44 protein-coding genes (1 of these 44 running past the window's edge) are annotated in these 45071 nt (G+C 64.4%); 21 read left to right on the forward strand and 23 right to left on the reverse strand.

Features of this window, described 5'->3' with window-relative positions; translation table 11 throughout:
* On the reverse strand, positions 1-1017 hold the 5' portion of the coding sequence (gene radA, locus B447_RS05465) for a DNA repair protein RadA (RefSeq protein WP_002937459.1). 393 nt of this gene lie to the left of the window's left edge; 1017 of the gene's 1410 nt are visible here — the first part of the coding sequence; its start codon is at positions 1015-1017; its stop codon lies beyond the left edge, outside the window.
* Between the two features lie 48 nt (positions 1018-1065).
* Entirely contained in the window at positions 1066-1983 is a 918-nt protein-coding gene (locus B447_RS05470; RefSeq protein ID WP_083485757.1) for a LysR family transcriptional regulator, read from the reverse strand.
* A gap of 185 nt (positions 1984-2168) precedes the next feature.
* Here B447_RS05470 and lplT point away from each other — a divergent pair, with 185 nt between their 5' ends.
* Complete coding sequence (gene lplT, locus B447_RS05475; RefSeq protein WP_002937460.1) at positions 2169-3419, forward strand: lysophospholipid transporter LplT; 1251 nt, start codon at positions 2169-2171, stop codon at positions 3417-3419.
* A gap of 18 nt (positions 3420-3437) precedes the next feature.
* On the opposite strand, the gene B447_RS05480 is transcribed toward lplT, so the two are convergent.
* From B447_RS05480 to B447_RS05495, 4 genes are all read right to left on the reverse strand, one after another.
* A complete protein-coding gene (locus B447_RS05480; protein ID WP_198291749.1) occupies positions 3438-4292 on the reverse strand; it encodes a uracil-DNA glycosylase in 855 nt (284 codons plus the stop codon).
* Positions 4289-4735: a ribosomal protein S18-alanine N-acetyltransferase gene (gene rimI, locus B447_RS05485; RefSeq protein ID WP_002937463.1), complete on the reverse strand. Its 447-nt coding sequence runs from the start codon at positions 4733-4735 to the stop codon at positions 4289-4291. Before rimI ends, B447_RS05480 begins: the two co-directional genes overlap by 4 nt.
* A gap of 3 nt (positions 4736-4738) precedes the next feature.
* Positions 4739-5431 (reverse strand): tRNA (adenosine(37)-N6)-threonylcarbamoyltransferase complex dimerization subunit type 1 TsaB, encoded by a 693-nt coding sequence (tsaB, locus tag B447_RS05490; protein ID WP_002937479.1) that lies wholly within the window; start codon positions 5429-5431, stop codon positions 4739-4741.
* A 66-nt stretch (positions 5432-5497) separates the two neighbouring features.
* Positions 5498-5767, reverse strand: coding sequence for a hypothetical protein (locus B447_RS05495; RefSeq protein ID WP_002929012.1), 270 nt, complete (start codon positions 5765-5767; stop codon positions 5498-5500).
* 335 nt (positions 5768-6102) lie between these two features.
* On the opposite strand from B447_RS05495, the gene ompR reads away from it, so the two are divergent.
* From ompR to B447_RS05525, 6 genes are read left to right on the forward strand one after another with little or no spacing between them, the layout of a single operon-like run.
* On the forward strand, positions 6103-6864 hold the full coding sequence (gene ompR, locus B447_RS05500) for an osmolarity response regulator transcription factor OmpR (RefSeq protein ID WP_002937482.1): 762 nt from the start codon (positions 6103-6105) through the stop codon (positions 6862-6864).
* Between the two features lie 7 nt (positions 6865-6871).
* Positions 6872-8302 (forward strand): sensor histidine kinase, encoded by a 1431-nt coding sequence (locus tag B447_RS05505; protein ID WP_002937483.1) that lies wholly within the window; start codon positions 6872-6874, stop codon positions 8300-8302.
* Complete coding sequence (locus B447_RS05510; protein WP_002937484.1) at positions 8299-8907, forward strand: septation protein A; 609 nt, start codon at positions 8299-8301, stop codon at positions 8905-8907. The genes B447_RS05505 and B447_RS05510 overlap by 4 nt, the downstream gene beginning before the upstream one ends.
* Positions 8907-9206: a YciI family protein gene (locus B447_RS05515; protein WP_002929005.1), complete on the forward strand. Its 300-nt coding sequence runs from the start codon at positions 8907-8909 to the stop codon at positions 9204-9206. Before B447_RS05510 ends, B447_RS05515 begins: the two co-directional genes overlap by 1 nt.
* Positions 9203-9490, forward strand: a complete 288-nt coding sequence (locus tag B447_RS05520; protein WP_002929004.1) for a BolA family protein — start codon at positions 9203-9205, stop codon at positions 9488-9490. Before B447_RS05515 ends, B447_RS05520 begins: the two co-directional genes overlap by 4 nt.
* Before the next feature lie 10 nt (positions 9491-9500).
* Positions 9501-10283 (forward strand): peptidylprolyl isomerase, encoded by a 783-nt coding sequence (locus B447_RS05525; RefSeq protein ID WP_002929003.1) that lies wholly within the window; start codon positions 9501-9503, stop codon positions 10281-10283.
* Positions 10284-10419: 136 nt separating this feature from the next.
* On the opposite strand, the gene B447_RS05530 is transcribed toward B447_RS05525, so the two are convergent.
* From B447_RS05530 to B447_RS05545, 4 genes are read right to left on the reverse strand one after another with little or no spacing between them, the layout of a single operon-like run.
* Entirely contained in the window at positions 10420-12216 is a 1797-nt protein-coding gene (locus B447_RS05530; protein ID WP_002937487.1) for an acyl-CoA dehydrogenase, read from the reverse strand.
* A gap of 46 nt (positions 12217-12262) precedes the next feature.
* On the reverse strand, positions 12263-12928 hold the full coding sequence (locus tag B447_RS05535; protein ID WP_083485756.1) for an energy-coupling factor ABC transporter permease: 666 nt from the start codon (positions 12926-12928) through the stop codon (positions 12263-12265).
* Between the two features lie 27 nt (positions 12929-12955).
* Positions 12956-13885 carry an electron transfer flavoprotein subunit alpha/FixB family protein gene (locus B447_RS05540; protein ID WP_002937489.1) on the reverse strand — a complete coding sequence of 310 codons (930 nt, stop codon included), beginning with the start codon at positions 13883-13885 and terminating at the stop codon, positions 12956-12958.
* A gap of 2 nt (positions 13886-13887) precedes the next feature.
* Positions 13888-14637 (reverse strand): electron transfer flavoprotein subunit beta/FixA family protein, encoded by a 750-nt coding sequence (locus B447_RS05545; RefSeq protein WP_002928997.1) that lies wholly within the window; start codon positions 14635-14637, stop codon positions 13888-13890.
* 173 nt (positions 14638-14810) lie between these two features.
* Between B447_RS05545 and B447_RS05550 the strand changes: the two genes are divergently transcribed.
* Complete coding sequence (locus B447_RS05550) at positions 14811-15401, forward strand: TetR/AcrR family transcriptional regulator (protein ID WP_002937490.1); 591 nt, start codon at positions 14811-14813, stop codon at positions 15399-15401.
* A 26-nt stretch (positions 15402-15427) separates the two neighbouring features.
* Here B447_RS05550 and B447_RS05555 read toward each other — a convergent pair whose 3' ends face one another.
* The 8 genes from B447_RS05555 to ppx form a co-directional block, all read right to left on the reverse strand.
* A complete protein-coding gene (locus tag B447_RS05555; protein ID WP_002928992.1) occupies positions 15428-16198 on the reverse strand; it encodes a TatD family hydrolase in 771 nt (256 codons plus the stop codon).
* A gap of 30 nt (positions 16199-16228) precedes the next feature.
* A complete protein-coding gene (locus B447_RS05560) occupies positions 16229-17029 on the reverse strand; it encodes an enoyl-CoA hydratase (protein WP_002928989.1) in 801 nt (266 codons plus the stop codon).
* A 147-nt stretch (positions 17030-17176) separates the two neighbouring features.
* Positions 17177-18829, reverse strand: coding sequence for an acyl-CoA synthetase (locus B447_RS05565; protein ID WP_002937492.1), 1653 nt, complete (start codon positions 18827-18829; stop codon positions 17177-17179).
* A gap of 56 nt (positions 18830-18885) precedes the next feature.
* Positions 18886-19416, reverse strand: a complete 531-nt coding sequence (locus tag B447_RS05570; RefSeq protein ID WP_002928977.1) for an ABC-type transport auxiliary lipoprotein family protein — start codon at positions 19414-19416, stop codon at positions 18886-18888.
* Between the two features lie 164 nt (positions 19417-19580).
* Positions 19581-20522, reverse strand: coding sequence for an MlaD family protein (locus B447_RS05575; RefSeq protein WP_002928976.1), 942 nt, complete (start codon positions 20520-20522; stop codon positions 19581-19583).
* A gap of 1 nt (position 20523) precedes the next feature.
* A complete protein-coding gene (locus B447_RS05580; protein ID WP_002928975.1) occupies positions 20524-21318 on the reverse strand; it encodes an ABC transporter ATP-binding protein in 795 nt (264 codons plus the stop codon).
* Positions 21315-22445, reverse strand: a complete 1131-nt coding sequence (locus B447_RS05585) for an MlaE family ABC transporter permease (RefSeq protein WP_002937495.1) — start codon at positions 22443-22445, stop codon at positions 21315-21317. The genes B447_RS05580 and B447_RS05585 overlap by 4 nt, the downstream gene beginning before the upstream one ends.
* Positions 22446-22451: 6 nt before the next feature.
* Positions 22452-23954, reverse strand: coding sequence for an exopolyphosphatase (gene ppx, locus B447_RS05590; protein WP_002928970.1), 1503 nt, complete (start codon positions 23952-23954; stop codon positions 22452-22454).
* Between the two features lie 188 nt (positions 23955-24142).
* On the opposite strand from ppx, the gene ppk1 reads away from it, so the two are divergent.
* The gene (ppk1, locus tag B447_RS05595; RefSeq protein ID WP_002937497.1) at positions 24143-26227 is read left to right on the forward strand and encodes a polyphosphate kinase 1; all 2085 of its coding nucleotides are present in this window, start codon (positions 24143-24145) and stop codon (positions 26225-26227) included.
* 5 nt (positions 26228-26232) lie between these two features.
* Here the strand turns inward: ppk1 and B447_RS05600 are convergent, their stop codons facing one another.
* A complete protein-coding gene (locus B447_RS05600; protein ID WP_002928966.1) occupies positions 26233-28437 on the reverse strand; it encodes a RelA/SpoT family protein in 2205 nt (734 codons plus the stop codon).
* Between the two features lie 140 nt (positions 28438-28577).
* Here B447_RS05600 and B447_RS05605 point away from each other — a divergent pair, with 140 nt between their 5' ends.
* From B447_RS05605 to B447_RS05615, 3 genes are all read left to right on the forward strand, one after another.
* On the forward strand, positions 28578-29360 hold the full coding sequence (locus tag B447_RS05605; protein ID WP_002928965.1) for a zinc-dependent peptidase: 783 nt from the start codon (positions 28578-28580) through the stop codon (positions 29358-29360).
* Positions 29353-29817 (forward strand): flavodoxin family protein, encoded by a 465-nt coding sequence (locus B447_RS05610; protein WP_002928964.1) that lies wholly within the window; start codon positions 29353-29355, stop codon positions 29815-29817. Before B447_RS05605 ends, B447_RS05610 begins: the two co-directional genes overlap by 8 nt.
* Positions 29818-30033: 216 nt before the next feature.
* The gene (locus B447_RS05615) at positions 30034-30474 is read left to right on the forward strand and encodes a host attachment protein (RefSeq protein WP_002928963.1); all 441 of its coding nucleotides are present in this window, start codon (positions 30034-30036) and stop codon (positions 30472-30474) included.
* 214 nt (positions 30475-30688) lie between these two features.
* Here the strand turns inward: B447_RS05615 and thpR are convergent, their stop codons facing one another.
* Genes thpR through ispD form a run of 3 tightly spaced genes read right to left on the reverse strand, consistent with a single transcriptional unit; the run spans position 30689 to position 32456 of the window.
* Positions 30689-31198 (reverse strand): RNA 2',3'-cyclic phosphodiesterase, encoded by a 510-nt coding sequence (gene thpR / locus B447_RS22095; RefSeq protein WP_232431535.1) that lies wholly within the window; start codon positions 31196-31198, stop codon positions 30689-30691.
* Positions 31199-31248: 50 nt separating this feature from the next.
* On the reverse strand, positions 31249-31740 hold the full coding sequence (gene ispF, locus B447_RS05625) for a 2-C-methyl-D-erythritol 2,4-cyclodiphosphate synthase (RefSeq protein ID WP_002928960.1): 492 nt from the start codon (positions 31738-31740) through the stop codon (positions 31249-31251).
* Positions 31737-32456, reverse strand: coding sequence for a 2-C-methyl-D-erythritol 4-phosphate cytidylyltransferase (gene ispD / locus B447_RS05630; protein ID WP_002937502.1), 720 nt, complete (start codon positions 32454-32456; stop codon positions 31737-31739). The genes ispF and ispD overlap by 4 nt, the downstream gene beginning before the upstream one ends.
* An 85-nt stretch (positions 32457-32541) precedes the next feature.
* On the opposite strand from ispD, the gene amrB reads away from it, so the two are divergent.
* From amrB to B447_RS05675, 9 genes are all read left to right on the forward strand, one after another.
* Positions 32542-33366 (forward strand): AmmeMemoRadiSam system protein B, encoded by an 825-nt coding sequence (amrB, locus tag B447_RS05635; RefSeq protein WP_002928950.1) that lies wholly within the window; start codon positions 32542-32544, stop codon positions 33364-33366.
* Positions 33353-33919, forward strand: a complete 567-nt coding sequence (amrA, locus tag B447_RS05640) for an AmmeMemoRadiSam system protein A (RefSeq protein ID WP_002937505.1) — start codon at positions 33353-33355, stop codon at positions 33917-33919. Before amrB ends, amrA begins: the two co-directional genes overlap by 14 nt.
* A complete protein-coding gene (gene amrS / locus B447_RS05645) occupies positions 33916-35037 on the forward strand; it encodes an AmmeMemoRadiSam system radical SAM enzyme (protein ID WP_002937507.1) in 1122 nt (373 codons plus the stop codon). The genes amrA and amrS overlap by 4 nt, the downstream gene beginning before the upstream one ends.
* An 81-nt stretch (positions 35038-35118) precedes the next feature.
* Positions 35119-35775: a dienelactone hydrolase family protein gene (locus B447_RS05650; RefSeq protein ID WP_002937515.1), complete on the forward strand. Its 657-nt coding sequence runs from the start codon at positions 35119-35121 to the stop codon at positions 35773-35775.
* Positions 35776-35806: 31 nt separating this feature from the next.
* Complete coding sequence (locus tag B447_RS05655; RefSeq protein WP_002937519.1) at positions 35807-36517, forward strand: putative metalloprotease CJM1_0395 family protein; 711 nt, start codon at positions 35807-35809, stop codon at positions 36515-36517.
* Between the two features lie 110 nt (positions 36518-36627).
* Positions 36628-40080: a transcription-repair coupling factor gene (mfd, locus tag B447_RS05660; RefSeq protein ID WP_198291750.1), complete on the forward strand. Its 3453-nt coding sequence runs from the start codon at positions 36628-36630 to the stop codon at positions 40078-40080.
* Between the two features lie 152 nt (positions 40081-40232).
* Positions 40233-42002 (forward strand): putative bifunctional diguanylate cyclase/phosphodiesterase, encoded by a 1770-nt coding sequence (locus B447_RS05665; RefSeq protein WP_002937525.1) that lies wholly within the window; start codon positions 40233-40235, stop codon positions 42000-42002.
* Positions 42003-42023: 21 nt separating this feature from the next.
* Positions 42024-42989, forward strand: a complete 966-nt coding sequence (gene corA, locus B447_RS05670; RefSeq protein ID WP_002928935.1) for a magnesium/cobalt transporter CorA — start codon at positions 42024-42026, stop codon at positions 42987-42989.
* A 59-nt stretch (positions 42990-43048) separates the two neighbouring features.
* Positions 43049-44383: a M48 family metalloprotease gene (locus B447_RS05675; protein WP_002937527.1), complete on the forward strand. Its 1335-nt coding sequence runs from the start codon at positions 43049-43051 to the stop codon at positions 44381-44383.
* Here B447_RS05675 and B447_RS05680 read toward each other — a convergent pair.
* Positions 44376-44957, reverse strand: a complete 582-nt coding sequence (locus B447_RS05680; protein ID WP_002937529.1) for a DNA-3-methyladenine glycosylase I — start codon at positions 44955-44957, stop codon at positions 44376-44378. The two genes, B447_RS05675 and B447_RS05680, sit on opposite strands and share 8 nt — an antisense overlap.
* Positions 44958-45071 lie beyond the last annotated feature (114 nt).

Below are 45071 nucleotides of genomic sequence, written 5' to 3' on the forward strand. Positions count from 1 at the left end.
GACCGAAAGCCGGCGCGGGTTGGGGCTCTGCGACGCATCGACAAGCGCCTGCACCTCGACCAGCAGCGGACGCGTTCCCTCCTGGGTGATCAGCACGCAGCTGCCCGGCACCTGCTGGGAGTGCTGCGACAGGAAGATCGCAGACGGGTTGGACACGCCGCGCAGCCCACGCTCGGTCATCGCGAACACGCCGAGCTCATTGACCGCACCGAAGCGGTTCTTGAAAGCACGGATGAGACGGAAGCTCGAATGCGTGTCGCCCTCGAAGTACAGCACGGTATCGACGATGTGTTCGAGCACCCGCGGACCGGCGAGCGCCCCGTCCTTGGTGACATGGCCGACGAGGATCAGGCAGGTGCCGCTCTGCTTGGCAAAGCGCGTGAGCTGGGCCGCGCATTCGCGCACCTGCGCCACCGAACCCGGGGCCGACTGCAGGGTTTCGGAATAGACGGTCTGGATCGAGTCGATGACCGCCACCCGCGGCCTCGCCTCGCGCAGCGTGTGCAGGATGCGCTCAAGGTTGATCTCGGCCAGCATCTGCAAGGGCGTCGCAGGCAGCTGCAGGCGCTGTGCCCGCAGGGCGACCTGCTCGCCCGACTCCTCGCCGCTCACATAGACTGCGGTCGTGCGCCCATCGTCTGCGCCCGCGCCTGCCCCCTGCTGCAGCGTCGCAAGGTTGGACAGGGCCTGCAACAGCAGCGTCGACTTGCCGATCCCCGGATCGCCACCGATCAGCACGACACCGCCGCTCACCAGTCCGCCGCCGAGCACACGGTCGAATTCGTCCAGTCCGGTTGGTTGGCGGGGTTCCTCCTTGGGCTGCAGCGCAGACAGGGGGCGCAGTCGTGCGGTATCGCCGGCCAGGGCCGCAAAGCGGTTGCCGGCCGACGACGTTGTCGGCTCAAGGACAGTTTCGACCAGCGTGTTCCAGGCCTGACACTGCGGGCACTGACCCTGCCAGCGCACCGCCTGAGCACCGCACTCGGTGCACACGAACGCAGTCTTCGCGCGTGCCATCAGTCAGCTACGGTGCGGGCAGTCGGAAAATGGCCGTCTGACATCGGGTCAGGCCGCGCTGTCGCGATCGGCCATCCGCGCGAATTCCTCGCAGGCAAAGTCGGCAAAGGCGGTGATCAGTCGCGAGCGGAACTTGTCACGGGGCAGGATGACTTCGAGCGGGGTGTAGATCCTCGGCTCGAGCGCAATCGCAACCAGACGGCCATCCTCCAGGTCTCGCTGGATCGCGCGTTTGGACGCGATGGCAAAGCCCAGCCCCGCAGCGGCAAGGTGCTTGATCGTCGCCAGACTGCCGATCTCGGCGCACAGGGTGATCTCGCTACCGGCAATGCCGGCAGCCTCGAAGAACTCGTCGGCAATCTGACGGATGCCGTTACCCGGGTCACGATCAATGAAGGGGTGGCCGACCAGGTCCTTCGCACGCAGACTCTTGAACGCCGCAAGCGGGTTGTCGGGACTGCAGATCACGAACAGCTCGTCGCGTGCCGCACTGCGGCGCTCAATGGCGTGTTGCTCGGTAACGATCTCGATGAGGCCAATGTCCAGATCACGCGCAGCAACGGCATCTTCGGTCAGTTTCGAGTTGCCGACCACCACACGCGGCAACACGCGTGGGTAGCGGCGCTTGAAGCCTTCAAGGATGTGCGGTAGCCAGTAAGCGGCGATCGTTGTGCTGGTGCCGATCTTGATCTGGCCCGCAAGCTCGTCGGTAAGCTCGGACACGCGCGAGTCCAGCTCGGCGGAGAGTCCGAGAATCCGCTCGGCGTAGGCCAGTACAAGTTCGCCCGCAGGTGTCAGGGAGATCTTGCCATGCCCGCGATCGAGCAACCGGGTGTCGAAGTGCTCTTCCAGCTGCTTGATCTGGAAGGTGACGGCTGGCTGCGTCATGTGAAGGTGTTCTGCCGCGCGCGTGAACGAGCCGTGCTTCGCTACCGCGTGGAAAACCTGAAGTCTGCGATCTGCCATGATCCGGATAAGGATGGTTTATCAACTCGAATTAAAGCACAAATGCAGGCGTTCGGCGATCCCACATACGCCGGGGTTTGGTGCCAAAGCTGGCGCTGATTTCGGGCATTGATCGGCGTCATCACCATGCACACGCCTTCGTGATATAAACCGCGCTCCTGCTACCGTGAGCCTGCTACCGCACGATGCCGCTCGGCTTCTACATCATCATGGCTGCGCAGTTCTTCTCTGCGCTCGCCGACAATGCCTTGCTCATCATCTCGATCGCAATGCTCCGGGACATGGCCGCACCGTCCGAGTTCGAGCCGCTGCTCAAGCTGTTCTTCACCCTGTCCTACGTCGGCCTGGCCGCATTCGTCGGCGCCTTCGCCGACTCGATGCCCAAGTGGCGGGTGATGCTGATCAGCAACACGATCAAGATCGGCGGCTGCCTGATGCTGTTTCTGGGCAGCCACCCGCTGCTGGCCTACGCCGTGATAGGACTAGGTGCGGCCGCTTACTCGCCCGCCAAGTACGGCATCCTCACCGAGTACCTCCCTCACCGCCTGCTGGTGGTCGCCAACGGATGGATCGAGGGGCTCACGGTGGGGGCAATCATCATCGGTACCGTGATGGGCGGCATCATGATCCGCGACGACGTCTCTGCGGCACTGATGGGCCTGGGGCTGCCCTTTGCCGACAACGCCTTCGAGGCGGCAGTGTTCGTCGTCGGCTCGCTCTATCTCGCCGCGGCCGTGTTCAACATGTTCATCCCCGACACCGGTGTCGACCACAAGCCGCTCAAGAACAACCCGATCTACCTGTTTCATGATTTCAACCACTGTCTGCGCCTGCTGTGGCGCGACAAGCTCGGTCAGATCTCGCTCGCCGTCACCACGCTGTTCTGGGGCGCCGGGGCAACCTTGCAGTTCATCGTCATCAAGTGGGCCGAACACAACCTGGGTATGAGCCTCTCCGAAGCCTCCATGCTGCAGGGCGTGGTGGCGCTCGGAATCGCCGCCGGCTCGATCCTTGCCGCGCGCTACATCTCACTGCGTCAGTCCGTGAGGGTGATCCCGCTTGGCATCGCGATGGGGATCGTTGTCACCTTGATGATCGGCGTGACAGAGGCGTGGATCGCGATGGCGCTCATGGTGGTCGTGGGCGGACTCGCCGGCTTCTTCGTGGTGCCGATGAATGCACTGCTGCAGCACCGCGGCCATATTCTGATGGGCGCTGGCCACTCAATCGCAGTGCAGAACTTCAACGAGAACCTGTCGATCCTCGTCATGACCGGCACCTATGCCTTGCTGATCATGTTCGGGCTGTCGATCAACACCGTGATCGCGCTCTTCGGCATCTTCGTCGCCGGCACAATGCTCGTCGTCAAACGCCGCCACGAGGCAAACCAGCGCGAATTCGACAATGTCGCCCTGCTCGAGGACCGCACGCACTGAGCAGCACCCCAAGCATGCTCAGTCCGACGCGCAGGCGCCGGCCATCAAGCGACGGCCAAAGCACAGATCCTCCCAGGCTTTGGCCTTGTCCTGCGGATTGCGCAGCAGATAAGCCGGATGATAAGTCACTATCACTGGCACGCCATTGCGCTCGAAACGCCTGCCGCGTGCGGCAGAGATTGCGATCTCACGATTCAGCAACGCTTGTGCGGCGGGACGGCCGAGCGCAATCAGCAGCCGCGGCCTGACCAACTCGATCTGGCGCTGCAGATAGGGCAGACAGGCGTCCAACTCGACCCCCTGAGGCGTGCGGTTGTGCGGCGGCCGGCACTTGACCGCATTGGCAATGAAAACGTCCTGGCTCCTGTCCAGGCCGATGGCGCCCAACATGTTGTCGAGCAGGCGGCCCGCCGGACCAACGAAAGGTTCGCCTCGAAGATCCTCCTCGCTGCCCGGCCCTTCGCCGACGAACATCCAGCGTGCATTGCGGTCACCAACACCAGGTACGGCCTGCCTGCGCTGCTCGCAAAGACCACAAGCGCGGCAGGCGCGCATGTCTTCCTCGAGGGCGTCCCACTGAAGGCTGGCAATCCGCTGGGCGCGCACGCTGCTGATCGCGTCATCGGCGGACGGCGGCGCGACATCTTCGCGTAGAGGCTTGGCAGGCGGCTCGACGCGCGCGCGCCCCCGTATGTCGGGCCGCGACGGCGCACGCTCGTCCCGCGGCAGCAGAGGTGACGACTCAACGGCCTGGGCTGCCACGCCTATGTCGTCCTGGGCCTCATCGGCAGTCCTGCGCAACCGCCAGACCGGCCCAAGGCCCATTTCCCTCAGCAACGCATCACGGCGGGATGTTTGCGTACCCGCGATCATAGGTCCCGCCTCATCACGATCGCATCCTCGCGCCCATCGACTGCCGGATAGTAGCCACGACGACGGCCAATCTCACTGAAACCCGAGCGCTCATAAAGTGCCAGGGCAATCGCGTTCGAAACGCGCACCTCGAGAAAGAACGCGACTGCGCCCTGATCACGGGCGAAATCCGCAATCCAGTCCAGCAACTGTCGTCCATACCCCCTGCCCTGCGCCCGAAGACTCACGCCGATGTCGAGCAGGTGCGCCTCATCGAGGACGCGCAGAACAACCGCGTACGCTAACGCTTCGCCACCAGCGTGCATCACCCAGGCATCGTTGCCGGCGGCCAGCGCATCCTCGAAGTTACGGCGCGTCCAGGGGTGTGCATGAAGGCAAGCTTCCTCAGCGCACACCCAGTCGAGGTCGTTCGCCGTCATCGGCGTGATCACGCAGGCGTCCATGAATCAGGCCCGTCCACCCCGAGCGAGTCGTTCGGCCGTCGTGAACGCGACCTTGTCGCGCACATAAAGCGGCAGCGCGTACTCAGCGGCGACCAACTCCTTCCTCAACGCCATCGCAGCGCCCAGGCGAGCGACTTCGTCCGCACGCGGCACAAGGTCGGGCCTGCACCCGGTGAGTCGGCCGAGCGTACGCGCCTCGAGTTCCTCGGGCCATGCCGCAAAAGCAGACCCTGCAGCAAACCAGTCGCCCGGCGGCAGTTCGAATGCGCCAGGTGCGTCACAGCACGGACCGTTGAGGGCGACCGGCAGGCCGTCCCCGTCAAGCTCGTAAGTGGCGTGATACATCTCGCCCATGCGCGCATCGGTAGCCACCAGCACGCGGGGTGCAGGCACCTGCAAAGCCAGAGCCTGCAGACTGCACACGGCAGCAACCCCCAGGTCGGCGCCCAGTGCAATGCCCTGTGCGACACCGCAACCCAGACGCAAGCCGGTAAACGCGCCAGGGCCTGCGCCAAACGCAACCGCATCCAATTGTGTTGCTGCAAGGCCCGCCTCGGCCAACACTGCGCGTACGTCTCGCAACACCGCTTCGGAATGATTTGCGGCACCGTGAATACGGCGGCTGAGCAACGCTCCGCCCGCAAGCAAGGCGACGCTGCCATGCTCGGTGGCGGTCTCGATCGATAGGACGTTCATGGTGGCGCCATTCTACCGGCTCGGGGCGCCCCCCGACAGGCGTCGTAAAGCCCTCGCGGGCAAGGCTCAGCGTTTGCCCCGCCCGGAGACCTTGTCGTCCTGGTAGGCCCCGCGTGCCGCATCGCTGACGTGTCGGCGCAGATGCCCGCGCTCCTCTGCACTGATGCTGCGGCGCTGCGGCGTGGTGTTACTGTCCTTGCCGGAATCCTCGAGAGTCTGCCGCCAGTCTTTCGTGGCCCGCTGGACGACAGGCTTCACGGCATGCGCCTCGCCCGTGACAGCCTCGCTCACGCCCTGCGCCATTGCCTCGGCGGACGGCAGGAGCGTGGCAAGCATGCAGGCCACCACGCCCGAAATCGCGTGCAGCCGGTGCGACGTCCTCGGCTGCGAGCGTAGGACGCTCACTGCGGAAGAGGCTGATCTGGGAGTCTGATTCATCTGGTCTGTCTGGACGGCGAGTCCGTCAACGCGGCCCACCGAATATGAGGCTTCAGGCTACGGACCTTACGGCAAATGACCATCGATGTGTAGTGCGCCAGGTCAAAGCCACGGGCGTTTTGTAAGGTGATATTGCCTCTGCCCTAGGCGCTTACGAAGGGTTACCCGGCAAATTCAGTGCCCGCCGACGAGCCTACTGGCAAGCGCTCGAGACTCAGGCTAGCATTCCTCACATGAACCTGAAGACACGCTATCGCATTCTCGTCGTCGATGACGACGCACGTCTGCGCGAACTCCTGTCCCGCTACCTGCAGGAGCAGGGATTCGCCGTCAAGGCCGTGGGTGACGCACCGATGATGGATCGGGCGCTGCATCGTGAGCACTACGATCTGGTAGTGCTCGACTTGATGCTGCCGGGCGAAGATGGTCTCGCCATCTGTCGACGGCTTCGCGGCGCTGAGAACACGATCCCCATCATCATGCTGACAGCCAAGGGCGACGACGTAGACCGCATCGTCGGCCTTGAGATGGGAGCCGACGACTACATCGCCAAGCCCTTCAATCCACGCGAGCTCGTGGCGCGCATCCAGGCGGTCATGCGCAGGCAGCCGCAAACGCTGCCCGGCGCCCCGACCGCTGAGGACGAGGTCGTCGCCTTCGGCCGCGTGAAGGTGAATCTCGGCACGCGCTCGTTGACCCGGGATGAAGAGGAGATCCAGCTCACCACGGGGGAGTTCTCCCTGCTCAAGGTGCTGCTGACACATCCGCGTCAGCCGCTGTCGCGCGACAAGCTCATGGAACTCGCGCGCGGGCGCGAGTACGGCGTGTTCGATCGCGCCATCGATGTCCAGGTGTCTCGCCTGCGCAAGCTGGTTGAGGACGACCCCGCCAAGCCGCGCTACCTTCAGACCGTGTGGGGCTTCGGCTATGTGTTCGTACCCGACGGGCAGAAGGGTGGCGGCGAGGAAGACGCCAAGCCGGACGCGGCCACCTGAGCCCTGGATGACCGAGGCGCCACTGCGCACACTGGAGCGGGCGGCCAGGACACCCCTGGCTGCTCGCCTGTTGCCGCATACCCTGTTGTGGCAGACGTTTCTGCTCGTCGCGCTGCTGCTCATCGTGGCGCTGGGCGCGTGGTCGCAGATCTTTCGCTACGTACAGGAGCCTGCGCGCGCTCGTGACGTAGCACAGATGGTCGTATCCGTGGTGAACTTGACGCGTACCGCGCTGATCAACGCCGATATCGACCGCAGGGTGGACCTGCTCATCGACATGGCTGCGCTCGAGGGCATCCGTATCTATCCGGCCGAGCAAAGCGATGAGCTTGAGCCCTTGCCCGACACCCGACCTCATCGCTTGCTGGTGAACGATGTCAGGCGTCAGCTGGGTGAGCACACACGCTTCGCCACGCGCTGGAAGACGCTGAACGGTTTCTGGGTGAGTTTCCGCCTCGACCCCGAAGACGCCAACGATGAATACTGGGTCATGCTGCCCCCGGAGCGCATCGAGAATCCGGACAGCTTTGGCTGGCTGGGCTGGGGCGGTGGCGCCCTGCTTGCGGCCCTGCTTGGCGCCTTCCTGATCGTGTCTCGGGTAAGCGCCCCACTTCGCCAGCTCGCACGTGCGGCACGGCAGGTGGGCAGTGGGGTCACGCCGCCGCCGCAGGAAGAATCCGGCCCGCAAGAGATCGCCGTGGTCGCCCGTGCCTTCAACCAGATGACGAGCGACCTTGCGCGCATGGATGCTGATCGTGCCCTGATTCTCGCTGGTGTGTCGCATGACCTGCGCACGCCATTGGCCAGACTTCGACTCGGCATCGAAATGTCCGGCGCACCTGACGACGACGTCGCTGCAATGGTGACCGACATCGAGGAGATGGACCGCATCATCGGGCAGTTCCTTGACTTCGGGCGCGGGACACCGCAGGAGGCTTTTGCGCTGCTCGACCTCGTCACGCTTTGCCGCGAGGTGTCCGACCCTTACCGCCTGCGTGGTGTCGACATACGCCTCAGCACTCCGGATCATCTGGTCGTAGCAGTTCGTGCACTGTCGCTACGACGGGCGCTGGCCAACCTGATAGACAATGCTCTCCGTTACGCGGGTGACGAGTGCCCGCTCGATATTGTCGTCAGCGTGAGTGACGATGAGGCGTGCATCGAAGTTGCAGATCGTGGCCCCGGCATCCCGGAGGCAGAAGTCGAGCGCATGCGCCAGCCCTTCACCCGCCTCGAAAAGGCGCGCTCGAACACGAAGGGAGCAGGCCTTGGCCTGGCGATCGTTGAACGCATCATGGCATCACATCACGGACGACTCGAGCTGCTGCCACGCACAGGCGGTGGGCTGAGGGCCATCCTCTGCCTGCCCGCCGTCGCAAGTGACGGCGGCCGCGATAGAATCAATCAATCAGACTTGGGCTTCGGCCACGAACCATGAAAATCCTCTTCGATCTCCTCCCCGTCATCCTGTTCTTTGCCGCCTACAAGCTCGGCGGTGCAAACCCGGATGCCGCCCATGCATTGGCCTCCGGCTGGCTCGGGGGTGACATCGCGCCGTCGCAGGCGCCCATCCTCATCGCCACGTTCGTCGCCATCGTCGCCACAGGCTTGCAGATCGCGCTTGTATGGCTCCGTCATCGCAAGGTCGACAACATGCTGTGGGTTAGCCTTGGCATCATTGTCGTGTTCGGCGGTGCCACACTGTTCTTTCACAACCCCACCTTCATCAAGTGGAAGCCGACGGCACTTTATTGGTTGTTCGGCTTCGTGTTGCTTGGATCCGCCCTGATCCTCAAGCGCAACCTCATCCGCAAGATGCTTGAAGCGCAGATCCAACTGCCCGATCAGGTGTGGGGACGGCTCAACGCCGCATGGGCGTGCTTCTTCGTTGCCATGGGTCTGCTCAACCTCTATGTCGCCTACAACTTCAGCGAAGAAGCATGGGTCAACTTCAAGATGTTCGGCGGCCTTGGCCTGATGCTCGCATTCGTTCTGGCTCAAGGCTTCTATCTGTCACGCCACATGGAAGAGGAAACCAACTGATGTACTACGCATTGATCGGCGAGGACGCACCGGGCACGCTCGATACGAGACTTGCCGTCCGTCCCGAACACGTCGCTCGCCTGGAGCTGCTGCGCAACGAGGGGCGGCTGTTGCTGGCGGGTCCGATGCCCGCAATCGACTCACCCGACCCGGGGCCTGCGGGCTTCCTGGGCAGCTTGATTGTGGCCGAGTTCGACTCGCTCGCCAGCGCTGAAGCGTGGGCACGCGAAGACCCCTATACCCGGGCCGGCGTGTTCGCGCAGGTGACCGTGCGTCCTTTCCGCAAGACCTTGCCGTGAGCGCGCAGACCGTCGAGCGCATGCGCGCAATCCTGGCCCAGGGCTTCCAGACCCGGGTACTCGAGATCGAGGACGAGAGTGCCCTGCATGCCGGCCACGCCGGCGCCCGAGAAGGCGGTGGGCACTATCGGCTTTACATCGTTTCCGATGCTTTCGAAGGCTGCAGCAGAGTGCAGCGACAGCGTATGATCTACACCGCGCTTGGCGACATGATGAAGAAGGACATCCATGCGCTTGCCATTCGCGCGCTTTCGGCCACAGAGGCCACCACACATGAAAACTGAAGGAATCTCCATGAAACAGTTCCCGAGCCGCCTCGCCGTCACGCTGCTGGCCGGCTTCCTCGCCCTCCCCGCACTCGCTGCCGACTCGCTCGCCAAGGTCAATGGCGTTGCCATTCCGGCTGCGCGTGCAGAAGCCATGATGGCCGAGCAGCGTGCCCAGGGCGTTCCCGAGAGCGAACAACTGCAGGGTGCGATCCGCGAGGAACTCGTGCGCCGCGAAGTGCTGGCGCAGGAAGCCGCCAAGAAGGGGCTGGACAAGAAGGCTGATGTGCAGGCTCAGATGGACATGGCGCGCCAAGCCATCCTGATCCGCGCCTACCTGCAGGAGTACGTACGCACCAACGCCGTGAGCGACGCCGAACTGCAGAAGGAATACGATGCCATCAAGGGGCGCATGGGCGACAAGGAATACCTCCCGCGCCATGTCCTCGTGGAGACCGAGATTGAGGCCAAGGCGATCATCGCCCGCCTGCAGAACGGTACGCCGTTTGCAGAAGTCGCCAAGGAATCCCGTGATCCGGGCTCTCGTGAGCGTGGTGGCGAACTCGGCTGGAGCAACCCCGGCATGTTCGTGAAGCCCTTTGCCGATGCAATGGTGGGCCTCGAGAAGGGCAAGTACACCCGTACGCCGGTCAAGAGCGATTTTGGCTATCACGTCATCCAGCTCGATGATGTGCGCGCTGTCCAGGCCCCTCCGTTCGAAGAGGTGAAGCCCCAGCTTCAACAGCGCCTGCAGCAGCAGATGGTCGAACGCCATGTGCTCGAGCTGCGCGAGAAGGCGAAGGTGGAGTGACGCACTGACGGCGCGCCTGCACTGCGTCTGCCAAGTCAGGCGCGCCTACATCAAAAGGCCCGATCCGGCATGCGCCGGTCGGGCCTTTTTGCTCCGCTTGCCGCCGCCTCAGTAGGCAGCGGCCTCCGGGTCGGGCTCAGAAGTTCTCTTCGGCGAGTTCCAGAGCACCGGCTGCACCATTGACCACCGTGTAGGCGAGGCCAGGTGCCTGCGCCAGGACGTGATCGGCATAGAAGCGTGCGGTGACGATCTTGGTCTTGTAGAAACTCGCCTCGCCCTCGCCAGCTTCCAGCTTGCGCCGGGACACCAGTGCCGCGCGCGCCATCTGCCAGCCACCGGCGACGATGCCAAGCAGCTTCAGGAAAGGCACCGAGCCAACCGAGGCCGCCTTGATGTCCTTGGCGTAGGTGGCGAGGATGTAGGCAACCGCCTCCTCCACAGCAGCGATGCCGGCACCCAGTGCCTTGCGGATGGCAGCAAAGGCCTCGCCATCGACGGCGGCGAGTTCGGCCTCGACTGCACGCATCTGAGCCACCACGCCGGCAATGGTCACGCCGTTCTCGCGGGCGATCTTGCGGCCGATCAGGTCATTGGCCTGGATTGCAGTCGTGCCCTCGTAGATGGTCGTGATGCGAGCGTCACGGAAGTGCTGCGCTGCACCCGTCTCCTCGATGAAGCCCATGCCGCCGTGCACCTGCACGCCATCGGAAGTGACGTCGATCGCGTTCTCCGTGCACCAACCCTTGACCACAGGGATCATCAGGTCGACAAAAGCCTGGTTCTGTACGCGCACGGCTTCGTCAGCATGGTTGTGCGCCTTGTCGAAGGCCGCGCCGACGACGTAGGCCAGCGCACGCATGGCTTCGGTCTTGCTCTTCATGTTCATGAGCAGGCGGCGCACATCGGCATGATGCAGGATGTTGACCTTGGGGCCGCCACGCACGCCGGCGTCCGTACCCTGCACGCGATCCTTGGCGTACTGCAGCGCATGCTGGTAGGCGCGCTCGGACAGGGCCAGGCCTTCCATGCCGACTGCAAAGCGGGCTTCGTTCATCATGATGAACATGTACTCGAGGCCGCGGTTCGGCTCGCCGACCAGAGTACCGATCGCGCCGCCCTTGTCGCCGAAGGCGAGCACGGCGGTCGGGCTTGCGTGGATGCCGAGCTTGTGTTCGATCGACACGCAGTGCACGTCGTTGCGTGCGCCCAGGCTGCCATCGGCATTGACGAGGAACTTCGGCACCACGAACAGCGAGATGCCCTTCACGCCTTCGGGTGCATCCGGCAGGCGGGCCAGCACGAGATGAATGATGTTGTCGGTGAGGTCGTGCTCGCCATAAGTGATGAAGATCTTCTGACCGAAGATCTTGTAGGTGCCATCACCCTGCGGCTCGGCCTTGGTACGCACGGCGGCCAGGTCGGAACCGGCCTGCGGCTCCGTCAGGTTCATGGTGCCGGTCCATTCGCCGGAGACCATCTTCGGCAGATACATGCTCTTCTGCTCATCCGTGCCGCGCAGCATGAGCGCCTCGATTGCACCACTGGTCAGCATCGGGCACAGCGAGAAGGCCATGTTGGCCGACTTCCACATCTCCATCACGCCAGTCGCCAGCAGCTTGGGCAGGCCCTGACCACCGTATTCGGGGTCGCAAGGAAGCGCAGTCCACCCGGATTCGGTGAATTGCTTGTAGGCGTCCTTCCAGCCTGGTGCGGTCGCGACTTCACCGTCGCTCCATTTGGCACCCTCCTGGTCACCAGTCCAGTTCAGCGGGGCCAGCACGCCGGACGCAAACTTGTCGGCCTCCTCGAGAATTGCGTCCACGAGGTCGGCAGACACTTCCTCGTTGCCCGGCAGTTGGATCACGGCATCGAGGTCGGCGAGTTCGTTCATGACGAACTGCATGTCACGGAGAGGGGCGTTGTAGTTGCTCATCAGGGTCGTCGCTCCAGGGAAGGTGTATTAAGCCGATACGGATTTGTTACTTGCCGATCAGGTAACGGCGATCGTCGAATGCCGCCACCCAGTCGGGTCGATAGACCACCATCAGCGTGATGACTGCCCCGCTGATCCAGGCCTCAGAAAAACCGAGCAGCAGGAAGAACGGCAAATACTCGCCAAGGAGGAAACCGGCACTGTATGCGCCAGCAAGCACCAACGAGAGCGAGCTCACCGTTCCCTGCAAGATCACCGTCAGCGCGGCACCCGCGAAGCTGGTGAGGAATACGAACACGAAGAAGTGCGCCGGCAACCAGCGCTCGATCGCACGCTGAATCGCGTAGGCGAGGCCTACCGGCACCACGGCCATCAGCACGAAGTTGAGCGGCCATGCCACCCACTCCACGGCGCCATTCAAGGTCACACCGGTCAATGCCAGCGCGAGCGCCACCAGGGCAAGCCACGGACCGAGCGCCAGCGTTGCAGCCATCGCTCCCAGCATGTGCAGGTTCAAGCCGGGTTGCACCCCGGCCTTCAGGCTCCACATCAGCATCACGCCGACGGCGAAACCCAGCAAGAGATTGACCTGACTGCCGTCACGCAGCCGTGCCCAGGGAGCGCGGCGCGCGATACCGTATAAAGCCGCCAGCGTGATCGCCAGCATCACCCCATGCCACGCCGTGGAATACAGCGATGCAGGAAGGTTCACGCTGGCGACCGCGCCGGTACTGACCGATCAGACCGCGCCGGTCAGCTCGGGCACGACCTGGAACAGGTCGCCCACGAGACCGTAGTCGGCAACCTGGAAGATCGGCGCTTCGGGGTCCTTGTTGATCGCCACGATCACCTTGGAATCCTTCATGCCTGCCAGGTGCTGGATCGCCCCCGAGATACCGATGGCGATATAGAGCTGCGGCGCAACGATCTTGCCAGTCTGACCGACCTGGTAGTCGTTCGGCACATAGCCTGCGTCGACCGCGGCGCGCGATGCACCCAGCGCCGCACCGAGCTTGTCGGCGAGCGGTTCGAGCAACTGATGGTAGTTGTCACCGCTGCCAAGACCACGACCACCGGAAACGATGATCTTGGCCGCCCCGAGCTCGGGACGCGCGCTCTTCGTGATCTCGCGGCCAACCAGCGCGGTCGTGCCCAGATCAGCGCCTGCGGCAACCGCCTCGACCGGCGCGGCATTGCCGTCGCCTGCGGCATCGAAGGCTGTGGTACGCACGGTAATCAACTTGATGGCATCCGCACTCTTGACGGTCGCCAGCGCATTGCCGGCGTAGATCGGGCGCACGAAGGTGTCGGGCGCCTCAACAGCGACGATATCGCTGATCTGTGCGACGTCGAGCAGCGCGGCCACGCGCGGCAGCATGTTCTTGCCAGCCGAGGTGGCGGGCGCAAGCACGTGACTGTAGCCCTGCGCCAGACCCTTCACCAACTCGGCAACGTTCTCGGCGGTCTGAGCCTCGTAGTGGGGCGCGTCGCACACCAGCACCTTGGCCACGCCGGCGACCTTGGCCGCCGCCTCTGCCGCGGCGCTGCAACCGGCGCCTGCAACAAGCACGTGTACGTCGCCGCCGAGCTTGCCTGCTGCGGTGACGGTATTGAGCGTGGCGGCCTTGATGGACTGATTGTCGTGTTCAGCAATGACGAGAATGGCCATGTTCAGATCACCTTCGCAACGTTCTTGAGTTTGTCGACCAGCTGCGCAACATCAGCCACGCGTTCACCTGCACTGCGCTTGGGCGGCTCGGAGACCTTGAGGGTGGTCAGGCGCGGAGCAACATCGACGCCCAGATCGGCAGGCTTGACGGTGTCGAGCGGCTTTTTCTTGGCCTTCATGATGTTGGGCAGCGTGGCGTAGCGCGGCTCGTTCAGGCGCAGATCGGTGGTCACCACCGCCGGCAGCGAGACGGACAGCGTCTCGAGGCCGCCGTCGATCTCGCGCGTCACCGCCGCCTTGCCGTCGGCAAGCGCCACCTTCGACGCAAACGTTGCCTGCGGCCAGCCCATCAGCGCAGAAAGCATCTGGCCGGTCTGGTTGGCGTCATCATCGATGGCCTGCTTGCCGCAGATCACCAGGTTAGGCTGCTCTTTGTCGCACACCGCCTTGAGCAGCTTGGCAACGGCCAGGGGCTGCAGCTCGACGTCGGTCTCTACCAGGACGCCGCGATCGGCACCGATAGCCATCGCCGCGCGCAAGGTTTCCTGGCAAGCACCGATGCCGCAACTTACCGCAACGACTTCGGTGGCCACACCGGCCTCTTTCAGGCGCACAGCTTCTTCCACTGCGATCTCGTCGAAGGGGTTCATGCTCATCTTGACGTTGGCGATGTCCACACCACTGCCGTCGGCCTTGACGCGAACCTTGACGTTGTAATCGACAACGCGTTTGACGGGTACCAGAATCTTCACTCTGCCGCGCTCCTCTGTTATTACTGATTGAGTCCCTGCACCGCGTACAGGGACTCATGAATTATGTCACCGCCCTCACCGGAAGGCACTGCTGCACTGCCGCACAGAAGCCATACGGATTGGTATGGCGCATACGGTAGCGTATGGAGGCAGAATCGTCAATACTACGCCGTATGGAAACCACAGCAAAGAAACCCCGCACCCAGCTCGACCGCGACGCCTGGGTTGTCGGCGCAATCGAAGTCCTGGCCGAAGAAGGCATTGCCGGCCTACGGGTAGAAGTCCTGGCCAAGCGCCTCAAGGTCACCAAGGGCAGCTTCTACTGGCACTTCACCGATCGCCGCGACCTGCTCCTCGGCGTTCTGCAGCACTGGAAGGAAGGGCGCATCCGCGACATCATCAAACAGACGCGAGCCCAGCCGGGGCGCGAGCTTGAGCAGATCTACCACGTCATCGACGTGTACAGCGCGAATCGAAGCCGGCGCGGCATGATGATCGAGCTTGCAGTGCGCGACTGGGCGCGTCGCGACGCGGAGGCAAGCGCAATCGTCGCCGAAGTCGATGATGTCCGCCTGCGCTGCGCGCGCGAGCTCTTTCTCGCCTGTGGTGTACCACTCGAAGAAGCTTCGAGCCGATGCATGCTGCTCTATGCGTACGTATTTGGCGTTTCGCTGATGATCTACGACAAGTTCGACAGCGACATCCCACGCCTGAAGCGCGACATTGCAGATCTCATCGCCCGGTCGTCGAGTCCGCGTGCCTGAGCCCGCGGGGCAATCGTGCCTGCGACTCATCCAGGCTGCCACCCGCCCAGCGCTGCGCTTGCGTTGCGGCCCGTAACCGCCACCACCTCATCGACCCCAATACCGCGTAATCCTGCAAGCACTTCTGCATAGCGTTTTAGGTTGCACGGCAGATTGCGGCTGCCCTGCCCCCACGCCGGAGGGATATCCGGGGCATCGGTCTCGAGCACGATGACATCGAGCGGCAGGCAACGCGCCAGGTCGCGGATACGGGTGGAACCATCGAAGGTCATTGCCCCCCCGAATCCCAGTTTGAAGCCGAGTGCAATGAACTGCTCGGCCTGCTGACGGCTACCATTGAAGGCGTGGGCAATACCGCCACGCAATTCGAAGCGGCGCAACTGGGCAAGGATGGGGTCGATCGCTCGACGCACATGAAGGATCACTGGCAAGGCATGCCGACGCGCCAGTCTGAGCTGAGCGACGAAGAACTCGTGCTGGCGGACCGGATCGACGTCGGTGACATGGTTGTCCAGCCCGATCTCGCCGACTGCGACCACCCCACCGCGCTGCAACTCGTCGTCCAGCACATCAAGGTCCGCCATCTGCGCCTGCATGACGTAAAGCGGGTGAATACCCAGCGCACAGCAGGTGTCGGTCCGCGCACCTGCAAGCGCGCGGACCGCGGCGAAGTTAGCCGCGGCAACGGCCGGCACCACGAAACCTGCGACCCCTGCGGCGCGTGCCTGTGAGATCAGCGCCTCGCGGTCGCCGTCGAACTCCGCTGCGTCGAGATGGACATGGGTGTCGATGAGCATGTGCGGCAGTTCCCGGCGCGGCCGCTCGCGTCAGCGCCCCTTGAACGCTGGCTTGCGCTTGGCGATGAAGGCGTCGATGCCCTCGGCAGCGTCTTCGCACATCGCGTTGCACGCCATCGTCTCGGCCGCAACTTGGTAGGCGGCGTCGATTCCCATTTCGAGTTGCTTGTAGAACAGCTGCTTGCCCATGCGGATGGCAACCGGCGACTTGGCAACGATCGACGCAGCAAGGGCAGCAATCTCATCATCGAGTTGCTCGATCGGGACGACACGGTTCACCAGGCCGCGGCGCTGAGCCTCCCGAGCGTCGATGAAGTCACCGGTCACCAGCATCTCGAAGGCCTCCTTGCGCCCCATGTTGCGCGACAGGCCGACACCCGGCGTAGCGCAGAACAGCCCCACATTGATACCACTCACGGCAAAGCGCGCCACGTCAGCCGCGACCGCGAGGTCGCACATCGACACCAGTTGGCAACCTGCCGCGGTAGCGATGCCATGGACACGGGCAATCACGGGCTGCGGCATTTCCGTCAGCTTCATCATGAACTTGCCGCACAGGCGAAACAGGCGTTGCTGGAACTCGAGCGCGTGGTTGGCACGCATCTCCTTGAGATCGTGCCCGGCGCAGAACGCCTTGCCCTCGCCTGCCAGAACGACAACACGAACGCTCTCGTCACGCGCGATCTCATCCACAGCCGCGATCAGGGTCTCGAGCATCGCGAACGACAGCGAGTTGAACTGCGCAGGCCGGTTCAGCGTGAGGGTGGTCACGCCGTTGCGGTCTTCACGCAACAGCATCGGCTGGTCATCGGGAACGGGTACTGCGCTCATGTCTCGCCTCCGTAATCAGAATGGGGAACAGTCATCGTTATTTACGTTAACGTCAACGTACACCAATACTACCGCGCACTGTGTCCCAAGGCCATCGTCAAACGCGAGCGGGCATGGATGCGCTCTGCATCCGTGCCCGCCCCTGTGCTACCCGAAGGACGCCGTCGAGCGCGCCTGGTCGCGCAGCACGAATTTCTGGATCTTGCCCGTGGATGTCTTGGGCAGCTCGCCGAAGATGATGCGCTTGGGTACCTTGAAGCCAGCGAGGTGTTCACGGCAGTGGGCAACGAGCGTGTCGGCGGCCACCTCCGCCCCTTCGCGAAGCTCCACGAAGGCGCACGGCACTTCCCCCCATTTGTCGTCGGGCAGCGCCACCACCGCTGCAGCCATGACCGCAGGGTGCTTGTACAACGCATCCTCGACCTCGATCGACGAGATGTTCTCACCACCGGAGATGATGATGTCCTTGGAGCGATCCTTGATCTTGACGTAGCCATCAGGCTGCATCACCGCCAGATCGCCGGTGTGGTACCAGCCGCCGCGGAACGACTCCGCCGTCGCATCGGGGTTCTTGAGATAGCCCTTCATGACCAGGTTGCCGCGGAACATGATCTCGCCCATCGTTTCACCATCCCAGGGCACGGGCTCCATGGTGGCTGGGTCCATGACCGTGATTCCTTCCTGGGCGTGGTAGCGCACGCCCTGCCGGCCATTGAGCGACACCTGCTCGGCCAGCGGCAGTTCGCGCCACTCATCGTGCTTGGCGCACACTGCGGCAGGCCCGTAGGTTTCCGTCAACCCATACACATGGGTGATGTCGAAGCCAATCTTCGCCATCCCCTCGATCACCGCAGCTGGCGGCGGTGCTGCCGCCACCAGGCCGGACACCTTGTGGTTGATGCCCTTGCGCCATTCCTCGGGCGCATTGGCAAGCATCGAGTGCACGATCGGCGCACCGCAGTAATGCGTGACACCGTGCTCGCGGATGGCGTCGAAGATGAGTCGCGGATCGACTCGGCGCAGGCACACGTTGACGCCCGCGTTGGCCGCCATCGTCCATGCAAAGCACCAGCCGTTGCAGTGGAACATGGGCAGGGTCCACAGATAGACCGCATGCGGCGGCATGCCCCAGGACACGATGTTGGACATCGCATTCAGGTAGGCCCCGCGGTGGTGATACACCACCCCCTTCGGGTTGCCGGTCGTGCCCGAGGTGTAGTTGAGCGAAATGGCGTCCCACTCGTCTGCAGGCTGCTCGAACACGAAATCGGCGCTACCGCCTGCAATCAGTGCCTCATAGTTCATGCGCCCGAGGCATTCGCCCGGCCCTGTGTACTCCGGATCGTCCACATCGATCACCACCAGGTCTGCCCGCCCGGCCAGTTCCACCGCCTTCTTCACCATGCGCGAATACTCGCGGTCGGTGATCAGCACCCTCGCTTCAGCGTGATTGAGGATGAACGCGACCGCCTCTGCGTCCAGGCGGGTGTTGATCGTATTGAGCACCGCCCCACAAGCCGGCACGCCAAAATGGCATTCGAACATCTCGGGGGTGTTGTTGAGGATCGCAGCAACGGTGTCGCCCTTACCGATGCCCAATTGCTTCAGGGCCGACGCCAGGCGGCGGCAGCGCACATAGCTCTCGCGCCAGGTGTAGCGGCGCGCGCCGTGGATGACCGCGACACGCTCGGGATAAACGTAGGCACTGCGCTCGATGAAGGTTAGCGGCGTCAGCGGCACGTAGTTCGCCACGGTCTTCTCAAGCCCTTGTGCGTAGGGCGACAGTCTCGTCTCGCTCATCTCGTCTCCTTATGGTGGTTCCCCGCCCTGCTCAGCCAGGCGCGGGTTGCCGTTACTCAAGCGCTGCAGCGGCCTGCCGCATTCAACGCTCCGTCCTCGCCGCGGTCAAGCGCCGCGAGCCAGGCGACAATCTCGGCCACCACCCTGTCGGTGGCGACGCGTAAGGCCTCGGCGCCGGCGCTGGCATCTGCCCGCGACGCATCGGCGCTCCCGCTGAACTCGCGCATCGCGACCGCTGTCTCGCTGCGAGATGGATAGAGCGCAGCACGCAGGACGATGCGCGCATGGCTGCGCTCCGCGGTCGCGAATTCCTGGATGAACTCGTCCACATCGACATGCAGGCGACAACGCCCTGGTGCTGCCGCGGGCTGCAGCGCGCGCTGCAGGTTCAGACCCAGCATGGCTGCCGGTGGCGACACCCAGCGGCTCTCGGCATAGGCACGCCGACGCCCCGGATCGTTCCAGGCCAGGCGGTACTGCATTGCTGTCGTCTCGAGCCATGGGGGACTCGCCACCTCGACCCGCGCAGGCACGAGCGCAGGTCTGACCGCGGCAGACGCCCCGAGGCCAAGCTCGTAGAGCGCCATCGGCCTCGGCTGCAAAGAGAATCCTCCACACCCGGCAAGCGCCAGCAGCAGTAGGCCGGCAAGCCAACAGCGGCCATCAGGCACCATGTACGAAAACAATGCTGCATACCTCAAGTCAAGATCCCCATCGTCAAGGTCCGGCCCTCGCATGTTCTTGTTCCCAATCAACGCCCGCTGGAAAAGCCCGCTTCGCCGGGCCCCGGCTCGGTGGCGGGACGTCCCGTCAGCAGCACCTGCGGCGTACTGTCGACCTCCTCGACCAATCTGCTGATCCGCCGCGAGGTTGCACTCAAGTCGCGCAGCAGCTCGTTGAGTTGTGGCAGCGTCCCTTCGAGCAAGCCGTCGCTGGCCGCGACCGCCGCGTGATCGACGCGTACCGCCATGGTATCCAGCCGACGCAGAAGCTGGCGGAGTTCGCCGAGCGTAGGTGCGACTTCCGCACTGGTCCGTTCAAGGCTTGCCAGCAGGCCGGACAGCGCAGCCAGGTTGGCCGGGGTGAAGGCGCTGCGGACACTCTGCAGCGTCTGCGGCATCTCGGCCAGGCTGCGGTCGAACCCAGAGGCAGCGCTCTCGATGCTGGACAGTGCGGCGCGCACTCGACCAAGCGTGTCATCATCAAGAAGGACCGCCATGCGCTCGCTCACCCGTTGAAACTGCCCGACCATCTCGAGCGCGCGCTCGGCGAGCACGTCCAGCAGCCCTGGCTGCAATTCGATGCGTGGCGGCAAGCCGGAAGCCTCCACCAAAGGCAGTGGCTCACCGCCGCGGTCATCGAGCTGAACATACGCCAATCCGGTGACACCGAGCGTGCCCAAGCTTGCCCGTGCTCCCCGCGTCAGCGGCAGATCGCGTGTAACGCGCACGTGCACCAGCACGTTGCGCGAGTCATCGGGGTCTATATGAACACTGCTGACCGCCCCTACCGCCAAGCCGCGAAAGCGCACCCTGGACTGCGCCCCCAGGCCGTTGATGTCGCCTTGCGCAACCAGCACCAGTTCGCGCACCGGTTCGCGCTCCTGGGAGAACCACCACAGTGCCAATGCGATACCTGCCCCGAGGATCAGCGCGAACAGCCCGGCAGCCAGTGCATGCGCACGATTCTCCATGTCAATTTGCTCCAGTCGCGCGCGCCAAGGCCCGCTGTCCTTGCGCACCGCGGAAAAAGCGCTCGATGAAGGGGTGATCCACGCGCAGCGTCTCCTCGAGCGGGGCATAGCTCAGTATGCGCCGATCGGCAAGTACCGCAACCTTGCTCGCCATCGCTGCCAGGGTATCGAGATCGTGTGTGATCAGCACCACGGTCAGCCCCAGATCGCCATGCAGCGCCCGGATCAGGCGCACGAATGAGGCGCTGCGCTCAGGATCGAGCCCTGCAGTCGGCTCGTCGAGCAGCAGCAGCTCAGGTTCGAGCGCCAACGCACGCGCGAGCGCGGCACGCTTGACCATGCCACCGGAGAGCTCAGCCGGCATCAGCACGGAATGCTCGGGCTCCATCTCCACCATGGCGAGCTTGAGCGCGACGAGATCGTCGATCTCTGCAGCACTCATGATGCCCAGCTCGCGCATCGGAAAGGCGATGTTTTCGCCGACCGTGAAGGCCGAAAACAATGCGCCCTGTTGGAACAGAACCCCGAACCGACGCTGGCGCGAAAGCCGCGCGCTCCGGTCGCCTGCTTGCAGCAGTTCGCCGAACAGTTGCACCGTACCGGCTGCGGGCCGGGTCAGGCCTATGATGTGGCGCAGCAAGGTCGTCTTGCCACTGCCCGAACCTCCCACCAGGGCGACGATCTCACCTCGGGCCACGTCGAGATCCAGCTCTTCGTGCACAACGTTGCGACCGAAGCGGGTTGTAATTCCACGCAGGGAGACGACTGTGGCGGGCGAGCTTGCTGGCGGGTTCATCCCGGGATCCCGATCGACTTGGTGGCGATTGCGAACAGCGCGTCAACCAGGATTACCGCCGTGATCGCCGTCACAACCGAAGCCGTGGTGTTCGCCGACAGGCTCTCGGTATTGGGCTTTACACGCAGCCCGAAGTGGCAGGCGACAAGGGCGATCAAGACACCGAACACCGCGCCCTTGGAGAGGCCTATATAGACATTCGCGACCGGCACGGCATCAGGTAGCGCGTCTACGAAGTAACGCAAGCTCAGGTCGAGCTCCACCCAGGCCGACACCCAGCCACCCAACAGCGCAATGGTCGAGGTCCACAGTACCAGCAGCGGCATCACAAGGCCGAGCGCGATCACCTTGGGCAACACCAGGCGCAGCGAGCACGACACCCCCATGGCGGCAAGCGCATCGATCTCCTCGGTCACCCGCATCACCCCCAACTGTGCGGTCATCGCCGACCCCGAGCGGCCCGCCACGAGCACCGAAACCAGCACCGGCCCCAGTTCTCGAATGATCCCAAGGCCCAGGATATTGACGATGAACACGTCCGCGCCGAACACCTTGAGCTGGAGTGAAGACAGATAGGACAACACAACGCCGATCAGGAAGCCCACCAGCGCAGTCACCGGCATGGCCTTGACGCCGACCTTGTGCACGTTTGCGGAGATCTCGAGCCAAGGCCAGTCGCGCGGGTGGCGCAAGACGTGCAGCAGGTCGAGGAAGATCTGTCCGAGCAGGGCAACGAAGTCCCGCACATGCGCCAGGAACGCGATCAGTGCACCGCCGAGCGCCACCACCGCATCGATTGGCGTGAAAGCCGACCGTTGCGGCAGCGGCCGTTCCGCGCTGCGTGCGACGCGCTCCAGCGTTTGACGATGCGCCGGGCGCAGGCTGAGTTGCGTCGGCCAGCGCCGCCCCCAGGCCTGCCAAAGCAGGGTCGCCCCAAAGCTGTCCAGCCGTTCGACCGCTTCGAGACTCCAGGCCGCATCGGCGGACGCCATGCGCAACTGCCGGCGCAGTCCTGGCAACTGCGGCCCCAGCGCACGCAAGGTCCAGTCACCGCTCAACCGGGCCGAGGCGGGCGTCAGCACCAGGCTGCCGCCTTGTCTCGCTTCTGCCTGGCCACCGGGACTCATGAGCGCTTATGCGGTGGCGCCGCGTACGCTCAGTGCGCGCACGTAAAGCCCGCGCCCAAGCCCCATCCATTGGCGCTGCTCCTCGTTGAGCGCGGCCGCGGTCAATGGCAGCTTCTGCAGCCACCCCGGCGCTGCCGTCACCGAGAACCCCCTGCCCTCCCGCTTCATGGTGATCGGCGGCAGACCACGGGCGTCGCGTGCGCGATGGATGACAACGGCCAGGCGCAGGCAGGCGATCAGCATCCAGTCCGAACTGCCTGCATCAATTGAAGCCACTCGTTCGAGCTTGCCTCGGTGCGCCAGCACCAGGCGCGCCAGGCGTGCCTGGTCCATGCGCGAAAAACCAGGCATGTCGGCATTGGCCACGATGTAGGCGCTGTGCTTGTGATAGCTCGAGTGCGCGACCGAGATCCCGATCTCGTGCACCAGCGCGGCCCAGCGCAGGAAACGTCGGTCCGGGTGCTCTGGGTCCGTCATTGCCGGCTCGAGCTGGCCCAGCAGGTGGCAGGCGGTATCTGCCACCTGCTGGGCCTGGCGCAGATCGACGCCGTAACGACGCACGAAGGCGCTGATCGTCGCGTCGCGCAGGTCATGGTGGTGGTAACGGCCAAGCAGGTCATACAGCACGCCGAGACGCAGGGCCCCCTCGGAGAACAGCATGTGCTCGAGCTCGAACTCCTTGAACACAGCGCTCATGATGGCAAATCCGCCCAGGATCACTGGCAGGCGGTCGCCCTTGAGGCCTGCGAGGTCGATCGCATCGAGGCGACCTGCGCGCAAGAGCACGGCCTTGAGCTGCTCGAGGCCGTCGCGAGTGATCCCCCCCGAAGAGAAGCCGTTCTGCTCCAGGATCTCAACCAGCGCCTTTGCGGTACCGCTTGAGCCCACGGCCTCCTCCCAGCCGGTGTCGCGATAGGTCTGGGAGATGGTCTGCAATTCGCGCCGCGCTGCCAGTTCGGCCTCGCGGAACGCACGCTTGTCGATCTGGCCATCAGGGAAAAAACGCAGGCTATAGCCGACACAGCCCATATAGCGCGACTCGAGCAAGGCCGGCTCGAAGCTCTTGCCGATGATGAACTCGGTGGAACCTCCACCGATATCTACGACCAGCTGCTGCTTGTGCGGGTCGGGCAAGGTATGCGCAACCCCGACATAGATCAGGCGCGCTTCCTCGCGGCCCGCGATCACCTCGATCGGAAAGCCGAGTGCCGCTTCGGCACGGATGAGGAAATCGGTCGCGTTCTTCGCCACGCGCAAGGTGTTGGTGGCAACCGCACGCACCCGGGTAGGCGGAAAATCACGCAGGCGCTCGTGGAAGCGTTGCAGCGCCGCGACGCCACGCTGCTGAGAAGCGAGATCAAGCTTCTTGTCGGGAGAAAGGCCGGCGGCCAGGCGCACGGCCTCCTTGAGGCCGTCCAGCGGATAGATCTGGTCATTGACGATGCGGCCCACCTGCAGCCGGAAACTGTTGGAACCCAGGTCGATTGCCGCGATGAGATCTTGCATCATGCTTTAGGAAACTGACGCCACCGGCGCCGGAAGTGCGGATTCTAGCACCGCGCCGCGTTGCATCAGGGGCCATTCGTTTCGCCCCAACACATGGCGCAAACCACGCCGCACAAGGGCTGCGCGCTGTCATGTTCTCGCAACGAAAGTGTCACATAATCATGAATGCCGCATCTCGTTCAGGACGCCCCATGCCCCAGTTCAATCGCACCTCCATGCAGTACCCGGCCGATCATTTCCTCAACCGCGAACTGTCCCTGCTGCAATTCCAGCGCCGCGTCCTGGCGCAGGCGGCCGACCCGACCGTTCCCCTGCTCGAACGCCTGCGTTTCCTGTGCATCGTGTCGAGCAATCTCGATGAGTTCTTCGAGATCCGCGTCTCCGGCATCAAGGAACAGATCCGTATCGGCAGCCGACAGTCGGGCGAGGACGGCATCACGCCGTCCGACCTGCTCGCACGCGTCAGCGACGAGGTGCACGAGATCATCTCCGAGCAGTACGAACTGCTCAACGACGACATCCTGCCCGCACTCGAGAACGAAGGCGTAGTTTTCCTGCGCCGCAGCCTATGGACCGAGGCCCAGCGTGACTGGATCGAGGACTACTTCGTGCGCGAGGTGATGCCGGTCCTGACCCCGGTCGGTCTCGATCCTGCCCACCCGTTCCCGCGTGTGCTCAACAAGAGCCTGAACTTCGCGGTCGAGCTCGAAGGTCGCGACGCCTTCGGCCGCGACTCGGGTGCCGCCATCGTGCAGGCGCCGCGTGCGCTGCCGCGCGTGATCAGGCTGCCGCGAGAAATTTCAACGCAGGAGTACACCTTCGTATTCCTGTCCTCGGTGCTGCATGCCCACGTTGCCAGGTTGTTTGCAGGCATGCAGGTGCTCGGCTGCTACCAGTTCCGCGTCACCCGCAATTCCGACCTGTTCGTGGATGAGGAAGAGGTGAAGGATCTGCGCGCATCGCTCAAGGGCGAACTCCAGCAGCGTCATTTCGGCGACGCGGTGCGCCTTGAGGTGGCCGACAACTGCTCGGATGAAATGGCCAGCTTCCTGCTGCAGCATTTTCATCTCACGCCCAGCGACCTTTATCGCGCGCCCGGCATCGTCAACCTCGTCCGCCTGATGCAGGTACCCGACTGGGTCGAGCGCGCCGACCTCAAGTACCAGGCCTTCGTGCCCGGCCTTCCGAGAGGTCTCGACAAGCGCCGCCAGATCTTCACGGCGATCCGCAACGGCGACATCCTGCTCCATCACCCTTTCCAGAGCTTCGCCCCGGTCATTGAAATGCTGCGCGCTGCGGCTGACGACCCCCAGGTGCTGGCGATCAAGATGACGGTGTACCGGACCGGGACGGATTCGGTGCTCATGGAGCACCTGGCGCGCGCGGCGCAAAAGGGCAAGGAAGTCACCGTCGTGCTCGAACTCATGGCGCGCTTCGACGAAGAGGCTAACATCACTTTGGCCAACCGCCTCGAAGAAGTCGGCGCCCATGTGGTGTATGGCGTCTTCGGCTACAAGACCCATGCCAAGCTGCTGATGGTCGTGCGACGCGAGGAAGACGGTCTGCGCCACTACGTACATCTGGGCACAGGCAACTACCATCCGCGCACCACCCGCTTCTATACCGACTTCGGCCTCATGACCTGCAACAAGGAGATCGGCGAGGACGTCGCAGCGGTCTTTACCCAGCTGACCGGACTTGGGCGCGCCACGGAACTGCGCCACCTCTGGCAAGCACCGTTTTCGCTCCAACCCAACGTGGTGGCGGCGATTCGCCGAGAAGCCGAGATCGCCCGCGCCGGCCGGCGCGGACGCATCATCACCAAGATGAACGCACTGCTCGAGCCGGAAACGATCGAGGCGCTCTACGAAGCGTCGCAAGCCGGTGTCGAGGTGGACCTGATCATCCGTGGCCCCTGCGCGCTGCGCCCCGGCGTGCCCGGCTTGTCGGAGAACATACGCGTGCGCTCGGTCGTCGGGCGTTTCCTGGAGCACCACCGCATCTTCCACTTCCACGCTGACGGCGAAGACCTGGTGTACCTGTCCAGCGCCGACTGGATGGACCGCAACTTCTTCCGTCGCATCGAGATCGCCTTCCCGGTGCTGGACCCGCGCCTGAAGCGCCGCGTGATGAAGGAAGGCCTGCGCCCCTACCTCGGCGACAATTGCCAGGCCTGGGAAATGCAGCCCAGCGGCAGCTACCGGCGCAAGCATCCGCGCAGCGTACGCCGTGCGGCCCAGCTCATCCTGCTCAATGAGCTCGCAGCCAGCAGCTGAGCGGCCTACTTGCGTTGCGCGTCGATCACCCCGGACACCTCACGGATCAGGGTGGTCGCGCGCTGCATCTGCTTTACGCCGCCCACCTCCATCGTGAAGCGCATGTAGGCCGTACCCTTCTTGGTCAGGGTATTGACGGCAATCACGTTGAGCTTCTCGCGTGACAGCACTTCGGAGATGTCGCGCAGCAAGCCCTGGCGGTCGATTGCCTGGACGACGATATCCACCTGATAGAGCGCCGTACGGCTATCGTTTGCACGCTCGCCCCAGTCGGCGGCGATGACGCGCTCGGGGTGCTTGGCCGCAAGTTGCTGGAAATCGTGACAATCGACACGATGGATCGAAATGCCCCGGCCGCGGGTGACGAAACCCTCGATCGCATCGGGCGGGGCCGGTTTGCAGCAGCGTGACAGCGAAGTCATGAGCTTGCCGACCCCGACGATCAGGATCTTGTCCTGGTTGTCGCCCGAGCGACTGCGGCTGACGACGAACGCTTCTTCCTCGCTGGGCGCAGCCACAGGTGCCGTGCCCTCGCGCAGCGCGGTCTGCACTGCACGCGGTCCGACCTCGCCCCGACCTGCCGCCAGGAAGAGCGCCTCTGCGTTCTTGAAGCCCATGCGCTCGGCCAGCCCGTCGATGTTGGCCTGGGCGTGGCCATCGCGCTGCATCTCCTTGGTCACGAAACTGCGGCCGCGCGCCAGCAAGTCTTCTTCATCGAGCTGAGCGAAGTACTGCTTGATCTTGGAGCGCGCGCGCGAGGTGGCTACATAGGCCTGGCGGGCGTCGAGCCAGTCGCGTGACGGCCCGCCCTCGCGCGCCGACACGATTTCCACGGTCTGACCGCTCTCGAGCGCCGTGTTGAGCGGCACCAGGTGGCCATCCACCTTGGCACCCCGGCAGCGGTGGCCAAGGTCGGTATGCAGTCGATAGGCGAAGTCGATCGGGGTCGCTCCACGCGGCAGGTCCACCACCTTGCCCTGGGGGGTCAATACATACAGCGTATCGTCGAGCGAGGCGCGTTTGAACTGCTCCATCCATTGCGCGGAATCAGTGACCTCATCGCGCCAGGACAACAGGTTCCGCAACAGCGCAATCTTCTCGTCGTAGTCGCCGCCGTCGCGCGCCCCTTCCTTGTAGCGCCAATGGGCTGCAACGCCCAGTTCGGCGTGCTTGTGCATATCGTGGGTGCGAATCTGCACCTCGAGCGCGCGCCCGTCACCGGCCAGTACCGCCGTATGCAGCGACTGATAATTGTTGCCCTTGGGCTTGGTGATGTAGTCGTCGAACTCCTGCGCAATCGGCTGCCATATCTGGTGGACGAAACCGAGCACGGTGTAGCAGTCGCGCACGTCATTCACGAGCACCCGTAGCGCCCTGATGTCGAACACCTGCGAGAAATCGAGCCGCTTCTTGCGCATCTTGTTGTAAATGCTGTAGATGTGCTTGGCTCGACCGGTAATCTCGGCCTCGATGCCAACGGCAGACAACTCGCGCTTGAGCCGCTCGATGGCGTCCTGGATGAACTGCTCGCGCTCGACCCGGCGTTCGTCCAGCATCTTCGCGATGCGCTTGTAGGTGTCGGGCTCGATGAAGCGGAACGAGAGGTCCTCGAGTTCCCACTTGATCTGCCAGACGCCCAGGCGATTGGCGAGCGGTGCGTAAATGTCGAGGCTCTCGCGGGCAACGTCCACACGCGCCTCGCCAGGCAGCTCGGTGTAGTAGCGCAGCGTCTGCGTGCGCGACGCGAGCCGCACCATCACCACGCGGATGTCCTCCACCATGGCCAGCAGCATCTTGCGCAGCACTTCGGTCTGGGCGCGGATCTCGGGCGCTGACGCGGTTGCCGTCATGCGTGTGAGTACGCGCAGGCCGTTGAGGCGATGCAGCCCACGGACGAGGGCGGAAACCTCACTGCCGAAGCGGGCGCCGACCTCCTCGACCGGGTCCTCGAGCTCCTCCCACACCGCAAACAGCAGCGCAGCCAGTCGCGTCTCGAGATCCATGCGCAGCGACGCGGTGATCAGCGCCGCACCGATCGCATGCGTCCAGGTGGATTCTCCGGTGCCCAGCACCTTGTCTTCGTAAAGGTCGGCAATCCAGTCGAGCGCAGACTGGATCTGGCCGCGGCCAGCCTCATCCAGGCCGGTGGCGAGCATGTCGAGGGGAGCCGCGGTGTCGCCCGGGGCGATGGCGTGAGTGACGGAAACCATGGCGTCGGATTATCCCACATCGGCCGGCTGCAGATGCAGAAGCGGCAGCGCTCTGCCCCCTTCCTTTCAATCGGCGCCGCGGCTGTGCCATCATCGGCGCACCACGACAAGCGCCCGACCCACTCGGCAGACACACTTCGATGCTCGACCGCATCCGCAGCCTGTTCGGACTCCGACACAAACAGCGTGCCATCCAGCCCGCACAGTGGGCGCGTGTCGAGGCCCGCCTTCCCTTCCTCGCCTTCCTGCCCGCTGCAGAGCGCGAGCGCCTGCGCTCGCTCGCGCTCGACTTTCTGGCGACGAAGGAGTTCCACGGCGCCCATGGCCTGCAGCTGGACGACGATACCTTGCTCGCGATCGCACTGCAGGCCTGCCTGCCGATCCTCAACACCGGGCTTCAGGCCTACGCCAACTGGGTGGGTGTCGTCATTTATCCAGGCGACATCCTCATCCCACGCAGTGAGTTTGACGATGCCGGCGTCCTGCACGAATACGACGACGAGGTCCTGGGCGAGGCCTGGGAAGGAGGGCCGGTGCTGATCGCCTGGTTCGAGCATGGCGAACAGCCTGCCGGCATCAATGTGGTGATCCACGAGTTCGCCCACAAGCTGGACATGGAGAACGGCGGCGTTGACGGCCTGCCCCAGCTGCGGCCCGGGATGTCGCGCGCAGTCTGGGCGGACGCCTTCTCGAAGGCCTATGAAGACTTCTGCGCAGACGTCGATCTTGGTCGCCCTTGCGCCGTCGACCCCTATGGTGCCGACAGCCCGGGGGAGTTCTTCGCCGTGGTTTCCGAGGCTTTCTTCGAAACCCCTTGTGTGTTGCAGACGCGCTTCCCAGCGGTCTATGAGCAGCTCAGGCAGTTGTACCAGCTCGACCCTGCGGCCGGCGAGCGCGCGACTGGGCAAAGCCAGCATGACTGAACGCAAGCACCTGCTGATCGTCTATCACACCCAGAGCGGCAATACCGGCCAGCTTGCGCAAGCCGTGCTGCGCGGGGCAGGCCAGGTCGCCGAGGTCGATACCATGCTGTTGCGGGCCTTCGACGCCGGCACCGAAGATCTGCTCCGCTGCGACGGTCTGTTGCTTGGTACCCCGGAGAACTTCGGCTACATGTCCGGCGCACTCAAGGATTTCTTCGACCGTACCTACTACCCGTGCGAAGGCAAGCTCACCGGTCTGCCCTACGCCGTCTTCGTCAGCGCAGGCAACGATGGCACCGGCGCGGTGCGCGAAATAGGGCGCATCGCCAACGGCTACGGCTGGAAGCAAGTCGCCGAAGCGCTGATCGTACGCAAGTCGATCACACCACAGGCACTCACCGACGCCGAGGAACTCGGCGAAGCCATGGCCGCAGGCCTGTCGATGGGCGTGTTCTGAAACGGCCGCCTGACGGCGCACCGCCACGGATATGACGTTCGCCATTCCAGTGGGCAAGGGTGACGTTTTCGCGAAGTGAAAGCCGCGTTCATCAAACGGTAACAACTCCATTTGGCAGACCCCGATTTCGTGTCCTAAGCTGAAAGCGCGTATGCCCTTCGGGCCCGGCCCGGTGCTCGAGGCAACGCCCTTTTTAGTAGCAACGGAGGGTGTCTCATGGCCATAACCTGGATTCTTGTTGCCAACGCCAGTCTCGCCAAACTCTATGCCAACTTGGGGCCCAACAAGGGCCTGACACTGGTGAAGGAACTGATCCACCCGGAAAGCCGTCAGAAGAATGCCGAACTCGTCACCGACCGCTCGGGCGCCATGGCCGCGAACGGTTCGGGAGGCGGTTCGATGCAACCCCAGACGCTGCCCAAGCAGCACGAAGCCAAGGTCTTTGCACAGGAGATCGCTCAGGAGTTGTACCAGGGAAGGGCCAAGAACGCCTTCAAGCGGGCGATCCTGGTCGCTCCGCCGGCCTTCATGGGCATGCTCAACAGCGTCATCGATGCACCCACGGCGCAAATGGTCACCGACCGTTTTGAAAAGGACTACACCAAGACCACGCAGAACGAACTCAGCGAACGTCTTGGTTCCGCGATCTTTCTCTGAAGGAGGGTGTTTTCACGCTTTCGCCGTACCCGATCTGTCACTCGTCGAGGGCCGAAGGCCTGCAGACAAAGGAGGACGCATTTGATCCTGGTGAGAAAATCGTAGTTTCCGTATCGAAAGCAGGAACCCAAGCGAAAGATGTGTCTCCCTAATGGGACACTGGAAGGGCTGATATGCCACCTTCAATGAGAACGGGACGCTCTGCGTCCCGTTCTCATTGGTGCAGCCGCCAGCGCGCCAAAGTCCGATACGAAGCGCCCTGTGCCGTGCGCTCGGAAGCCATCAAGGCGAAACTCGCCACCTGCCAGTGCACGGGCGCCACAGGGCCTGCTGGTGGTGCGTCATGTGCCTTGCGAAGCAAGGTCACATGAGGATTGAAGGCCCGCTCATCGAGCGCCAGGCCGGCATTACGGACACCGGTGCAAAGTTGTGCCGCCAGCGCCTGCAAGGCACCCGGTGGGGTCGATGGCGCAGCCCACACGACGCGGTTGCCATGCCAGCTTCCGGCCACATCCACAGTCAGGGCGAAGGCTTCACCCCTGATCTGCCGTCCGAGCCGCAGCACAGACTCGAGCGCAACAGTCGGGACCTCCCCCAGAAAGGCGAGCGTGAGGTGGAGCGTGTCACGACGCATCACACGCCCACCGCAGAGCAGCTGCAAGGCGCGCGCCAGCGCATGAAGACGGTTAGCCGTCGCAGCGTCGGGCCATAACGCGAAGAACACGCGCAAGTGTTCGTGATCGTCCGGCGGCGCTTTACCCCCGCACATCGCAGTCAGGGCTGGACGCGCGCCAGCATGGCTACGACCTGGGCCGCAATACCTTCGCCGCGACCGGTAAAGCCCAGTTTCTCGGTCGTTTTGCCCTTGATGTTGATTGCCGCTGGGTCGATCTCGAGGTCTGCGGCAATATTCGCAACCATCTCCGGCGCATGGGGCAGGATTCGCGGCGCCTTGCAGATCAACGTGGCATCCACATTCACGACCTCCCAACCTGCGCTGCGAACACGCGCAAAGGCTTCGCGCAGAAGCACCCGGCTGTCAGCCCCGGCGTGGGCCGGGTCCGTGTCCGGGAACAGGCGGCCGATGTCGCCGAGGCCTGCCGCGCCGAGCAGCGCATCAGTCAGCGCATGCAGCAACACGTCGGCATCCGAGTGCCCGAGCAGGCCACGATCAAAGGGGATATCTACTCCACCGACAATCAATGCGCGCCCAGGAACGAGGGCATGGACATCGAAGCCCTGGCCGATACGGAACGGAAAACTCATTGCTGCACACCCTCCCTGTTCTGAAGAATCCACTCGGCCAGATGAAGATCGAGCGGATAGGTCACCTTGAGGTTGGTCGCATCGCCCTGCACCAACCGGGGGCGCAGGCCCGCGGCCTCGATCGCGCTCGCCTCGTCGGTGACGTTACGCGCTCCCTCCAGCGCCCGTCTGAGCATCACGTAACGGAACATCTGCGGCGTCTGCGCCTGCCACAGGCTATCGCGCGCCACGGTCTCGACGACATGGCGATGCTGATCAGCGCGCTTTAGCGTGTCGGCCACCGGTACGGCAAGCAGGCCACCGACCTCGTCGTGCGCAAGCTCGCGAGTCAGCTTGTCAACATGCCAAGGTGCAAGGCACGGGCGCGCCGCATCATGCACCAGCACCCAGTCGCTTTGCTCCGCTTCATGCGCGATCGCGCGCAGGCCGCCCAGCACGCTGTCGGCGCGTGTCGCACCGCCACAGAACAGCGGCTTGAGCTTGGGGCCGAGGCCGGACCAATCGTGGCGCGCCCATTCGCGGTCATCGACCGACAGCACGACGAACACGGCGTCGATCTCGGGTGCAGCGCACAGTACGGACAACGCGTGGTGGATGAGTGGCCGCCCGAGCAGAGGCAGATACTGCTTGGGCTGGGCGGCGCCCATGCGCGAACCCGTGCCGGCCGCAGGCACGATCGCATAATGGCGGGAGCGGGATTTCTGCATGGCGCGCATTCTAGCTGCGCCCTGCAGCGGCTGTGGCGAAGGCCTATAATTTAATTGTTCGCCTGTGCCGCAGGCATCCCCGGGGCTCACGTCCATGGCACTCGCTTCGATCCGCCCGGCCGCGGTGGCCGGGCAGTTTTACCCACGCGATGAACGCGTGCTGCGGACGCAGCTCGCCGAGTTGATGTCCACCGCCGTAGCAATGGAGCACGCGCGCTGGCCCAAGGCCATCATCGTGCCGCACGCCGGCTACATCTACTCCGGCCCGATTGCCGCGACCGCTTACGCCCAGCTCACCCCGATGCGCGACCGTATCCGCCGCGTCGTCATGCTCGGCCCTACTCACCGAGTTGCGGTGCGCGGCTTTGCGCTGCCCGCAGCGCAGGCATTCGCCACCCCGCTCGGCGAGGTCCCTCTTGCGCGGGCCGACTGGTTGCGCCTGCAAGCGCGCGACGACATCGTCGTCGATGATCGCCCCCATGCGCTGGAGCATTGCCTGGAAGTGCAGCTGCCTTTCCTGCAAAGTCTGCTCGAACGCTTCGAGATCGTGCCTATCCTGGTCGGCGATGCGCGCCCGCAAGCCGTGGCGAATCTGCTCGAGGATCTATGGGGTGGACCGGAGACGCTGCTCCTGGTCAGCTCCGACCTGTCTCACTACCTGAGCTACCACGAGGCTCAATGGTCCGACCGTGCCGCGATCGAGGAGATCCTGGCGCTGCGTCCCGGCCTCGACCACGAGCAGGCCTGCGGCGCCACACCCATCAACGGCCTGCTGCTCGCGGCACAGAACCATCATCTTCATGCCCGCCTGCTCGACCTGCGCAACTCCGGTGACACGGCCGGCGATCGTGCCAGCGTCGTGGGCTACGCCAGCGTTGCCTTCTGCGAAGCGGACCCCCCAAGCCATGCACGACACTGAATTCGGTCCCATTCTCCTCCGCCTCGCCCGCACGGCGATCGCCCACAATCTCGGTCGCGGCCCGCGCCCCTCCCTGCCCGAAGACGAACGCCTGCACGAACGCGGCGCCAGCTTCGTGACGCTCACCGAGAATGGCGACCTGCGAGGCTGCATCGGCAGCCTCAGGCGCTCCCGTCCGCTCGGCGAGGACGTCATCGCCAACGCCATCGCAGCCGCAACGCAGGACCCGCGCTTTCAGCCGCTTACTGGTGACGAACTCGACACCGTATGCATTGAAGTGTCGGTGCTGAGCGAACCCGAGTTCATCGACTTCGCCGATGAAACCGCGCTGCTCGCGCAGTTGCGTCCGCACGAGGACGGGCTGATCCTGTTCTCCGGCTGCAGGTCGGCCACCTTCCTGCCCCAGGTCTGGACGCAGCTGCCCAACCCTGAGGCCTTCCTCGCCGCACTCAAGCACAAGGCCGGCCTGCCTACCGACCGGCCAGTGCCGGGCCTGATGGCTGCGCGCTACCGCGTGCAGAAGTGGAGCGAAGCTACGGGAGCGCACACATGAACGCGAATGCGGGTGCAAGCATCGGTGCGCACTACCCGGCGCGCTACTGGCACCGTCTCGACGACGGCCGCTACCAGTGTGACCTCTGCCCGCGCCTCTGCAAGCTGCACCCCGATCAGCGCGGCGCCTGTTTCGTGCGCATGCGTGCGGGCGACGAGATGTTGCTCACCACTTACGGCAGAAGTTCCGGCTTTTGCATCGACCCGATCGAGAAGAAGCCGCTCAACCATTTCTTCCCAGGCAGCAGCGTGCTGTCCTTTGGCACCGCGGGCTGCAACCTTGCTTGCAAGTTCTGTCAGAACTGGGACATCAGCAAGTCGCGCGACCTCGACACCCTGATGGACGCTGCCTCGGCGGACGAGATCGCCGCCACCGCACAGCGCTGGGGTTGCCACAGCGTTGCATTCACCTACAACGACCCGGTCATATTCGCCGAGTATGCCATCGACGTCGCCGAAGCCTGCCACGCGCGCGGGCTGAAGACGGTCGCGGTCACGGCAGGCTACATCTCCGAGTGTGCCCGGCAGGACTTCTTCTCGCACATGGATGCCGCCAATGTCGACCTCAAGGGCTTCAGCGACGACTTTTACGTCAAGCTCTGTGGTGCTCATCTTCAGCCGGTTCTCGACACCCTCACCTGGCTCAAGCGCGAGACCACGGTATGGCTTGAGCTGACCACGCTGCTCATCCCCGGTTGCAACGACACCGACGACGAGATTCGTAAGCTGTCGCACTGGGTGTGCAGCACCCTGGGCGCTGACGTACCGCTGCACTTCAGCGCGTTCCACCCGGACTTCAAGATGGCCGACGTGCCCGCAACACCACTCGACACCCTGCGCCGGGCACGCCGGATCGCACGCGATACCGGCCTGCAGCATGTCTATACCGGCAACGTCCATGACAGCGACGGCGACACCAGCTACTGTGCCGGCTGCGGTGAAGCTCTGATCGTGCGCGACTGGTACGAGATCCGCAGTTATCGGCTCGATACCGCGGGATGCTGCCCCCGCTGTGGCACTGCGCTTGCCGGCCGATATGGCGCGGTGGGAGCGGCCATCGGCAAGCCCTTCGGCGCACGTCGCATCCCAGTGGCGCTGCATCGAACTCAACGGACCTGAACACCGAGCCAGTGCTCGCGCTAGCACCTAGCCGAGCCCGCCACCGCGAGCACAGCCCGAACCCTGCACAATGGCACCGACGTGAAGCTACGCAAGACACTCATCAGTATTCCCGCACAGGGCGCCTGGCTCGAAGGACTGCTCTGTCACGCACCCAACGTGCGCGGGCTGGTGCTGCGTCTGCACTCCACCGGACACCCTGCGCTCGACGGGCCGGAGTCCGCTCTCGAAGGCGAGCTGCATCGCCATGGCTTCGCCACCGTCACGCTTGACCTGCTCACACGCCAGGAAGTCCACCGCGACCCGGACGCCGCCTACAACATTCCCCGCCTGAGCGAGCGCATCCAGAGCGCAGTGGAATGGATCGCCCATCAGCCGCCGATCGGGGCACTCAGGCTCGGCCTGGTCGCACAGGACACCGGCTGCGCCGCCGCCGTGCGTGCCGTGGTACGCGACCCAGAACGCTTCACCGCCCTGGTCTTCCTCAACGGCCGCCCCGATCTCGCTGGCGCCGAGCCTCTGCGCGCACTGCGCTGCCCGGTACGCTTCATCGTCACCCCACGTAGTCCGGACAGCGCCATCCTCGAGAAAGCCTATGCCTTGCTCAAAGGCCCCCGCCACTGGCTGGCTCTACCGGATGGTGCCGACGAGCGCGAAGACGAACGTCTGCAGGCACGGGCGGCCTGCGCCTGGCTGGCGCAACATCTGGGCACCACGGAAAGTGCTGCACTAGAATAGAAGGCGTTTTCAATCAAGGCATTCCTGCAGCATGGCCATTCCCGCTGCCGGCGTTGCCGCCTGGGCATCCACTCAGGCCATTTACCCGGCGCCCACCACCACCCGCCAGGATCGAAGCCAAGCCGCGGGCTCGACCGCAGCCGAGGTGACGCCAGACGACCCGCAGACCGCGCTCGAGGGCGGTCGCGGCGCTTACGCACGTGATGAATCTGCGCTTACCGATCAGGAACAGCGCCTACTCCAGCAACTCCAGCAGCGCGACCGCGAGGTCAGGGCACACGAGATGGCCCACGTCGCCGCAGGCGCCGGCCTGGTCACACGAGGCGCAAGCTACACCTACCAGACGGGCCCCGACGGACAGCGTTATGCAGTCGGCGGCGAGGTCAGCATCGATACCTCGCCCGGACGGACACCCGAGGAAACGCTTGCCAAGGCCGAGCAGATCCGTGCCGCCGCACTCGCCCCGGCCGACCCCTCGCCACAAGATCGACAGGTGGCGGCACAGGCCACCCGCATGGCCATGGAGGCGCGTATGGAGCTTGCCCGCCAGGTCTTCGAGCGCGAAGCAATCCCCCCTGAAGAGGCTGGCGACGGTGTCGATGGCGGCAGGCCTGCCGCCGCAGCCGCAACAGCGGCCGACTCGCCGTCCGCCTATCTCGTGCGCCAGGCGCGTTCGGCCTACGAGACCGTGGCAGGGTCGGGGCTGGCCGCACGACCGCCCGGACTGGATCTGATGGCCTGAATACAACAACAGGCATTTTTGCGGGGATAATGCCGGCCTGCGCCAATGGCCGGCGTTTTCTGGCCCCGTCTCGCCCCAATCGCCTCAAGCAGCAACCGAACAACAACATCATGCCCACATCCCTCGACGCCCTGCTCCGCCCGCTTTCCACGCTCGTGCTTCCCAAGCCCGGCACGCGGCTGGAGACCGGTGCACTGGCCGGCTCGGCCGACGCGCTTGCCATCGCACAGCTCGCCGGCCGCGGCCGCATGCTGGTGGTGATCACCGCCAACCCGCTCGACGCCCAGCGCCTTCAGGACGAGATCGCCTGGGTCGCCCCTGGCCTGCGCGCGCACCTGCTGCCCGACTGGGAAACCCTGCCCTACGACAACTTCTCGCCGCACCAGGATCTCATCTCCGAGCGCCTTTCGACGCTGTACGCGATCAGCCGCGGAGAGACCGACCTCGTGCTGGTGCCAGCCTCGACCGTGCTGTATCGCATGGCGCCACCTGCCTACCTGGCCGCCTACACCTTCTTCCTCAAGCAGGGCGAGAGGCTCGATGTCGAGCAGTTCAAGGCACAGATGGCGCTCGCCGGCTATGCGCATGTCACTCAGGTTGTGAGCCCGGGCGAGTTCTCGGTGCGTGGCGGGCTGGTCGACCTGTTCCCGATGGGCTCGCCGCTGCCCTTTCGCATCGACCTCTTCGACGACGAGGTCGAGAGCATCAAGACCTTCGACCCGGACACCCAGCGCACGGTGTATCCGACCAAGGAGATCCGCTTGCTGCCGGCGCGCGAGTTTCCTCTCGACGACAAGGGCCGCACGCGCTTTCGCAGCCGCTTCCGCGAGACCTTCGAGGGCGACCCGACGCGCGCGTCGATCTACAAGGACGTCTCCAACGGCATTGCGCCTGCCGGTATCGAGTACTACCTGCCGCTGTTTTTCGACGACACCGCGACCCTGCTCGACTACCTGCCTGCCGACACACCGGTGCTGCTGCACCGCGACGTGCCGGCGGCGATCGCGGAGTTCTGGAAGGACACGCGCTCGCGCTACGACCTTCTGAAGGGCGACCGCACTCGTCCGGTGCTGGCACCCGACCAACTTTTCCTGAGCGACGAAGCCTTCTTCATCGCACTGAAGAACCTTCCGAAGCTCTTGATTGGTGTCGAAGCCTGCGCCGACACCGCCGGCGCACTGGCCCTGCCGCCGCCCGAGGTCGCTGTCGAGCGCAAGGCCACCGACCCGTTGCACAAGCTCAAGGCCTTCCTCGACAGCTTCGACGGCCGCGTGCTGCTGCTGTCGGACTCGCCTGGCCGACGCGAGACCATGGCCGAATTTTTCGCCGAGTACGGCGTCAAGCCGGAGGCCAGCGCTGACTTTGGCGCCTTCCTCGATACCGATGCCCGCCTCGCGCTGGGCGTTGCGCCGCTCGCGCGCGGCTTCGTGCTGCCCGCGGCGAAGCTGGCGGTGCTCACCGAGACCGAACTCTATGCCGCCACCGCGCGCAGCCGAGTCCGTCGTGATGCGCGCAAGGCCGCAACCATGGAAGGTTGGCTGCGCGACCTGTCGGAGCTCAAGATCGGCGACCCGGTGGTGCATGTGTCCCACGGCATCGGCCGCTACCTTGGGCTCATCCACATGAACCTGGGTGAGGGCGACACCGAGTTTCTGCACCTGGAGTACAACGGTGGCGACAAGCTCTACGTGCCGGTGTCGCAGCTGCATGTCATCACCCGTTACGCGGGTGCCGACCCCGAGGCAGTCGACCTTCACCGCCTCGGCTCGGGCCAGTGGGAGAAGGCCAAGAAGAAGGCGGCGATGCAGGTGCGCGATACTGCGGCCGAGCTGCTGGCCCTCTACGCCCAGCGCGCCGCACGTCCCGGCCACCGCTTCGACTTCAAGCAGCACGACCTGGAAGCCTTTGCCGAAGGCTTCGGCTTCGAGACCACGCCCGACCAGCAGGCCGCGATCGACGCTGTGGTCGGCGACATGAAGTCCGGCCGGCCGATGGACCGCCTGGTGTGCGGCGACGTCGGCTTTGGCAAAACCGAGGTCGCGCTGCGGGCCGCCTTCATCGCCGTGGCCGATGGCAAGCAGGTGGTGGTGCTGTGTCCGACCACCCTGCTCGCCGAGCAGCATTACCAGACCTTCGCCGACCGCTTCGCCGACTGGCCGATCAGGATCGCCGAGCTGTCGCGCTTCAAGTCAGCCAAGGAGCAGGCCGAGGCCCTGCAGCAACTGTCGGAGGGCAAGGTCGACATCATCATCGGCACGCATCGCCTGCTGCAGAAGGATGTGGTGTTCAAGCGCCTGGGGCTGGTGATCATCGACGAGGAGCACCGCTTCGGTGTGCGCCAGAAGGAGTCTCTCAAACAGCTACGCTCCGAAGTCGACATCCTGACGCTGACCGCCACGCCGATCCCGCGAACGCTCGGCCTGGCGATGGAAGGCCTGCGCGAGTTCTCGGTGATCGCCACCGCACCGCAGAAGCGCCTGGCGATCAAGACCTTCGTCCAGCCTTTCAGCCGCGGCGTGATCCGCGAGGCGGTGCTGCGCGAGTTCAAGCGCGGCGGCCAGGTGTACTTCCTCCACAACGAGGTCGACACCATCGACAACATGCGCAACGACCTCGAAGAGCTGCTGCCCGAGGCCCGCATCGTCGTCGGCCATGGCCAGTTGCCAGAGCGCGAGCTCGAGCGCGTGATGCGCGACTTCACCCAGCAGCGCGCCAACCTGCTGCTGTGCACCACCATCATCGAGACCGGTATCAACATCCCCACCGCCAACACCATCATCATCAACCGTGCCGACCGCTTCGGACTGGCGCAACTGCACCAGTTGCGCGGCCGTGTCGGCCGCAGCCACCACCAGGCCTACGCCTACCTGCTGACCATGCCCGGCGCAAAGCCCACCGCGCAGGCACAGAAGCGGCTGGAAGCGATTGCGATGATGGAGGATCTCGGCTCCGGCTTCTACCTGGCCATGCACGACCTGGAGATCCGAGGCGCCGGCGAGGTGCTGGGCGAAAATCAGTCGGGCGAGATCCAGCAGGTTGGCTTCAGCCTGTACACCGAGATGCTCAAGCGCGCGGTCAAGGACCTCCAGGCTGGCAAGGAGCCCGACCTGTCGCAGCCGCTCGAGGTCGTGTCCGAGATCAACCTGCACACCCCCGCATTGCTGCCCACTGACTACTGCCCCGACGTGCAGGAGCGCCTGACGCTGTACAAGCGGCTGGCCAACTGCGAGATGGAGGAAGACCTGCGCGCGCTGCAGGAAGAACTCATCGACCGTTTCGGCGAGGTACCGCCGCAAACTGCAGCGCTCGTCGAAACCCACCGCCTGCGCATGCTTGTTAAAGACTACGGGGTGAACAAGCTCGACGCCTCCGACGCGCAGATCAGCGTGCAGTTCGCCAAGGACGCCCCCATCGACCCGGTCAAGGTCATCTTCCTGATCCAGAAGGACCGCAGCACCAAGATGGCCGGGCCCGAGAAGCTTGTGCGCCGCGTGAGCCTGCCCAATCTCAAGGACAGGGTGAAGGCCGTGAAGGACCTGCTCGATGCGGTGAAGGCTGGATAGCGAGGCCGACACGGACGTCTCGGCGGCGAGTGCCATCTCGGCGCGTGTCGGTCATCGCTGCGCCTCTACGCGCTCTCATCAACTAGCCCAACACCACAGGAAGCGCTTAACATCCCGCCGTTACAGCCTCACTACGAATCTGGGCACGCCCGATGATCAAGGTTTACCGCAAGCCACCTCAAGCCTTCCCGACAGAGAGCGCCTTCTTCAGGTTGCCCGGCACCTTGCTGATGGTCCTGGATGAAGACTGGAACGTCCAGATGATGAGCGAGGCCTGGCAAGATGTCCTCGGTGTCGGCCAAGCAGCACTGCGCTGGCGCCCCTTTGCCGCATTCATACACGACGACGATCGCAACAGCGTGCGCGACCGCCTCGCACAACTCGGCGAAGACAAGAGCACCCTGAGGTTCTCATGCCGATGCCGCCACGCGGACGGCCACTACGTGGGGCTGGCCTGGAACGTCAATCTGGACCGCGAGCATCACCTCTACTATGTCTCCGCGCATGAAACAGGTGTACGTCTGCGCACCGACGCGGGCGGACTTCCGGAAGTCTTGATCGACGGCCTCACCGGCCTGCCCAATCGCGGGCTCTTCGTCGACCGCATCGGTCACGCCATTCAGCGCGCACGGCGCAATCCGGAGCTGCGATTTGCCGTCATCCATTGTGGCATCGACCGCTTCAGCGTCATCAACCACAGCCTCGGCAACCGCATCGGCGATCTGCTGCTGGTCGAGCTTGCCAACTTGCTGCGCCGCTCGACGCGACCGACCGACATGGTGGCGCGCCTCGGCGGCGACGAGTTCGGCATCCTGCTCGAGGATATCCGTGACGAAACCTCGCCGATCCGTGTCATCAAGCGCCTGCAAGCACATTGCACCCTGCCCTTCGAGCTCCATGAGCAGGAGGTCGTTATGAGCCTGTCGGCAGGCATGACGCTCTCGACACCGGACTACGACGAAGCCGATGCCATGCTGCGCGATGCGGGCATGGCCCTCAAGCGCGCAAAGACTCAAGGTGGCGGCGCTCATGTCATCTTCGATCGCAAACTGCACGAGGAAGCATTCAACCGGCTCGATCTCGAACTCGATCTGCGGCGGGCCCTGGAACGCAACCAGATCGAGGTTTACTACCAGCCTTTCGTACGGATCAGGGACCGGCGGCTGGTCGGCTTCGAGGCCCTGGCACGCTGGAATCACCCCGAACGCGGCCTCATATCCCCCGCCCGCTTCATCCCGCTGGCCGAGGAAAGCGGCCTCATCGTTCCGATCGGACGCTGGATCCTGGAGCGGGCTTGTACCGACCTGAAGCGCTGGCAAAACACCCACCCTCGCCGACCGGCACTGACCGTCAGCGTAAACCTCGCCGCCCGCCAGATCGCCTATCCAAACCTGCTCAAGGACATCCGCCAGAGCCTGCGTCAGAGCGGTCTCGCCCCGCGCCATCTGAAGCTGGAGATCACCGAGAGCGCGATGATGGACGATGCCGAGCGGGCGATCGAGCTTTTCGTAGCGTTAAAACGCTCCCGCTTGAAGCTCTTGCTCGACGATTTCGGCACCGGCTATTCGTCCCTGTCCTATCTGCACCGCTTGCCGATCGATGCGCTGAAGATCGACCGCTCCTTCATCGAGCACATCGACACCCGGCCGACTGACCGCAGTTTTGTCGAGACCATCCTGAGCCTTGCCAAACAGCTCAAACTCGAGGTCATCTGCGAAGGGGTCGAGCGCATCGAGCAGGAGGCCTTACTGCGCGCGCTTGGCGCGAGCCACGTACAAGGCTTCATGTATTCGCGCCCGGTCACCGCGACCCAGGCGGAAATGCTGATCCTGCAGGATATCAACCACCCTGGTCACTTCCTTCCCGACACCGGCCCCAAGGCGATCGACGCCTCGCAAGCTGAGTGCATCGCCACAGCCTGAACTGCGCCCAGCCTCAACACGATGCTCATCAACTGCACCGCCTACCAGCACGGCCGCAAGCTGGCCGATATTCCGGTCGAGGCCATCCGCGACACCTTGCAGCAACCCGACACCTTCGTCTGGGTCGCACTCAAGGACCCCTCAGCCAACGAACTGGCGGTGATGAAGGACGAGTTCGACCTGCACGAGCTCGCCATCGAGGATGCCAACCACCGCCACCAACGCCCCAAGGTTGAGGAGTACGAGGATGAGCTCTTCGCTGTCATGCACCTCGTCGAAGAGCGCGAAGGCAAGCTCCAGGTCGGCGAAGTGCACGTCTTCGTCGGCGCGAACTACATCCTGTCGGTGCGCAACAACCACGAACGAGACTTCCTCGGCGTACGCGCACGCTGCGAGCGCGAGCCGAAGATGCTCGCCAAGGGCCCGGGCTATGTGCTCTACGCGCTCATGGACGCCGTGGTGGATGGCTACTTCCCGCTCATCGAAAAACTCGAGACCGAGGTCGAGGCGCTGGAAGAACGCATCTTCACCCGCGGCGCGGCGCGCTCCAACATCCGCCGCCTGTACCGCCTGAAGCGCAAGGTCACGCTGCTTCGCCATGCTGTTCTGCCGTTGATGGAAGCTGCCGGCAAGCTGCACAGCGGCCGCGTCCCCGAGGTCTGCGCCAAGAGCCGACACTATTTCCGCGACGTCTATGACCATCTCGCCCGCATCAACGCCTCGCTCGACGGCATCCGCGACACCATCGGCACTGCCATCCAGGTGAACCTCTCCATGGTGACCATCGACCAGACCGAGATCAGCAAGCGCCTCGCCGCATGGGCGGGCATCTTTGCCGTCGCCACCGCCTTTGCTGGCATCTGGGGCATGAACTTCAATCACATGCCCGAACTGACTTGGGAGTACGGCTACCTCTTCGGCCTGGGCGTCATCGCCAGCGCCGCAAGCTTCCTGTGGTGGCGCTTCCGCAAGGCGGGCTGGCTATAGACGGCGACCCGACCTGCGCCAGACCACCCAATCCCGCCCCACTCCACAGACGAAACGTCATGAGCCGCTTCGACGCCCTCGCTCGCAGTCTTGAACGCAACCGCATCACCCGACGCCAGGCGCTCTGGCTGCTTGGTGCCGGCACGGCCGCGCTGTCCGGTTGCGCAGCATCGCCGGTCACCGGCAAGACCATCCTGGTCGGCATGAGTGAGGCCCAGGAAAAACTGGCCGACGCCCAGGTCGCGCCGCACCAGTTCTCCCAGGACCTCGGCGCCATCCAGGACGAAACGGTCAACCGCTACGTGGCCGAACTCGGCAAGCGCATGGGAGGGTTGACCCACCGTCCGCTGATGCCCTATTCCTACCGGGTACTCAACGCCAACTACGTCAACGCCTACACTTTCCCCGGCGGCGCCATGGGCATCACCCGTGGCATCCTTGCCGAGCTCGACGACGAGGCCCAGCTCGCCGCACTTCTGGGCCACGAACTTGGCCACGTCAACGCCCGCCATGCCGCCCAACGCCAGGGCCAGAGCCTGATCGCGCAAGCTGCGCTCGCCGGGCTCAACGTCGCGGCGCAGGACTCCAACTGGGGCGGGGTGATGGCCATTGGGGGACAGATCGGCGCCAGCGCCCTGCTCGCCAGCTACTCGCGCGAACACGAACGCGAAGCCGATGCGCTGGGCCAGGCCTACCTCGTCAAGGCCGGCTACCCGGCCACCGGAATGGTCCGCCTGCACCAGTTGCTGGTTGATGAGGAAAAGGCTGCACCCTCGCTACTGCGTACCATGTTCTCAACCCACCCGATGAGCCACGAGCGCATGCAGGCCGCACAGGCCGCCGCCGACAACCAGTACCACGTCAGCAACAGCCAGGACGCCCGGCGCGAACGCTTCATGGACAGCACCGCCAGCCTGCGCCGCATCCGCCCCACCATCAACGCCTGCAAGAACGGCGAAACCGCGATGGCAGCCAAGCAATACACGATGGCCCAAGTCGAGTTCGAATCGGCAATCGCCAAGACCCCGCGCGACTACGCCAGCAACCTGCGCATGGCTCAGTGCCTGCAGGCGCAGGGCGAGACGGGCAGAGCCGGCACCTACGCCAGCGTCGCCCGCGAGATCTACCCGCAAGAGGCCCAGGCGCACAAACTCTCCGGGGTGCTCGCGCTGCAGCAACGCGATCCAGGCAGCGCCTTCGAGCACCTTGACCGTTTCGACCGCCTGCTGCCTGGCGATGCAGGCACCACTTTCCTCAAGGGCATCGCGCTAGAGGGCATTGGCAACCGCCAGGCTGCAGCTCAGCATCACCTCGCCTACCTTCGCCAGAGTCAGCAAGGCAATGCAGCGCAGTACTCCTACAGCCGGCTCAAGGCCTGGGGCGTGGTCAAGTGATGCTGCCCCCGGCGGCGATCTCGCGCTGGCGAAAGCAACCCTCGACGTGGTCGTTCACCATCCCCACCGCCTGCATGAAGGCATAGCACACCGTCGGCCCCACAAAGCGGAAGCCTAGGCGCTTGAGCTCGCGGCTCATCGCTCGCGACGCGGCTGTCTCGGCGGGCACGTCGGCCAATGATCGGCGCACGTCATTGCGCGGCACCCCATCGACGAACTGCCACACCAGGGCATCGAGTGAGCCGAAGCGTTCGCGCGCATCGAGCACGGCGCGCGCATTCGCAATCGCAGACGCCACCTTGAGCCGATTACGCACAATGCCCGGGTCGGCAAGCAATCGCATCACGTCGTTGTCGGTGTAACGTGCAACCCGCTCCGCGTCAAAATCGGCAAACACGTGGCGGTAATGCTCCCGCTTGCGCAGGATGGTGATCCAGCTCAACCCCGCCTGTGCCCCTTCGAGTACCAGCATCTCGAACAGGTGGCGGTCGTCGTGGCTGGGGACGCCCCACTCAGTGTCATGATAGGCGACGTACATGGGATCGTTGCCACACCAGGCACAGCGCTCGGTCATAGGGGTCTCCTGTGGCTCAACTACGCGTTGACGCGCCAAAGCCCTGCTTTCTTTTGAGAGCAGGGCTTTGTTTTTGTGGGTTAGTCTGACGATGACCTACTTTCACGAGGGCGG

Origin of the sequence: Thauera sp. 27, assembly GCF_000310125.2 — a bacterium.
In the GTDB taxonomy this organism is placed as follows: Bacteria; Pseudomonadota; Gammaproteobacteria; order Burkholderiales; family Rhodocyclaceae; genus Thauera; species Thauera mechernichensis.

Coding starts and splice junctions, on each gene's coding strand:
- B447_RS05600 (WP_002928966.1), bottom strand. CDS start 28,437: ATGGTTTCCGTCACTCACGCCATCGCCCCGGGCGACACCGCGGCTCCC.
- B447_RS05515 (WP_002929005.1), top strand. CDS start 8,907: ATGTACTACGCATTGATCGGCGAGGACGCACCGGGCACGCTCGATACG.
- tsaB (WP_002937479.1), bottom strand. CDS start 5,431: ATGAACGTCCTATCGATCGAGACCGCCACCGAGCATGGCAGCGTCGCC.
- amrS (WP_002937507.1), top strand. CDS start 33,916: ATGAACGCGAATGCGGGTGCAAGCATCGGTGCGCACTACCCGGCGCGC.
- B447_RS05575 (WP_002928976.1), bottom strand. CDS start 20,522: ATGGAGAATCGTGCGCATGCACTGGCTGCCGGGCTGTTCGCGCTGATC.
- ompR (WP_002937482.1), top strand. CDS start 6,103: ATGAACCTGAAGACACGCTATCGCATTCTCGTCGTCGATGACGACGCA.
- B447_RS05495 (WP_002929012.1), bottom strand. CDS start 5,767: ATGCTTGCCACGCTCCTGCCGTCCGCCGAGGCAATGGCGCAGGGCGTG.
- B447_RS05555 (WP_002928992.1), bottom strand. CDS start 16,198: ATGCTCATCGACACCCATGTCCATCTCGACGCAGCGGAGTTCGACGGC.
- B447_RS05665 (WP_002937525.1), top strand. CDS start 40,233: ATGATCAAGGTTTACCGCAAGCCACCTCAAGCCTTCCCGACAGAGAGC.
- B447_RS05525 (WP_002929003.1), top strand. CDS start 9,501: ATGAAACAGTTCCCGAGCCGCCTCGCCGTCACGCTGCTGGCCGGCTTC.
- mfd (WP_198291750.1), top strand. CDS start 36,628: ATGCCCACATCCCTCGACGCCCTGCTCCGCCCGCTTTCCACGCTCGTG.
- B447_RS05510 (WP_002937484.1), top strand. CDS start 8,299: ATGAAAATCCTCTTCGATCTCCTCCCCGTCATCCTGTTCTTTGCCGCC.
- B447_RS05570 (WP_002928977.1), bottom strand. CDS start 19,416: ATGGCGCTCTACGAGCTTGGCCTCGGGGCGTCTGCCGCGGTCAGACCT.
- ppk1 (WP_002937497.1), top strand. CDS start 24,143: ATGCCCCAGTTCAATCGCACCTCCATGCAGTACCCGGCCGATCATTTC.
- B447_RS05565 (WP_002937492.1), bottom strand. CDS start 18,829: ATGAGCGAGACGAGACTGTCGCCCTACGCACAAGGGCTTGAGAAGACC.
- B447_RS05540 (WP_002937489.1), bottom strand. CDS start 13,885: ATGGCCATTCTCGTCATTGCTGAACACGACAATCAGTCCATCAAGGCC.
- B447_RS05680 (WP_002937529.1), bottom strand. CDS start 44,957: ATGACCGAGCGCTGTGCCTGGTGTGGCAACGATCCCATGTACGTCGCC.
- B447_RS05605 (WP_002928965.1), top strand. CDS start 28,578: ATGCTCGACCGCATCCGCAGCCTGTTCGGACTCCGACACAAACAGCGT.
- B447_RS05530 (WP_002937487.1), bottom strand. CDS start 12,216: ATGAGCAACTACAACGCCCCTCTCCGTGACATGCAGTTCGTCATGAAC.
- B447_RS05655 (WP_002937519.1), top strand. CDS start 35,807: ATGGCCATTCCCGCTGCCGGCGTTGCCGCCTGGGCATCCACTCAGGCC.
- B447_RS05585 (WP_002937495.1), bottom strand. CDS start 22,445: ATGAGTCCCGGTGGCCAGGCAGAAGCGAGACAAGGCGGCAGCCTGGTG.
- B447_RS05505 (WP_002937483.1), top strand. CDS start 6,872: ATGACCGAGGCGCCACTGCGCACACTGGAGCGGGCGGCCAGGACACCC.
- B447_RS05470 (WP_083485757.1), bottom strand. CDS start 1,983: ATGGCAGATCGCAGACTTCAGGTTTTCCACGCGGTAGCGAAGCACGGC.
- amrB (WP_002928950.1), top strand. CDS start 32,542: ATGGCACTCGCTTCGATCCGCCCGGCCGCGGTGGCCGGGCAGTTTTAC.
- lplT (WP_002937460.1), top strand. CDS start 2,169: ATGCCGCTCGGCTTCTACATCATCATGGCTGCGCAGTTCTTCTCTGCG.
- B447_RS05675 (WP_002937527.1), top strand. CDS start 43,049: ATGAGCCGCTTCGACGCCCTCGCTCGCAGTCTTGAACGCAACCGCATC.
- B447_RS05610 (WP_002928964.1), top strand. CDS start 29,353: ATGACTGAACGCAAGCACCTGCTGATCGTCTATCACACCCAGAGCGGC.
- amrA (WP_002937505.1), top strand. CDS start 33,353: ATGCACGACACTGAATTCGGTCCCATTCTCCTCCGCCTCGCCCGCACG.
- B447_RS05615 (WP_002928963.1), top strand. CDS start 30,034: ATGGCCATAACCTGGATTCTTGTTGCCAACGCCAGTCTCGCCAAACTC.
- B447_RS05480 (WP_198291749.1), bottom strand. CDS start 4,292: ATGATCGCGGGTACGCAAACATCCCGCCGTGATGCGTTGCTGAGGGAA.
- B447_RS05560 (WP_002928989.1), bottom strand. CDS start 17,029: ATGAGCGCAGTACCCGTTCCCGATGACCAGCCGATGCTGTTGCGTGAA.
- rimI (WP_002937463.1), bottom strand. CDS start 4,735: ATGGACGCCTGCGTGATCACGCCGATGACGGCGAACGACCTCGACTGG.
- ispF (WP_002928960.1), bottom strand. CDS start 31,740: ATGAGTTTTCCGTTCCGTATCGGCCAGGGCTTCGATGTCCATGCCCTC.
- B447_RS05580 (WP_002928975.1), bottom strand. CDS start 21,318: ATGAACCCGCCAGCAAGCTCGCCCGCCACAGTCGTCTCCCTGCGTGGA.
- ppx (WP_002928970.1), bottom strand. CDS start 23,954: ATGATGCAAGATCTCATCGCGGCAATCGACCTGGGTTCCAACAGTTTC.
- B447_RS05550 (WP_002937490.1), top strand. CDS start 14,811: ATGGAAACCACAGCAAAGAAACCCCGCACCCAGCTCGACCGCGACGCC.
- corA (WP_002928935.1), top strand. CDS start 42,024: ATGCTCATCAACTGCACCGCCTACCAGCACGGCCGCAAGCTGGCCGAT.
- ispD (WP_002937502.1), bottom strand. CDS start 32,456: ATGCGCGCCATGCAGAAATCCCGCTCCCGCCATTATGCGATCGTGCCT.